Annotated in this window: 46 protein-coding genes and 2 pseudogenes (1 of these 48 running past the window's edge); 23 read left to right on the top strand and 25 right to left on the bottom strand. The window is 55.9% G+C overall.

Annotated elements, in window-relative coordinates; genetic code table 11:
* Positions 1-179, bottom strand: partial view of a LysR family transcriptional regulator gene (locus tag A936_RS19060; protein WP_008460657.1) — the 5' portion only. It extends 697 nt beyond the left edge of the window; the window shows 179 of its 876 coding nt (coding positions 1-179); its start codon is at positions 177-179; its stop codon lies off the left edge, out of view.
* A 130-nt stretch (positions 180-309) separates the two neighbouring features.
* On the opposite strand from A936_RS19060, the gene A936_RS19055 reads away from it, so the two are divergent.
* The gene (locus tag A936_RS19055) at positions 310-1431 is read left to right on the top strand and encodes an agmatine deiminase family protein (protein WP_008460656.1); all 1122 of its coding nucleotides are present in this window, start codon (positions 310-312) and stop codon (positions 1429-1431) included.
* Positions 1432-1484: 53 nt separating this feature from the next.
* Here the strand turns inward: A936_RS19055 and yidA are convergent, their stop codons facing one another.
* The 6 genes from yidA to dnaA all read right to left on the bottom strand — a co-directional run bounded on the left by yidA (position 1485) and on the right by dnaA (position 9113).
* A complete protein-coding gene (gene yidA, locus A936_RS19050) occupies positions 1485-2297 on the bottom strand; it encodes a sugar-phosphatase (RefSeq protein ID WP_008460655.1) in 813 nt (270 codons plus the stop codon).
* Between the two features lie 148 nt (positions 2298-2445).
* Positions 2446-2844 carry a YidB family protein gene (locus tag A936_RS19045; protein ID WP_008460654.1) on the bottom strand — a complete coding sequence of 133 codons (399 nt, stop codon included), beginning with the start codon at positions 2842-2844 and terminating at the stop codon, positions 2446-2448.
* 264 nt (positions 2845-3108) lie between these two features.
* Positions 3109-5523 carry a DNA topoisomerase (ATP-hydrolyzing) subunit B gene (gene gyrB, locus A936_RS19040; protein ID WP_008460653.1) on the bottom strand — a complete coding sequence of 805 codons (2415 nt, stop codon included), beginning with the start codon at positions 5521-5523 and terminating at the stop codon, positions 3109-3111.
* 28 nt (positions 5524-5551) lie between these two features.
* Positions 5552-6625 carry a DNA replication/repair protein RecF gene (recF, locus tag A936_RS19035; protein ID WP_008460652.1) on the bottom strand — a complete coding sequence of 358 codons (1074 nt, stop codon included), beginning with the start codon at positions 6623-6625 and terminating at the stop codon, positions 5552-5554.
* Positions 6626-7726: a DNA polymerase III subunit beta gene (gene dnaN / locus A936_RS19030; RefSeq protein WP_008460651.1), complete on the bottom strand. Its 1101-nt coding sequence runs from the start codon at positions 7724-7726 to the stop codon at positions 6626-6628.
* A gap of 4 nt (positions 7727-7730) precedes the next feature.
* Positions 7731-9113 carry a chromosomal replication initiator protein DnaA gene (gene dnaA, locus A936_RS19025; RefSeq protein WP_008460649.1) on the bottom strand — a complete coding sequence of 461 codons (1383 nt, stop codon included), beginning with the start codon at positions 9111-9113 and terminating at the stop codon, positions 7731-7733.
* A gap of 593 nt (positions 9114-9706) precedes the next feature.
* Between dnaA and rpmH the strand changes: the two genes are divergently transcribed.
* From rpmH to A936_RS19000, 7 genes are all read left to right on the top strand, one after another.
* On the top strand, positions 9707-9847 hold the full coding sequence (gene rpmH, locus A936_RS23035) for a 50S ribosomal protein L34 (RefSeq protein WP_003849659.1): 141 nt from the start codon (positions 9707-9709) through the stop codon (positions 9845-9847).
* A gap of 17 nt (positions 9848-9864) precedes the next feature.
* On the top strand, positions 9865-10224 hold the full coding sequence (gene rnpA, locus A936_RS23030; protein WP_008460645.1) for a ribonuclease P protein component: 360 nt from the start codon (positions 9865-9867) through the stop codon (positions 10222-10224).
* Positions 10188-10445, top strand: coding sequence for a membrane protein insertion efficiency factor YidD (gene yidD / locus A936_RS23025; protein WP_071530513.1), 258 nt, complete (start codon positions 10188-10190; stop codon positions 10443-10445). The genes rnpA and yidD overlap by 37 nt, the downstream gene beginning before the upstream one ends.
* Positions 10446-10447: 2 nt before the next feature.
* Positions 10448-12091 (top strand): membrane protein insertase YidC, encoded by a 1644-nt coding sequence (gene yidC / locus A936_RS19015; protein ID WP_008460642.1) that lies wholly within the window; start codon positions 10448-10450, stop codon positions 12089-12091.
* Positions 12092-12168: 77 nt separating this feature from the next.
* Positions 12169-13533, top strand: coding sequence for a tRNA uridine-5-carboxymethylaminomethyl(34) synthesis GTPase MnmE (gene mnmE / locus A936_RS19010; RefSeq protein ID WP_008460641.1), 1365 nt, complete (start codon positions 12169-12171; stop codon positions 13531-13533).
* Between the two features lie 320 nt (positions 13534-13853).
* Positions 13854-14612 carry a 4'-phosphopantetheinyl transferase family protein gene (locus A936_RS19005; protein WP_008460638.1) on the top strand — a complete coding sequence of 253 codons (759 nt, stop codon included), beginning with the start codon at positions 13854-13856 and terminating at the stop codon, positions 14610-14612.
* Positions 14613-14629: 17 nt separating this feature from the next.
* On the top strand, positions 14630-15196 hold the full coding sequence (locus tag A936_RS19000; protein WP_008460636.1) for an NADPH-dependent FMN reductase: 567 nt from the start codon (positions 14630-14632) through the stop codon (positions 15194-15196).
* Positions 15197-15255: 59 nt separating this feature from the next.
* Here the strand turns inward: A936_RS19000 and A936_RS18995 are convergent, their stop codons facing one another.
* Positions 15256-16587 (bottom strand): NCS2 family permease, encoded by a 1332-nt coding sequence (locus A936_RS18995; RefSeq protein WP_008460633.1) that lies wholly within the window; start codon positions 16585-16587, stop codon positions 15256-15258.
* 168 nt (positions 16588-16755) lie between these two features.
* Between A936_RS18995 and yieH the strand changes: the two genes are divergently transcribed.
* The gene (yieH, locus tag A936_RS18990) at positions 16756-17421 is read left to right on the top strand and encodes a 6-phosphogluconate phosphatase (RefSeq protein ID WP_008460631.1); all 666 of its coding nucleotides are present in this window, start codon (positions 16756-16758) and stop codon (positions 17419-17421) included.
* A gap of 160 nt (positions 17422-17581) precedes the next feature.
* On the opposite strand, the gene A936_RS18985 is transcribed toward yieH, so the two are convergent.
* On the bottom strand, positions 17582-18340 hold the full coding sequence (locus A936_RS18985; protein WP_008460629.1) for an SDR family NAD(P)-dependent oxidoreductase: 759 nt from the start codon (positions 18338-18340) through the stop codon (positions 17582-17584).
* A 119-nt stretch (positions 18341-18459) separates the two neighbouring features.
* Between A936_RS18985 and A936_RS18980 the strand changes: the two genes are divergently transcribed.
* From A936_RS18980 to A936_RS18965, 4 genes are all read left to right on the top strand, one after another.
* The gene (locus A936_RS18980) at positions 18460-19359 is read left to right on the top strand and encodes a LysR family transcriptional regulator (RefSeq protein WP_008460628.1); all 900 of its coding nucleotides are present in this window, start codon (positions 18460-18462) and stop codon (positions 19357-19359) included.
* A 55-nt stretch (positions 19360-19414) separates the two neighbouring features.
* The gene (gene yhjD, locus A936_RS18975; protein ID WP_008460626.1) at positions 19415-20473 is read left to right on the top strand and encodes an inner membrane protein YhjD; all 1059 of its coding nucleotides are present in this window, start codon (positions 19415-19417) and stop codon (positions 20471-20473) included.
* Between the two features lie 90 nt (positions 20474-20563).
* Complete coding sequence (locus A936_RS18970) at positions 20564-21220, top strand: DapH/DapD/GlmU-related protein (RefSeq protein ID WP_008460624.1); 657 nt, start codon at positions 20564-20566, stop codon at positions 21218-21220.
* A gap of 196 nt (positions 21221-21416) precedes the next feature.
* Positions 21417-22742, top strand: a complete 1326-nt coding sequence (locus A936_RS18965; protein WP_008460622.1) for an MFS transporter — start codon at positions 21417-21419, stop codon at positions 22740-22742.
* An 88-nt stretch (positions 22743-22830) separates the two neighbouring features.
* Here the strand turns inward: A936_RS18965 and A936_RS18960 are convergent, their stop codons facing one another.
* Complete coding sequence (locus tag A936_RS18960; RefSeq protein WP_008460621.1) at positions 22831-24897, bottom strand: AsmA family protein; 2067 nt, start codon at positions 24895-24897, stop codon at positions 22831-22833.
* A 65-nt stretch (positions 24898-24962) separates the two neighbouring features.
* Positions 24963-25736 carry a cyclic-guanylate-specific phosphodiesterase gene (gene pdeH / locus A936_RS18955; protein ID WP_008460619.1) on the bottom strand — a complete coding sequence of 258 codons (774 nt, stop codon included), beginning with the start codon at positions 25734-25736 and terminating at the stop codon, positions 24963-24965.
* 242 nt (positions 25737-25978) lie between these two features.
* Here pdeH and kdgK point away from each other — a divergent pair, with 242 nt between their 5' ends.
* On the top strand, positions 25979-26911 hold the full coding sequence (kdgK, locus tag A936_RS18950; RefSeq protein WP_008460617.1) for a 2-dehydro-3-deoxygluconokinase: 933 nt from the start codon (positions 25979-25981) through the stop codon (positions 26909-26911).
* Positions 26912-26975: 64 nt separating this feature from the next.
* On the opposite strand, the gene A936_RS18945 is transcribed toward kdgK, so the two are convergent.
* The 9 genes and pseudogenes from A936_RS18945 to bcsR form a co-directional block, all read right to left on the bottom strand.
* A complete protein-coding gene (locus A936_RS18945) occupies positions 26976-28460 on the bottom strand; it encodes a M16 family metallopeptidase (RefSeq protein WP_008460615.1) in 1485 nt (494 codons plus the stop codon).
* Positions 28461-28736: 276 nt separating this feature from the next.
* Positions 28737-30023, bottom strand: a complete 1287-nt coding sequence (locus A936_RS18940; RefSeq protein ID WP_008460613.1) for a dicarboxylate/amino acid:cation symporter — start codon at positions 30021-30023, stop codon at positions 28737-28739.
* A gap of 181 nt (positions 30024-30204) precedes the next feature.
* Positions 30205-32190, bottom strand: a complete 1986-nt coding sequence (gene hmsP, locus A936_RS18935) for a biofilm formation regulator HmsP (protein WP_034809980.1) — start codon at positions 32188-32190, stop codon at positions 30205-30207.
* Positions 32191-32392: 202 nt separating this feature from the next.
* A complete protein-coding gene (gene bcsC / locus A936_RS18930; protein ID WP_008460610.1) occupies positions 32393-35890 on the bottom strand; it encodes a cellulose synthase complex outer membrane protein BcsC in 3498 nt (1165 codons plus the stop codon).
* On the bottom strand, positions 35872-36978 hold the full coding sequence (bcsZ, locus tag A936_RS18925) for a cellulose synthase complex periplasmic endoglucanase BcsZ (RefSeq protein ID WP_008460608.1): 1107 nt from the start codon (positions 36976-36978) through the stop codon (positions 35872-35874). The genes bcsC and bcsZ overlap by 19 nt, the downstream gene beginning before the upstream one ends.
* A 5-nt stretch (positions 36979-36983) precedes the next feature.
* Complete coding sequence (gene bcsB / locus A936_RS18920; protein WP_008460606.1) at positions 36984-39377, bottom strand: cellulose biosynthesis cyclic di-GMP-binding regulatory protein BcsB; 2394 nt, start codon at positions 39375-39377, stop codon at positions 36984-36986.
* A 139-nt stretch (positions 39378-39516) separates the two neighbouring features.
* Positions 39517-42118, bottom strand: a pseudogene (gene bcsA / locus A936_RS18915) (UDP-forming cellulose synthase catalytic subunit).
* A complete protein-coding gene (gene bcsQ, locus A936_RS18910) occupies positions 42115-42849 on the bottom strand; it encodes a cellulose biosynthesis protein BcsQ (RefSeq protein WP_008460600.1) in 735 nt (244 codons plus the stop codon). The pseudogene bcsA and the gene bcsQ overlap by 4 nt, the downstream one beginning before the upstream one ends.
* Before the next feature lie 12 nt (positions 42850-42861).
* Entirely contained in the window at positions 42862-43047 is a 186-nt protein-coding gene (gene bcsR / locus A936_RS18905) for a cellulose biosynthesis protein BcsR (protein WP_008460599.1), read from the bottom strand.
* A 173-nt stretch (positions 43048-43220) separates the two neighbouring features.
* Between bcsR and bcsE the strand changes: the two genes are divergently transcribed.
* From bcsE to bcsG, 3 genes are read left to right on the top strand one after another with little or no spacing between them, the layout of a single operon-like run.
* Positions 43221-44783: a cellulose biosynthesis protein BcsE gene (gene bcsE, locus A936_RS18900; protein ID WP_034809960.1), complete on the top strand. Its 1563-nt coding sequence runs from the start codon at positions 43221-43223 to the stop codon at positions 44781-44783.
* Entirely contained in the window at positions 44780-44974 is a 195-nt protein-coding gene (bcsF, locus tag A936_RS18895; protein WP_008460596.1) for a cellulose biosynthesis protein BcsF, read from the top strand. Before bcsE ends, bcsF begins: the two co-directional genes overlap by 4 nt.
* Positions 44967-46649 (top strand): cellulose biosynthesis protein BcsG, encoded by a 1683-nt coding sequence (gene bcsG / locus A936_RS18890; protein ID WP_008460594.1) that lies wholly within the window; start codon positions 44967-44969, stop codon positions 46647-46649. The genes bcsF and bcsG overlap by 8 nt, the downstream gene beginning before the upstream one ends.
* A 171-nt stretch (positions 46650-46820) precedes the next feature.
* Here bcsG and A936_RS18885 read toward each other — a convergent pair whose 3' ends face one another.
* Complete coding sequence (locus A936_RS18885) at positions 46821-47483, bottom strand: OmpA family lipoprotein (RefSeq protein WP_008460592.1); 663 nt, start codon at positions 47481-47483, stop codon at positions 46821-46823.
* A 154-nt stretch (positions 47484-47637) separates the two neighbouring features.
* On the opposite strand from A936_RS18885, the gene A936_RS18880 reads away from it, so the two are divergent.
* On the top strand, positions 47638-49968 hold the full coding sequence (locus tag A936_RS18880) for a molybdopterin guanine dinucleotide-containing S/N-oxide reductase (protein WP_034809957.1): 2331 nt from the start codon (positions 47638-47640) through the stop codon (positions 49966-49968).
* Here the strand turns inward: A936_RS18880 and A936_RS18875 are convergent.
* On the bottom strand, positions 49916-50377 hold the full coding sequence (locus A936_RS18875; protein WP_008460587.1) for an N-acetyltransferase: 462 nt from the start codon (positions 50375-50377) through the stop codon (positions 49916-49918). The two genes, A936_RS18880 and A936_RS18875, sit on opposite strands and share 53 nt — an antisense overlap.
* Positions 50374-50937 carry a DNA-3-methyladenine glycosylase I gene (tag, locus tag A936_RS18870; protein ID WP_008460585.1) on the bottom strand — a complete coding sequence of 188 codons (564 nt, stop codon included), beginning with the start codon at positions 50935-50937 and terminating at the stop codon, positions 50374-50376. Before tag ends, A936_RS18875 begins: the two co-directional genes overlap by 4 nt.
* A 359-nt stretch (positions 50938-51296) precedes the next feature.
* Between tag and A936_RS18865 the strand changes: the two genes are divergently transcribed.
* The 3 genes from A936_RS18865 to eptB all read left to right on the top strand — a co-directional run bounded on the left by A936_RS18865 (position 51297) and on the right by eptB (position 56328).
* Positions 51297-52505 carry an L-lactate MFS transporter gene (locus A936_RS18865; RefSeq protein ID WP_008460583.1) on the top strand — a complete coding sequence of 403 codons (1209 nt, stop codon included), beginning with the start codon at positions 51297-51299 and terminating at the stop codon, positions 52503-52505.
* Positions 52506-52777: 272 nt separating this feature from the next.
* On the top strand, positions 52778-54454 hold the full coding sequence (locus A936_RS18860) for an LTA synthase family protein (protein ID WP_008460581.1): 1677 nt from the start codon (positions 52778-52780) through the stop codon (positions 54452-54454).
* Positions 54455-54645: 191 nt separating this feature from the next.
* Positions 54646-56328: a kdo(2)-lipid A phosphoethanolamine 7''-transferase gene (gene eptB / locus A936_RS18855; RefSeq protein WP_008460580.1), complete on the top strand. Its 1683-nt coding sequence runs from the start codon at positions 54646-54648 to the stop codon at positions 56326-56328.
* A 78-nt stretch (positions 56329-56406) separates the two neighbouring features.
* Here eptB and A936_RS18850 read toward each other — a convergent pair whose 3' ends face one another.
* Positions 56407-56637 carry a hypothetical protein gene (locus A936_RS18850; RefSeq protein WP_008460578.1) on the bottom strand — a complete coding sequence of 77 codons (231 nt, stop codon included), beginning with the start codon at positions 56635-56637 and terminating at the stop codon, positions 56407-56409.
* Between the two features lie 86 nt (positions 56638-56723).
* Here A936_RS18850 and A936_RS24115 point away from each other — a divergent pair, with 86 nt between their 5' ends.
* Both A936_RS24115 and A936_RS24110 read left to right on the top strand, forming a co-directional pair.
* The gene (locus tag A936_RS24115) at positions 56724-56960 is read left to right on the top strand and encodes a hypothetical protein (protein ID WP_237717596.1); all 237 of its coding nucleotides are present in this window, start codon (positions 56724-56726) and stop codon (positions 56958-56960) included.
* 119 nt (positions 56961-57079) lie between these two features.
* Positions 57080-57172, top strand: a complete 93-nt coding sequence (locus A936_RS24110) for a SymE family type I addiction module toxin (protein ID WP_008460576.1) — start codon at positions 57080-57082, stop codon at positions 57170-57172.
* A gap of 277 nt (positions 57173-57449) precedes the next feature.
* Here the strand turns inward: A936_RS24110 and A936_RS23535 are convergent.
* Positions 57450-57671: pseudogene (locus A936_RS23535) on the bottom strand (hypothetical protein); the annotation flags it as partial.

Raw genomic sequence — 57671 nt, 5'->3', positions numbered from 1 at the left:
ACGCTGCGCCCGCTGCGAAAGAACAGCGGCTGCTCCAGGTAATCCTCCAGGCTGCGGATTTGCTGGCTGATGGCCGACTGGGTCAGGTGCAGTTCAGACGCAGCCTGGTGAAAGCTTCCCAGACGCGCGGCGGCTTCAAACCCACGCAGGGCATTTAACGGTGGCCAGTGTTTTAACATGTCGATAAGCCAGGCTAATCAGATGTCCGCTAAATATATCGTTGGAAGCCGAATTCAGCCAGTGATGAAATATCCACCTGTAATACTGAGCATAATTTCTTACGTTAAAACAGCTATACGGGAGTCCGGTATGTCAACGCGTCGTGAATTTATTAAATGTGCCTCGGTGCTGGCCGGGATGGGTATGGCAGGTTCTCTCGGGCTGCCTGTTTCTGCCTTCGCGGCCGTTAGCCCGGGCTGGCGTATGCCTGACGAAGGAGAACCGCAGCAACGTGCATTTATCGCGTTTGGCGCTCAGCGCGCTATCTGGAAAGATTTTACCCCTGACGTGCAGGATGCCCTGGGGCGCATCGCGCACGCCATCGCCGGTTACCAGCCGCTGACGGTATTTTGCCGGGAGCACGAACGCACGCTGGCGGAGGAAAAATGCGGCAGCCACAACGTCACTTACGTGGTGACCGAGCTGGACGACATCTGGATGCGGGACACCGGCGCGTGCTTTGTCACTTCATCGGCAGGCAAACTCGCCGCCGTGGGCTTTAACTTCAACGGCTGGGGCAATAAGCAGCGGCACAGCAAAGACACGAAGCTGGCGGCATTTATGGCCGAAAAATACGGTGCAGCGCCGTTTATCCGCAGCGCGCTGACGGGCGAAGGTGGCGGGATTGAAGTGGACGGGCACGGCACCGGCATCATGACCGAAAGCAGTTGGGTAAACGCCAACCGCAATCCCGGCTGGAGCCGCGACCGGGTAGAGCAGGAGCTGAAAACACAGCTTGGCCTGAAAAAAATCATCTGGCTGCCGGGCATCAAAGGCAAAGATATTACCGATGCCCATGTCGATTTTTACGCCCGTTTTGTTGAGCCCGGCGTAGTGATCGCCAACCTCGATCCCGACCCGGATTCCTGGGACCACAAAGTGACGCAGACGCACCTGGACATCCTCAGGCAGGCCACTGACGCCGAGGGCCGCAGGCTACAGGTTCACACCGTCACGCCGCCGCAGGTCTCACGCGCAAGCCGCTTCAGCGAAGGAAACCCGGACTTTGCCGCCGGGTACATCAATTACTTCGTGATTAACGGCGCGATTATCGCCCCGGAGTTTGGCGATGAAGAGACGGACGAAGCGGCGCTTAGTTTGCTGTCGACGCTTTACCCTGAGCGTGAGGTTGTGCAGCTAAACATCGACGCAATTGCCGCCGGAGGCGGAGGGATTCACTGTGTAACAAATCAGTTACCCGCAGTGAAATAACAAAAGGGAGCGCACCTGGCGCTCCCCTCTCCAGCAGACGAGATAAGAGCCGGTTAATTCAGCACAAACTTCTCGATAGCGTAGGCCACGCCGTCTTCCAGGTTGGATTTGGTGACGAAGTTGCTGACGGCTTTCACTTTGTCGGTCGCGTTGTCCATCGCCACGCCCATACCGGCGTATTCCAGCATTGCGATGTCGTTTTCCTGGTCGCCAATGGTCATCACTTCTTCCGGCTTAATGCCCAGTTTCTCCGCCAGTGACTTCACGCCGGTGCCTTTGTTGACACGCTTGTCGAGGATTTCCAGGAAGTAAGGCGAGCTTTTCAGCAGCGTATACCGCTCAAAGACGTCGGCCGGGATTCGGGTGATGGCCTCATCGAGAATAGCCGGCTCGTCAATCATCATGACTTTCAGGAACTCGCCGTTTTTATCCATGTTTTCCGCTTCGCAGAACACCAAAGGAATACTGGCGATAAAGGACTCATGCACCGTGTAGTAGCTGATATCGCGGTTCGCGGTGTAAAGGGTATGACGATCCAGCGCATGGAAGTGTGAGCCCACTTCGCGGGACAGGTTTTCCAGGAAACGATAGTCGTCATAGTTCAGCGCCGTCTGGGCGACGGTGCTGCCGTCGCTTGCCTTCTGCACCAGCGCGCCGTTGTAAGTGATGCAGTAGTCGCCGGGCTTATCCATCTGCAGCTCACGCAGGTAGCTTTCAACGCCAGCAAACGGACGACCGGTACAGATCACGACGTTCACGCCGCGCTCGCGCGCCGCCGCAACGGCCTGTTTTACCGCCGGAGAGATAGTGTGGTCTGGCAGCAGCAGCGTGCCATCCATATCAATTGCAATCAGTTTTATGGTCATGAGATCTTCAGAGGTAATGGATTTACCTCATGCTAACGCGATTCCGCTCAAAAAACAGCAGCAAACTCCGGGGAAAAGGGGGATGAGAGGCGGCAGGCAAACTCCTCTTTTAAAAGCCCCGGACATACAGCCGGGGCCAACAAAAAGGTCAGCTGAACAACTTACCTTTCAACAGGTTAACGCCAGCACTTAGCAAGTCGTTATGGGCTTCCGGCGTCACTTCACCGTTTGGCGACAGCGCGTCGATCACCTTCGGCAGGTATTCCGCCAGTAAAGCGGAAGCCGAGCCGGTATCCACGCCCAGTTTTTCCCCCAGCGCGGCAACGGACGGCGAACCCAGGGCCTGAGTTATCTGGTCGCCGCTCAGCGGCTGATTTGTGCTGTTGCTGCTGAGCCACGAGGAGACGATTTCGCTTAAGCCGCCCTGGCGCAGCTTGTCCAGCAGCGCCTGAATACCGCCCTGCTGTTCTACCCAGCTTAGAATGGCCTGATATTTACCGGCGTCACCGTTCAGCAGCGAGCCCGCAACCTGATCAAAAAGTCCCATGGGGTTTCCCTCTGTGATGTAGAAAATCGACACCGGAAAGTATAGCGCCCATAAAAAAAGCCGTGCTAAAAGCACGGCTCCATCACGATGGTGAGGCAAAGGTATAGATGAAATACCAGAGGACACCAAAAAATAAACCAGGAAAATCAATTCATTGATTTTCGGCTGCTAGCCACAAAGAAGGAAAAACCACGCTTTTTCCTTCTTTGTCAGAAAGATAAAGCCGTGCTAAAAGCACGGCTCTTTAGTCTGGCTGGATTTACCTTAGATATCGATGTTCGCCGCTTTCAGGGCGTTCTCTTCGATAAACGCACGACGTGGTTCAACCGCATCGCCCATCAGGGTGGTGAACAGCTGGTCCGCAGCAATCGCGTCTTTAACGGTCACGCGCAGCATGCGACGGCTGTCAGGATCCATGGTGGTTTCCCACAGCTGATCCGGGTTCATCTCGCCCAGGCCTTTATAGCGCTGGATTGCCAGACCACGGCGGGACTCTTTCTGCAGCCACTCCAGCGCCTGCTCGAAGCTGGTTACCGGCTGACGGCGTTCGCCGCGTTCGATAAACGCATCTTCCTCAATCAAGCCACGCAGCTTCTCCCCGAGTGCGCAAAGACGGCCATATTCACCCCCTTCCACAAACTCTTTTTCCAGCACGTAGTCAGTGTCCACGCCGTGAGTACGCACGCGTACAATCGGCTCAAACACGTTCAGCTCGCTGTTATGGTGAATATCGTATTTCCAGGTGCTGCCGTGCTGCTCTTTTTCGTTCAGCGTCACGGTCAGCGCAGAAATCCACTGCGTCACTTTCGCTTCGTCGGCCAGGTCGGCCACCTGCAGCGTTGGGTGATAAACCAGGTTGTTCAGCAGGTTGCGTGGATAACGGCGCTCCATGCGGCCAATCATTTTCTGCGCGGTGTTGTATTCCGCCACCAGCTTCTCGAGTGGTTCACCGGCCAGCGCAGGTGCACTTGCGTTGGTGTGCAGAGTCGCACCGTCAAGGGCGATAGCGATTTGGTACTGGTCCATCGCTTCATCGTCTTTGATGTACTGTTCTTGCTTGCCTTTCTTCACTTTGTACAGCGGCGGCTGTGCAATATAGACGTGGCCGCGCTCAACAATTTCAGGCATCTGACGGTAGAAGAAGGTCAGCAGCAGCGTACGAATGTGGGAACCATCGACGTCCGCATCGGTCATGATGATGATGCTGTGGTAGCGCAGCTTGTCCGGGTTGTATTCGTCACGGCCAATGCCGCAGCCCAGCGCGGTGATAAGCGTCGCCACTTCCTGAGAAGAGAGCATCTTGTCGAAGCGTGCCTTCTCAACGTTAAGGATTTTACCTTTCAGCGGCAGGATCGCCTGGTTCTTACGGTTACGCCCCTGTTTTGCAGAGCCGCCCGCAGAGTCCCCTTCCACAAGGTACAGTTCAGACAGCGCCGGGTCGCGTTCCTGGCAGTCCGCCAGCTTACCAGGCAGGCCAGCCAGGTCGAGCGCGCCTTTACGGCGGGTCATTTCACGTGCGCGACGTGCAGCTTCACGAGCGCGCGCCGCATCAATAATTTTGCCGACAACGATTTTCGCGTCAGACGGGTTTTCCAGCAGGTATTCGGCCAGCAGTTCGTTCATCTGCTGCTCAACTGCGGATTTCACTTCCGAAGAAACCAGCTTGTCTTTGGTCTGGGAAGAGAATTTAGGATCCGGCACTTTCACGGAAACGACGGCAATCAGGCCTTCACGCGCATCGTCACCGGTGGCGCTGACTTTGGCTTTTTTGCTATAGCCTTCTTTGTCCATGTAGGCGTTCAGGGTACGGGTCATCGCCGCGCGGAAGCCCGCAAGGTGAGTCCCGCCGTCGCGCTGAGGAATGTTGTTGGTAAAGCAGTAGATGTTTTCCTGGAAACCGTCGTTCCACTGCAGCGCCACTTCCACGCCGATACCGTCTTTTTCAGTACTGAAATAGAACACGTTCGGGTGAATCGGGGTTTTGTTCTTGTTGAGGTACTCAACAAACGCCTTGATGCCGCCTTCGTAGTGGAAGTGATCCTGCTTACCGTCGCGCTTGTCGATCAGGCGGATAGACACGCCAGAGTTCAGGAACGACAGCTCGCGCAGGCGCTTAGCCAGGATTTCGTATTCGAATTCGGTTACGTTGGTGAAGGTTTCATGGCTCGGCCAGAAACGCACCTGAGTCCCGGTCACATCGGCGTCACCGGTCACTGCCAGCGGAGCCTGAGGCTCACCGTGGATGTAGGTTTGCTGATGCACTTTACCTTCGCGGCGAATGACCAGCTCAAGCTTCTGGGACAGGGCGTTAACCACCGAGACGCCTACGCCGTGCAGGCCGCCGGACACCTTATAGGAGTTGTCATCAAACTTACCGCCAGCGTGCAGTACGGTCATGATAACCTGCGCGGCAGAAACACCCTCTTCCGGGTGAATACCGGTAGGAATACCACGGCCATCATCGGTTACCGAGACGGAGTTATCCGCGTGGATAGTGACCACGATGTCTTTACAGTGGCCCGCGAGCGCTTCGTCGATAGCGTTATCCACGACCTCAAATACCATGTGGTGCAGACCGGTGCCGTCATCCGTATCGCCGATATACATGCCCGGGCGCTTACGTACCGCATCCAGCCCCTTAAGGACTTTGATACTGGAGGAGTCATAAGAATTCGACATCAACGTTTCTCGCTCATTTAATCTTGGGTTAATCCGCTATTTTACCCTGATCCACGGCGAACATCTTTGAATTTTTGTCCGCCATATCCATCACATGTTCGGCGCTGATCGCGCTAACAAAAACTTGTGACTCCGTGGCCTTTAACCGGCTGGCCAACAGGCCGCGCCTGGCGTCATCCAGTTCAGAGGCAAAATCATCTATCAGATACAGGCAACGCCGCCCGTTCTGCCGGGTGAGAAACTCACCCTGCGCCAGTCGTAAGGCGCACATCAGTAATTTAAGCTGCCCGCGCGAGAGCGTGTCTTCCACCGGCGCCCCGTCGGCACGAATACGAAAATCCGCTTTATGTGGGCCGTGCGCGGTATAGGTCAGCATCCGGTCGCGTTCGAAATTGCGCTCCAGCACTTCGCTATAGCCGCTCTCTTTCTCCCAGCCGCGCTGGAAAGAGAAGCTCAGGGCAAATTCCGGTAAAAACTGTGCGCAGGTATCGGCCATATCTTCCGCAATGGCGGCGCTGTAGTCGGCGCGCCAGCGGCTGATTTGCTCGGCCAGCGGAATCAGCTCCTGATCCCACGGGCGCAGCTGCGCGTAGCGTGTCACCTGGCGCAACGCGGCGTTACGTTGCTTCAGCAGGCGTTTGAGGTTACTCCAGGCCACAAAAAAGCCAGGTTCATTGTGAAAGCAGCCCCAATCAAGGAAAGCTCTACGGTATTTGGGGCCGCCGCCCAGCAAAGTAAACCCCTCGGGGGTAATCAGCTGCATCGGCATCATCATCGCCAGTTCGGCGATTTTGTGGCCGTCGCTGCCGTCAATACGTACTTTGCTGTCGCCGGTGCGGTCTTTGGTCAGGCCGATTGAGGTTTCCCTTTCACCGTCCTGAAGCCGCCCGTGCAAAACAAAAGCGTCCTGCTCATGGCGGATCACGCGTTCAATTTTCAGGCTGCGAAAAGCACGACCGTGCCCGAGGGTATAAATCGCCTCAAGCACGCTGGTTTTGCCGCTGCCGTTAGCACCGACCAGAAAATTAAAGCCAGGAGAAAGAGCGAGATCCGCGTTTTCGATGTTGCGAAAGTCTTTAATCAGCAAACGCGTAAGTGACATCTACAGTCTCATTGGCATAACAACATAGGCCGCCGCCTGGCTGGCCGCGTCTTCAATCTGCACGCTGGAAACGGAGTCGGTCAGCAAAATGCGGACGTTCTCACACTTCAGGGCGTTCAGCACGTCCAGCACATAGCTGACGTTGAAGCCGATTTCCATCTCGGTACCGTCGTAGGAAACGTCCAGAATCTCTTCTGCTTCTTCCTGCTCGGGGTTGTTTGCCGTGATTTTCAGCTGGTTCTCGCTGACGAACAGGCGCACGCCGCGGAATTTCTCGTTCGACAAAATCGCCGCACGGGCAAACGCCTGCTTCAACAGGTCGCAGCCTGCATCAAGGTGTTTATCCGGGTTCTTCGGCAGCACGCGACGGTAGTCCGGGAAGCGGCCATCCACCAGCTTGGAGGTAAAGATGAAGTCGCCGACGTGAGCGCGAATGTTATTGCTGCCGATTTGTACGTGCAGCGGGGTTTCACCGCCGTCGAGCATACGCATCAGCTCAATCACACCTTTACGGGGCACGATAACCGAATGATTAGGCAAAGGTTGACCAACCGGCATCGAACAAACCGCCAGGCGGTGGCCGTCCGTTGCGACGGTACGCAGGTCTTCGCCTTCGGTTTCGAACAGCATGCCGTTCAGGTAATAACGAACGTCCTGATGCGCCATAGAGAACTGCGTGGCTTCGATCAGGCGCTTCATGGTCGCCTGCGGCAGGGTAAATTCTACCTCGCTCTGCCAGTCGTCCAGGTTCGGGAAGTCTGCCGCCGGCAGCGTGGAAAGCGAAAAGCGGCTACGCCCGGAGCGAACCAGCATGCGGTCGCCCTCCAGCTGTACCGCAATTTCAGCCCCTTCCGGCAGGCCACGGCAGATATCGAAGAATTTACGTGCCGGTACGGTCGTAGCTCCAGGTTCATGAGGCTGTACCAGCGCCACGCGCGCCACCATCTCCATTTCCAGATCGGTACCGGTTAAAGAGAGTGCACCTTCAGCCACCTGCAGCAGCAGGTTGCCCAGGATAGGCAGAGTCGGGCGGCCTCCGAGGGGGCCACTTACCTGCTGCAGCGGTTTTAATAAATGTTCACGTTCAACGGTAAATTTCATAGCGTCACGAAGATAATGTTCTGATTAAATTGGAGAAATCTTCTTTAATATCGTGGCTTTCTTCACGCAGCTGCTCAATCTTGCGGCAGGCATGTAAAACCGTGGTGTGGTCGCGTCCACCAAAAGCATCGCCAATTTCCGGCAGGCTATGGTTGGTCAGCTCTTTTGCCAGCGCCATCGCCATCTGGCGCGGACGGGCAACGGAACGGGAGCGACGCTTGGACAGCAAGTCAGCGACCTTAATTTTATAATACTCGGCCACCGTTTTCTGAATATTATCGATGGTGACCAGCTTCTCCTGAAGCGCAAGCAGATCGCGCAGCGCTTCACGCACGAAGTCGATGGTAATCGCCCGGCCGGTAAAGTTGGCGTTGGCAATCACGCGGTTCAGCGCCCCTTCCAGCTCGCGGACGTTGGAGCGCAGTCGCTTGGCAATAAAGAAGGCCACTTCGCCCGGCAGACGGATATCGTTCTCGTCGGCCTTTTTCATCAGGATCGCCACACGGGTTTCAAGCTCCGGCGGCTCGATCGCCACCGTCAGCCCCCAGCCGAAACGGGATTTCAAACGATCCTCCACGCCGTTGATCTCTTTTGGATAACGATCCGACGTCAGAATGATCTGTTGATTCCCTTCCAGCAGGGCATTAAAGGTGTGGAAAAACTCTTCCTGTGAACGTTCTTTATTGGCAAAAAACTGGATGTCATCGATAAGCAGCGCATCCACCGAACGGTAGTAGCGTTTGAACTCTTCGATGGCGTTATTCTGCAGTGCTTTAACCATGTCCTGAACAAAACGCTCAGAGTGCATGTACACCACTTTGGCATTCGGCTTGCGGGCCATGATGCCGTTACCCACCGCATGTAAAAGGTGCGTTTTACCTAAACCGGTGCCGCCATAAAGGAAGAGCGGGTTATACGCGCCGCCTGGGTTATCGGCCACCTGGCGTGCTGCCGCGCGAGCCAGCTGGTTCGATTTACCTTCAACGAAGTTATCAAAGGTGTGTTTCAGGTTAACGTTAGAACGGTAGGACGGCTCAGCAGGCGCAGGCATGTTATCCCAGCTTGGGCGCATCGGCGCTGCAGCGCGTGCAACCTGGGCAGGGGCCGCCGCGGTTGCCATAGCGGCAACGGGCTGGGTCACGGGTTTGCTGCCAACTTCGAAGCGTAATAAAGGTGCATCGCTGCCGCAAAAATCGTTGAGCAACCCATTGATATTATTTAAATATTTATCCCGCACCCAGTCGAGCACGAAACGATTAGGCGCGTACAAAGCCAGCGTGTTATCGCTCAGTTCCGCCTGTAGGGGGCGTATCCACATACTAAATTCTGTGGCTGGTAACTCATCCTGCAATCGGGCAAGACACTGCTGCCAAAGCGAAAGTGACACGGCGGACTCCACTCGAACAAAGTCGATAAAAAGACGAAGACTGAAAGTTATACATTCATGATTGTTGACACGCGCTCTCAGGCTGTGGGAGGCGCGCGAACCGCTATTTGCGGTTTCCCCGGTGAAGGCTGGATCACGATCGGGACCGCGGATCATAGCCTAAAGCGCGGCAGAGATCTTCTGTTTCTCACAGATTCTTCACGAATTATCCACAGGGAAGTTTTGAGCGGGTTAAGTGTAATCGATCCTGCCACACGTGCAGCGTATAACCGTCTCATATTGGAAAATTTAATGACTAGCGCACAAATATCGCTAAAGAGATCTGATGAAGATCCTCGTGGATCCTTGCGCTTTCACGGTAAGCCCGTATAATTCTCAACCCGTCGCGTAATGCCGCTGTCATTCAGCGGAGATCCGGGCCTCTTTTCGGGGTCAAAAAGGGCGCAGCAGTAAGGGAATTGAATTGACTCCGGAGTGTACAATTATTACAATCCGGCCTCTTTAATCAGCCACACTGAAGCGTAAGTCGTTCGCAGACCCTGTTGGGCATTACGCAAATCCAGTGAAATTTAATAGTTTAGGTAGAAATCGCCATGAAACGCACTTTTCAACCGTCTGTACTGAAGCGCAACCGTTCTCACGGCTTCCGTGCTCGTATGGCTACTAAAAATGGTCGTCAGGTTCTGGCACGTCGTCGTGCTAAAGGCCGTTCTCGTCTGACCGTTTCTAAGTAATAAAAGCTAACCCCTGCGTGGTTAAGCTAGCTTTTCCCAGGGAGTTACGCTTGTTAACTCCCCATCATTTCACATTCGTCTTCCAGCAGCCACAACGGGCTGGCACGCCGCAAATCACCATTCTCGGCCGCCTTAATTCGCTGGGGCATCCCCGCATCGGTCTCACCGTCGCTAAAAAAAACGTAAAACGCGCCCACGAACGCAATCGGATTAAACGTCTGACGCGTGAAAGCTTCCGTCTGCGTCAGCACGAACTGCCAGCAATGGATTTCGTGGTAGTAGCGAAGAAAGGGGTTGCCGATCTGGATAACCAGGCTTTATCGGAAGCATTGGAAAAGTTATGGCGCCGCCATTGTCGCCAGGCTCGCGGGTCCTGATAGCCCTTATCAGGGTCTATCAACGCCTGATTAGTCCGCTTCTCGGGCCGCATTGCCGTTTCACCCCAACCTGTTCTCACTACGGAATTGAGGCCTTGCGCAGGTTTGGAGTGTTAAAAGGCAGTTGGTTAACGATGAAACGCGTACTAAAATGCCACCCTTTGAACCCTGGTGGAGACGATCCCGTTCCGCCCGGACCTTTTGATACCAGAGAACACTAACGATGGATTCGCAACGCAATCTTTTTCTCATCGCTTTGTTGTTCGTGTCTTTCATGATCTGGCAAGCCTGGGAGCAGGACCACGCTCCTCAACCTCAGGTGCAGCAGACCACGCAGACCACGAACAGCCAGGGTAACGCCGCTAACCAGGGTGTGCCGGCCAGTGGCCAGGGAAAACTCATTACGGTTAAAACTGACGTTCTTGAACTGACCATCAACACCCGCGGTGGTGATGTAGAACAAGCGCTGTTGCCAACCTACCCGAAAGAGCTGAAATCCTCAGAGCCGTTCCAACTGCTGGAAACCACGCCTGAATTTATCTACCAGGCGCAGAGTGGCCTGACCGGTCGTGATGGCCCGGATAACCCGGCGAACGGCGATCGTCCGCTGTATAACGTCACTGCCGATACCTTCGCACTGGCGGATGGCCAGAACGAACTGGTTGTCCCGATGACGTTTACCGACGCCGCTGGCAACACCTTCACCAAGACCTTCACCCTGAAACGCGGTGAGTTCTCTGTCGGTGTGGACTACAACGTGAAGAACGTGGGCGAAAAACCGCTGGAGCTGGCAACCTTTGGTCAGCTGAAGCAGTCCATCAACCTGCCTTCTCACCGCGATACCGGCAGCAGCAACTTTGCGCTGCATACCTTCCGTGGTGCAGCGTACTCCACCCCGGACGCGAAATACGAAAAAGTTAAGTTCGACAACATCGCTGATGGTGAAAACCTGAACCTCAACGCTAACAGCGGTTGGGTGGCTATGCTGCAGCAGTACTTTGCTACCGCATGGGTGCCGCATACTCAGGGCGCGAACAACTTCTACACGACCAAGCTGAGCAACGACGTTGCGGCGATTGGCTATAAGTCTGCCTCGCAGATCGTCCAGCCAGGCCAGACCGCTCAGATGGGCAGCACCCTGTGGGTCGGTCCGGAAATTCAGGACAAAATGGCGGCCGTTGCGCCACACCTTGACCTGACCGTAGATTACGGCTGGCTGTGGTTCATCTCTCAGCCGCTGTTTAAGCTGTTGAAATTTATCCACAGCTTCATCGGTAACTGGGGCTTCTCCATTATCGTTATCACCTTTATCGTTCGTGGCATCATGTACCCGCTGACCAAAGCGCAGTACACCTCGATGGCCAAAATGCGTATGCTGCAGCCAAAACTGGCGGCCATGCGTGAGCGTATCGGTGACGACAAGCAGCGTATGAGCCAGGAAATGATGGCGCTGTACAAAGCTGAGAAGGTTAACCCGCTGGGCGGCTGCTTCCCGCTGATCATCCAGATGCCAATCTTCCTGGCGCTGTACTACATGCTGATGGGCTCCGTTGAACTGCGCCACGCGCCGTTTGCACTGTGGATCCACGACCTGTCTGCACAGGACCCGTACTACATCCTGCCGATTCTGATGGGCGCCACGATGTTCTTCATCCAGAAGATGTCGCCGACCACCGTAACCGACCCGATGCAGCAGAAGATCATGACCTTTATGCCGGTCATCTTCACCGTGTTCTTCCTGTGGTTCCCGTCAGGTCTGGTGCTGTACTATATCGTCAGCAACCTGGTGACCATCCTTCAGCAGCAGCTGATTTATCGCGGTCTGGAAAAGCGTGGCCTGCATAGCCGCGACAAGAAAAAGACCTGATAATATTTGGCGTTAAGCTTACGAAAGGCGGTCGATTGACCGCCTTTTTCTTTTTGATTCAAGGTCTGAGATAAACGATGAGCAATCATGACACTATCATTGCCCAGGCTACTCCGCCGGGGCGTGGCGGCGTAGGCATCCTGCGTATTTCCGGCCGCCAGGCGCGCGAGGTCGCAGAGGCGGTGCTCGGTAAGCTGCCGAAGCCGCGCTACGCGGATTACCTTCCCTTTCGCGATGCCGACGGTAGCGCGCTGGATCAGGGCATTGCACTGTGGTTTCCTGGCCCGAATTCCTTTACCGGTGAAGATGTTCTCGAACTGCAGGGGCACGGCGGCCCGGTCATCCTCGACCTGCTGCTAAAACGCATTCTGGCGCTGCCGGGTTTACGCATCGCCAACCCCGGTGAGTTTTCAGAACGCGCTTTCCTGAACGATAAGCTCGACCTGGCGCAGGCAGAGGCGATTGCCGACCTGATCGATGCCAGTTCCGAGCAGGCTGCTCGTTCAGCGCTTAATTCGCTGCAGGGGGCTTTCTCCGCGCGTATTAACCACCTGGTGGAAGCGCTGACTCACCTGCGTATTTACGTGGAAGCGGCTATCGATTTCCCGGATGAAGAGATCGACTTCCTCTCCGACGGTAAAATCGAAGCCCAGCTGCATCGGGTCATTGGCGATCTTGACGCGGTACGCGCCGAAGCCCGCCAGGGCAGCCTGCTGCGTGAAGGCATGAAAGTCGTTATTGCCGGGCGTCCAAACGCCGGTAAATCCAGCCTGTTGAATGCGCTGGCCGGGCGTGAAGCGGCTATCGTCACCGATATCGCCGGCACCACGCGTGACGTCCTGCGCGAACATATCCACATCGACGGAATGCCGCTGCATATCATCGATACTGCGGGCCTGCGCGAAGCCAGCGATGAAGTTGAACGCATCGGGATTGAACGTGCCTGGAAAGAGATTGAGCAGGCGGATCGCGTGTTGTTCATGGTGGACGGCACCACCACCGACGCCGTTGACCCGGCGGCGATTTGGCCTGATTTCATCGCCCGTCTGCCGGAGCGTTTGCCGATTACCGTGGTGCGCAATAAAGCGGACGTCACCGGCGAAACGCTTGGCCTGAGCGAAGTAAATGGTCACTCACTTGTTCGTCTTTCCGCCCGTACCGGGGAAGGTGTTGACGTGCTGCGCGCGCATCTGAAAGAGAGCATGGGCTTCGAAACCAACATGGAAGGCGGCTTCCTCGCCCGCCGCCGTCACCTGCAGGCGCTTGAGCAAGCCGCTGAACACCTGCAACAGGGCAAAGCCCAGCTGCTGGGTGCCTGGGCCGGAGAATTGCTGGCAGAAGAGCTGCGCCTGGCGCAGCAGAACTTAAGTGAAATCACCGGCGAATTTAGCTCTGACGACCTGTTAGGGCGCATCTTCTCTAGCTTCTGTATCGGGAAATAACCCCTTACCGCCGCCCCGCGTCACACTTCAGAATGCGGGGCATTTTCCTCATATTTAAAATACTTCATCATTTCAAGACGATGTCTTCAGAACGACATTTTTAAGTGCTCCACTTACGCAAACCACTAAGAATTTTCCCAGGATTGAATATATAATATATTGCTCAAAAAATAGTTCATGCTATTGAAGAGCATCAATGACAGCGCATTGAGCCAGAGACTACTCTTCGATCCCTGACAAGATTCAGGATCGGACGCGGAGCGCTGTTTCAGCCACCCGAAACAGCATGACATCGACTGACCATTATCAAGGAGCGACAAATGGCGACGCATTTTGCAAGATGGGCTCTGAACCCTCCCAACCTCACTTCACCCCGACTGAACGACGAAATTCTTAACGCCGCCAGCCTGATGCCAGAACATCGCCGCACGCGCTATCTCGCGTCGCGTACGCTGGTCGCAGAGATGATGTTTATGCTGTACGGTACCCAGCGCCTGCCGCAAATCATTACGTCTACCGCAGGTCGCCCGCGCTTTGCCGACGCCGAACTGCCGGATTTCAGCATCGCCTACGCCGGTAACATGGTGGGCGTGCTGCTGGCAACCGAAGGGCGCTGCGGGCTGGACATGGAGCTTCGCCGCAGTTTCCAGGCCCCGTCCCCGGTTGTGCCACCGTCTCAGTCCAGCAGCAGCGAAATGACCTGGATCAATAACCAAAACGATCCCAACGAAGCCAGAACCCAGCTGCATACGCTGCGGCGTAGCGTCCTGAAACTAACGGACAATCCCCAGACCAGCCTCAGCACACTACAATTATTGCCAGGCTCTGGTCGTCTGCGCGTCATAAACGAGCCGCATATTGAAGCTATCAGCGATGCGGAAGACATCCTCATCTGGGGCTGTGCCGTGGCGCCAGGCGTGGAGCGCCTGAAGCTGTGGGAATTCGACGGCCAACAGGGCTGGAACGCCCTGCCGGATGCCGAAGCTCGCAGCCGAAGCGCTCAGGCGCGCATCATTCGCCTGACGGGTATATCATCAGAGGCAGCAACGCCGCATAACACATTTTCCCGAACGTCCTGACACATAAAGGAGTAACAATGTCTGATTCGTTGAAGATAGTGACTTTACTGGGGAGCCTGCGTAAGGGTTCATTTAACGCGATGGTCGCCCGTACGCTGCCGAACATCGCCCCGGCAGGCATGCAGATAGATGCCCTGCCTTCCATCGGCGATATCCCGCTGTACGATGCCGATATCCAGCAAGAAGACGGTTTCCCGCAGAGCGTGGAAGCCATTGCCGCACAAATCCGCCAGGCTGATGGCGTGGTGATTGTGACGCCGGAATACAACTATTCCGTGCCGGGTGGCCTGAAAAACGCCATCGACTGGCTTTCTCGTCTGCCTGAACAGCCGCTCGCCGGCAAGCCAGTGCTGATTCAAACCAGCTCCATGGGTGCTATCGGCGGCGCGCGCTGCCAGTATCACCTGCGCCAGATCCTCGTTTTCCTGGACGCGATGGTGATGAACAAGCCTGAGTTTATGGGCGGCGTGATTCAGAACAAAGTCGACCCGCAGAGCGGCGAAGTGGTGGATCAAAGCACGCTCGACCATCTGACCGGGCAGCTCACCGCCTTTGGCGATTATATCAAGCGCGTTAAAGCCTGATTCCAGGCCAAAAAAAACGCCAGTCACATGACTGGCGTTGTTGTTTTTAGCGTCTGGCTTTAATCAACGAACACAATTTTCAGCACAAACAGCAGCGCCACGATGATCACGCACGGGCTCAGCTCGCGCCAGCGGCCGGTGCCCAACTTCATGACACAGTAGGAAATAAAGCCCAGCGCAATACCTTCAGTAATCGAGAAGCTGAACGGCATCATCACCGCGGTAACAAACGCCGGTACCGCTTCGGTCAGGTCATCCCACTTCACGCGGGCCAGGCTGGAGGTCATCAGCACGCCAACGTAAATCAGCGCCCCGGCGGCCGCATACGCAGGCACCATGCCCGCCAGCGGCGACAGGAAGATAACCAGCAGGAACAGCAGGCCAACCACAATCGCGGTCAGACCGGTGCGGCCCCCGACGGAAACGCCGGATGAGCTTTCGATATAGGCAGTAACGGAAGAAGTCCCGAAGAACGAGCCGGTCACGGAAGAGATACTGTCCACGAACAGCGCCTGCTTCATGCGCGGGAACTTGCCCTTCTCGTCGGTTAACCCGGCTTTGTCCGTGACGCCAATCAGGGTGCCGGAGGAGTCAAACAGGTTCACCAGCATGAAGGAGAAGATCACGCCTGCTAGGCCCAGATTCAGCGACCCGGCTAAATCCACCTGCCCGACAACGCTGCTCACGCTCGGCGGCGCAGACACGATGCCGTGGTACTGCACGTCGCCCAGCAGCCAGCCCAGCAGCGTGGTTACCACGATAGAAACCAGCACCGCCGCGTGAATATTACGGGAAGCGAGAATCGCAATGATAAAGAAGCCCAACGCCCCCAGCAGCACGCTGTGGGAAGTCAGGTTCCCGATGCTGACCAGCGTCTCTTTGTTGGCCACGATGATCCCGACATTTTTCAGCCCCATCATGCCGATAAACAGGCCAATACCGCTGGTAATGCCAACGCGCAGGCCAAGCGGGATATTCGCAATCATCCAGTAGCGAACGCGGAAGATGGTCAGCAGCAGCAGGCCTACGGCGCCCCAGAAAATCGCGCCCATGCCGACTTGCCAGGACAGACCCATCGCGCCGACGACCACGAAGGCGAAAAAGGCATTCAGGCCCATCGCCGGTGCCAGTGCCACCGGCAGGTTGGCAAAAAGCCCCATCAGGATGCTGCCAAAGGCGGCTATCAGGCAGGTGGTGACGAATACCGCCTGGGTATCCATCCCGGCCGCGCCAAGGATCTGCGGGTTAACAAAAACAATGTACACCATCGTCAGGAAGGTGGTGAACCCGGCGATCACCTCGGTGCGGGCGTTAGTACCGTGTTCGCGTAATTTGAACGCGCGTTCGAGCAGCCCCGGGGTTGTTTCCGGAGTGGACTGTGGTTGGCTCATTATCGGTTTCCGAACTAAAAGAGGAAAAAATACGCCGCTATCCTATACCAAAATTGGCGGGGGATAACGCAAATCATCCACTTTTTTCGCTGAAATTACCGCAACGGGATCGATTGCGTTGCGCAAAAAGCATAGAGTAAACGTTAAACCAAAGAGAAAGGAAATGGCATGTCCCGGATAGAAGCGGTGTTTTTTGACTGCGATGGAACGCTGGTCGACAGCGAGGTCATCTGCTCCAAAGCCTACGTACATATGTTTGCGCAATATGGCATTCAACTTGCGCTCGAAGATGTCTTCAAGACCTTCAAAGGCGTCAAACTCTACGAAATTATCGACACCATCAACGCTGAGTACGGCACCAGCCTGCCTAAGCTCGAGCTGGAAGTGATCTACCGCGCCGAAGTTGCCCGCCTGTTTGACAGCGAACTTCAGGCAATCGCCCGGGCGAACACGCTGCTGGCGCAAATCAATAAGCCGATGTGCGTGGTATCCAACGGCCCGGTCAGCAAAATGCAGCACTCTCTCGGCAAGACCGGAATGCTCGGCTACTTCCCGGATGCCCTGTACAGCGGCTACGACATTCAGCGCTGGAAGCCGGACCCGGCCCTGATGTTCCACGCGGCGGAACAGATGAACATGGACGTAGAGCGCTGCATTCTGGTGGATGATTCTATGGCAGGTGCGCAGTCGGGCATTGCGGCAGGCATGGAGGTGTTTTACTTCTGTGCCGATCCGCATAACAAGCCGATCGACCATCCGAAGGTGACGACGTTTACCGATTTGGCTGAGTTACCGGGCTTGTGGAAAGCGCGCGGCTGGGAAATTACGGCGTAGAAGTTGCCCCTCATTCCGGCTCTCTCCCCAAAGGAGCGAGGGGGAAATACCCCCCTTCCTTCTGGCTGCTCGATTGCATGGAAGCAGACGGCGGTCGTTCCCCTCTCCCTTTTAGAGAGAGGGTTAGAGTGAGGGTCACCTGCCGGGAGCGGTCAAAAAACTAGAGGAACATCCCGCCGGAAACCTCAATCCGCTGCGCGTTCATCCAGCCCGTCTCATCACTAAGAATCGCCGCAATCGCATCGCCGATATCGTCCGGCTGACCTACACGCCCTAATGCGGTTTGCGCTGCAATCGCCTTCGAAACGTGTTCGTTGTCGCGCACAATACCGCCGCTGAAATCGGTGGCAATAGCGCCTGGCGCAATAATATTCACCGCAATCCCACGCGATCCCAGCTCTTTGGCCTGGTACTTGGTCAGCACTTCCATCGCCCCTTTCATCGTGGCGTAGGCGGCTTTACCCGGCAGCGAGAAGCGGGTCAGGCCGGTGGAAACATTCAGAATGCGGCCGCCGTCTTTAATCAGTGGCAGCAGGCCCTGAGTCAGGAAAAAAGGCCCTTTAAGATGGATGTTCATTATTTCATCGAACTGCGCTTCGGTGGTCTCGGCAAACGATGCTTCAAGACCTATCCCGGCGTTGTTCAATAAATAATCAAACGTGTCTCGCTGCCAGACCTCGCGCAACGTTTCTTTCACCTGCTCAACAAACCCAGCGAAAGTAGAAGAATCACCGACGTTGAGCTGGATTGCGGCCGCTTTCACGCCTTTTTGCTCAATTTCGCGCACAACATCTTCGGCTTCCTGGCGCTGGCTATTATAGGTCAGCAGAATACCGATTCCGCGTGCAGCCAGCTTCAGCGCTGCGTTTTTGCCTAAACCACGGCTGCCGCCGGTCACTAAAGCGATACGTTGACTCATGATAAACCTCTTATTTGGCTGTCAGGACATTGAGATACAGCTTATTAGCTGATACAAAATCAATAAATATGGCCAAATGCGCATCACTGTTTCATCTTCAGCAACAATGTGGTGATACGATGGATAAAATACACGCAATGCAGCTTTTCGTGCGGGTTGCGGAGCTGGAGAGCTTTACCCGCGCCGCGGACACGCTTGGGCTGCCGAAGGGCAGCGTTTCTCGTCAGGTCCAGGCGCTGGAAACCTCACTCGGCACGCGCCTGCTGCACCGCACCACTCGCCGGGTTCAGCTCACCCAGGACGGAATGGTCTATTACGAACGCTGCCGCGACCTGTTAACTAACCTCGATGAACTCGACGGCCTGTTCCAGACCGATCCCGCCAGCGTCAGCGGGCGCATCAGGATCGATATGCCCGTTACGCTGGCGCGCGGCTTGATCATCCCGAAACTGCCGGGATTTCTGCAGCAATATCCAGGCATAGAGCTAGAGCTTAGCAGCAGCGACAGAATGGTGGATGTCGTCCGGGAAGGGTTTGACTGCGTGGTGCGCGTGGGCCACCTCAAAGACTCAGGTCTGGTAGCCAGGCCGCTGGGGAAATTCACCATGATCAACTGCGCCAGCCCCGACTACCTCAGCCGCTTTGGCTATCCCGAAAGCCTGGACGACCTGGCTTCGCATGCCTTGGTGCATTACGCTCAAAATCTCGGCACCCGCCCACAAGGCTTTGAAGTCTGGCTGGATAAAACAACGCAGTGGGTGAAAACCGGTGGCCTGATCACCGTTAACAGCACGGAAACCTACCAGGCCGCCTGTGTCGCCGGGCTGGGGATCATTCAGGTACCTCGCGTGGGCGTGAAAACCCAGCTCAAAGAGGGCACTCTGGTGGAAATTTTGCCTCAGTACCGCGCCGAGCCGATGCCGATTTCGCTGCTTTATCCGCATCGCCGCAACCTCTCCCGGCGAGTGCATTTGTTTATGGAATGGCTCACTGACGTACTCAAAGCCTATGTTGATTAGCGTTATGACTATAATTTCCTTAAGATCCTGCCACAGCAAAAGGAAAATTGACCCGATGACGACGCCGGATAACCGCGAAAAACGCCCAACCCACGAGCTCGAGTATGAGCCTGTTATACCTATCGAAACCCAGCAGGATGAAGCCCCAGGCGAGCCCGCAGAGAATGAACCGCTGGTGAAGCTTAAAACCAGTAACGCCGCGGTGAACAGCACCATATCCGCGGTCAACAAAACGGTCAGGCAGCCGATGGTTGCCCACCTGCTCCGCGCCGCAGAACGCTTTAACGACCGGCTGGGGAATCAGTTTGGCGCCGCCATTACCTACTTCTCGTTTCTGTCGCTGATCCCCATCATGATGGTGGCCTTCGCGGCAGGCGGGTATGTGCTTGCCTCTCACCCGACGCTGCTCGAAGACATTTTTGCCAAAATCCTTGAGAACGTCAGTGACCCGACGCTTGCCGCCACCCTGAAAAACACCATCAATACCGCGGTTCAGCAGCGCACCACCGTTGGCCTGGTCGGGCTGCTGATTGCGCTTTACTCCGGCATTAACTGGATGGGCAACCTGCGTGAAGCGGTGCGCGCTCAGTCGCGGGATAAGTGGGAACGTAGCCCGCAGGATCAGGAAAAATTCTGGGTAAAATACCTGCGTGATTTTATCTCATTGATTGGACTGCTGATTGCGCTGATCGTTACCCTGTCTATTACCTCGATTTCCGGCTCGGCCCAGACGCTGCTGATCGGCCTGCTGCACCTGGGTGATATCGAATGGCTGAAACCGGTCTGGCATCTGGTCGGCCTGGCGATTTCTATTTTTGCCAACTATCTGCTGTTCTTCTGGATCTTCTGGCGTCTGCCGCGCCATCGCCCACGCCGCAAGGCGCTGATTCGCGGCACGCTGATTGCGGCCATCGGCTTTGAGGTGATCAAGATCATCATGACCTACAGCCTGCCGAAGCTCGTCAGTTCCCCTTCCGGGGCCGCTTTTGGCTCGGTGCTGGGGCTGATGGCCTTCTTCTACTTCTTCGCCCGCCTGACGCTGTTCTGCGCGGCCTGGATTGCCACCGCAGAATACAAAGACGACCCGAGGATGCCGGGAAAAACGCATAAATAATCCTGTCATGATTTCCGGTCAGGATAGGTGACCTGCCGACCTTCAGGTTAGCAGGTCCACTTGTCTAAACCTCCGACCAGAGAACATGCCATGACAACTGCCTCCGTACCCAAACTCCAAAAAACCGTTATTGACCCCAGCGTTCGCCTGCGCGAAACACACATCGGCGAACAGTGTGAAGTACTCGCCAACAGCGTGCTGGAATACAGCACCCTCGGCGACTTCTCCTACCTCGGGGAACACTGCTGCGTAGCCGACAGCGAGATCGGTAAATTCACCGCCATTGCCAACCACGTTCGACTTGGCGCCCCCAATCACCCGATGGATCGCCCGTCACAGCACCGCTTTACCTACTGCCCCGAGTACTACGCCACTGATGTTGGTCGGGATACCTCATTCTTTGCGCATCGCCGCGAGGACCGGGTGATAATTGGTAACGACGTGTGGATTGGCCACGGTGTTATCGTCCTGCCCGGCGTGACAGTAGGTGACGGCGCTGTACTGGCCGCGGGCGCGGTGGTCAGCAAAGATGTGCCGCCGTACACCATCGTTGGCGGCGTGCCAGCGAAACCTATTCGCAGCCGTTTCCCGCAGGAGGTGGCTGAAAGCCTGGGGCGCATCGCCTGGTGGGACTGGCCGCTGGAGAAATTAATGGCGCACCTGCCGGAATTTCAATCCGGTGAGATAGCCAGTTTTTGCGCTCGCTGGGACAAGCCGACCAACTCAGCAGATAAATCTAACTGGTAACTTTTATTTAACCTAAAACCAGTTTTATTCTCTATTTTGAAAATTTTGTGAAGCATTTCATAGAAGGTTACGGGCAGGCTTAAAAATTATCCACTTAATGCGCGTTTTTTGAGCCATTTCGCCCGGTGCGGCGCGTTGAAATGCTTCTTTTGCTATGCGTAAATGGACTTTCGTTCGCCATAAATAAGAAAAATCTATGCAAGCATCCGTTGCCACAACTCTCGATACCGGGGCTGACGCTACGCCCGTAAACTCACGCGGAAAAGTCGTTGTTGCTTCGCTGGTCGGCACGGCCATCGAATTCTTCGACTTCTATATCTATGCCACCGCGGCGGTGATTGTCTTCCCGCACATCTTCTTCCCGCAGGGTGACCCGACGGCTGCCACGCTACAGTCTCTCGCCACTTTTGCCATCGCCTTTGTGGCTCGTCCGATTGGTTCAGCGCTATTCGGTCATTTCGGTGACCGCGTCGGTCGCAAAGTCACGCTGGTCGCTTCCCTGCTCACGATGGGGATCTCGACCGTCGTCATCGGCCTGCTGCCGGGCTATGCCAGCATCGGTATCTTCGCCCCGCTTCTGCTGGCGCTGGCCCGTTTTGGCCAGGGTCTTGGCCTGGGCGGTGAATGGGGTGGCGCGGCATTGCTGGCCACGGAAAACGCCCCGCCGCGCAAACGCGCGCTGTACGGTTCTTTCCCGCAGTTGGGTGCGCCGATAGGCTTCTTCTTCGCCAACGGCACCTTCCTGCTGCTTTCATGGCTGCTGACCGACGAACAGTTCATGTCCTGGGGCTGGCGCGTGCCGTTCATTCTCTCTGCGGTGCTGGTCATTATCGGGCTTTATGTCCGCGTTTCGCTGCATGAAACGCCCGTTTTCGCGAAGATTGCCAAAGCCGGGAAGCAGGTTAAAGTCCCGCTGGGCACGCTGCTGACCAAACATTTGAAGGCGACGATCCTCGGTACCTTCATCATGCTGGCGACCTATACGCTGTTCTATATCATGACGGTCTATTCCATGACCTTCAGCACCGCGGCCGTTCCGGCGGGACTGGGCTTCTCGCGCAATGAGGTGCTGTGGATGCTGATGATGGCGGTGATTGGCTTTGGCGTGATGGTGCCGATTGCGGGCTATCTGGCGGATGCTTTTGGCCGCCGCAAGAGCATGATTGTGATCACCAGCCTGATGATTCTGTTTGCGCTGTTCGTCTTCCCGCCGCTGCTGGGTTCCGGGAACCAGGCGCTGGTGATGGCCTACCTGCTGATTGGCCTGAGCCTGATGGGGCTGACCTTTGGCCCGATGGGTGCGCTGCTGCCGGAGATGTTCCCGACGGAAGTCCGCTACACCGGCGCGTCATTCTCTTACAACGTCGCGTCCATTCTTGGCGCCTCTGTCGCACCGTATATCGCCACCTGGCTACAGGCTAATTATGGCCTGTTCTATGTCGGCGTGTATCTGGCGGCGATGTCCGCACTGACGCTGATTGCGCTGCTGCTGAGTAAAGAGACCCGCCATCAGTCGCTGTAATTTTTACCCTCACCCTCTCTCTAAAAGGGAGAGGGGATTACGATGCCCCCTCGCCCCTCTGGGAAGAGGGCCGAGGTGAGGGGCAGCCTTACTTCTTCATCTGCCCCAAAATCGTCCGGCACTGATTATCACTTCCTTCAGAAGGCGAGATCAGCGCGGCCAGCGCCGCCGCCGGAGTGACCAGCGTGGCAAGCGCCGCAGCCACTGCGCCACGAATAATCAATGGCCCCGGCTTCACGCCCGCATCCGGGCTCTTGAACGTGCCGCGCACATAGAGCGGAGAACGCAGAGTGATAATACGAATCCCTTTGCTCTCCGGATCGATGGTCAGATCCAGACGTTCGCTGGCAAAGTTTGTGCTGCCGGTGACGTTAATCAGCGCGTTTTCAGTATCAAAGGCAAAAATTCTCGGCGTCGCAATTCCGTTGCGTAAATCCAGGTTCGCAGCGGCGCAGTTGATCCGCACCTCATCATCGCCAAAAATTTTGCCGACAATGTAGTTGCCCACGTTAAGGCCAACGATTTCCATCAGGTTACGGCTGATAAGCCCGTCGTTCATCAACAGCTTCAGGCTGCCGTTACTGGTGCCCATCAGCGCCGCGACTGAGTTACCGCGTCCGCTCAGATTGGCGTCGCCGTTCAGCTCGCCCAGCGTTTTCTGCATCGACTCAACCTTCGGCATAAGCTGCTTCAGCTGCAGACGACGCGCCTGAATATCTGCTTTTCCCTGCATCGGCTTTTTATCGCCCTCAAGGTGGATGTTGGCATTGATGGAGCCGCCCGCCATGCCGAATTTCAGCGGCTGCAGGCGCAGGTCAGCGTTATTCAGGATCACGTGGGTGGTGAGGTCGCTCAGCGGCAGCGTGCCGCTGTGTTCAATGCGCTGCCCTTTAAAGCGCACATCGGCATCCATCACGCTCCATTTGTCCGTTTCAAAGCGATCGTAAGGCAGCACTTTATCGGCGGGCTGCACCGTCCTGTCGCCCCGCTGCTGTCTGGCTTTTTTCGTCTTTTCGGCATCCTTCCCGGAATCAACGCCAATCAGCGGCCCTAAATCGGCCAGCCGCAGCTGTTTAGAGACTAAATCGCCCTCAAGTTTAGGCCGCGGTTTACCCTGGCTGTAGGTCAGTGAACCGTGGATATCGCTGTCGCCAATGCGCCCGTTAAAATCCTGATAGCGGAAGACCGAGCCTTTATCCGTGTCGATTTTTGCCAGCAGATGGCCGTCCGTTTCAAACGGAGGCGTATCCGGCAGCAGCACGCCGGTCAGCGCGTAAAGATTCCCGAGGGAATCGCCGGAGAACTTGAGCCTGAGATCGACGCCTCCCATTTTCATCGGGTCGTTAACTGTGCCAACGAAGGCCACTCGCGATGTCCCCGAACGCACGTCTGCCTGCACCGGGAATGCGCTATCGCCCTCGCTACGCAGCGCCAGCATACCGCCAATTTTACCGCTGCCCTCCACCGGCTGGCCGTTGTAGCGGCCATTCACTTTCAGGCCGAAAACGTAATCTGCCGCTTTCGCCGCATCTTTGCCCTGTGGCTTTTGGCCGGACACTTCGCTAAACGGCAGCGGTTTACCCAAAGGATCAACCAGGATCGTTAGCGCCGCCTTGGTCACTTTATCGTCCACGGCGATCCGGCCTTTATCAAACAGGATATTGTCGAGCCGGAAGGACCAGCCGGAGGGTTTTTGATTGGGATCGCTGCCGCCAGCACTGGCAAGGTTAAAGGTCCAGTTATTGTTTTTGTCCGACAGCCGGATAATACGGACATCCGGCTCAACCAGGCGAAGCCAGGGGATATAAACCGTTTTGGTTAACAGCGAAAGCGGGGCAAGCGTTGCCTCGACGCTGGGCAGATGAACCATGGTGACTTCGGGGATGTCAGGTGGGTTACCAAGCAGGATATCTTCGGCATGAACGTGTGGCCAAGGCACCCAGCTGCGCCAGCCGGGCTCGTCTTTATTTCGTGCCCAAACCACCCCTAAATCGCCGCGAATGGCAAAGGGGCGGTTCAGCTCTGTCGAGACTTTTTGGTTGATGGTTGGTTTCAGCCGGTTCCAGTCAAACGTGGCGATCGCCACGATCGCTACGACAACCAACAACAAGAAAATCCCGGCGACTATGCTGCTAATTTTACCCGTTTTTGTCATCCTTCTTACCTCTCCTGATGTTGGTCTACCTGACTAAAAGATAGTTCAGCGTGACCGAAACGACATCAGGGGAGGCGAATCAGAACGTTTTCCAGGTTTTCGAAGGGGACAGGGCGCGACAGGAAATAACCTTGTGCCGCATAAGCAGGCGAAGATTGAACATCTCGCCATTCTTCAACCGTTTCAATGCCTTCTACAATCACACCCTTGCAGTAGCGGTTCATTAATTGCAGCAGCATGGTAAATAAATTCCGTCCTTCATCGCTTTTTCGTAGCATGATGAAAAGCTCGCGCGCCACTTTGATATAGTCGTAGCGGACTTCGCTCAGCGCGGAGAAGTTAGCCAGGCCAGTACCAAAATCATCAAGCCAGAGCGGGCCAAACTCGTGCATGCCGGCCAGCGTTGCCGCCTGCGGCAGGTTAATGTGCTCCACAAGTTCAAAACGTACCCACGGCAGTTTGGCGATCAGATCAAGAATCGGCTGATGCTGCTTCATGGCAATTAAAGTGGGGCCATCGACGTTCACCGAGGCCAGTATGCCGTGACCGATGAAGGTCTGCGCCCAGTCTTCCAGCAGACGCAGTTGCTCTTCCACCACCGTAAGACGCTGGCGGCTGGGGATCGCAGAGAAATAGCGGTCAGGCGGGATACGTACGTCAGCCTCAGCCGGATGCGTGACCACCGTCAGCAGTTCAACTGCCATCAATTTTCCGTCTGTTTTGTAAATCGGCTGAAAGGTGAAGCGGCGCTGGCATTGCAGCCAGAATCGTCGCTCCTGCAAACTTTCAACGCTCGCCTCAAGCGTATGCAGCCGGTGAGTGATCTGCTTCAACTTCATCTGTACATCCTGTTTGCCCTGATAACGCTACATGGCTCGTCGAAAGGTTATCGGCGTCGGAATAGAGAACTTTATGCTCGCTTTCGCAGCAAAATGCGCCGGAGCGATTTTTGTCACAATCACAATAACCTGGCGTACATCAAATATTTTCAAAACGCTGTTTTAAAATGTTTGACTCACTTTTCGCCACGGCGGAGAATGCGAAAAACAGCGTTTTTGTTCATTTAACCGCCAGGTCTCTTATGCTCACTCAGAAAATTGCCGTGATCGGCGAATGCATGATCGAACTGTCTCAAAGTGGGGCCCAGCTGCATCGCGGCTTCGGAGGCGATACCTTAAATACCTCGGTTTACCTCGCCCGCCAGGTCAGCGAAGGCGCGCTGGAAGTGCATTATGTCACCGCGCTCGGCGAGGACAGTTTTAGCCAGCAAATGCTGGACACCTGGCAACGGGAACACCTGCACACGGCATTGATTCAGCGCCTGGAGCACCGCCTTCCGGGCCTGTATTACATCGAGACCGATAGCCACGGTGAGCGGACGTTCTACTACTGGCGTAACGAAGCAGCGGCGCGGTTCTGGCTGGAAAGCGAGCGTTCAGGCGAAATATGTGCGGAACTGGCCCGGTTTGATTATCTCTACCTGAGCGGCATTAGCCTGGCCATCCTCAATAACGCCAGCCGGGAGAAGCTTTTCACGATGCTGAAGCAGGCCAGATCGAACGGCTGCAAAGTCATTTTCGACAATAACTATCGGCCACGCTTATGGACCAGCCCGGAAGAGACACAGCGTGTTTACCGGCAAATGCTGGCCTGCACGGATATTGCGTTTCTGACGCTGGACGACGAAGACGCGCTATGGGGCGTAGTCCCGGCAGAGGAAGTGATTCGCCGGACGCATGCTGCTGGCGTAGAAGAAGTGGTTATCAAACGAGGCGCTGAGTCTTGCCTGGTCTCGGTCAGCGGCGAGGATCTACTCGACGTCCCGGCGCTTCGTCTGGCAAAAGAAAAAATCGTGGACACCACCGCGGCAGGAGATTCCTTTAGCGCGGGTTATCTGGCGGTGCGTCTAACTGGGGGTACAGCAGAAGAAGCCGCGAAGCGTGGTCATTTGACGGCGGGCACGGTGATTCAATATCGCGGGGCGATTATCCCGCTGGATGCAATGCCCCAATAAGATGACCCTCACCCTAACCCTCTCCCCTGTGGGGAGAGGGGCGGGGTGAGGGGCAATCCCACTGCTAAGAAGCCGGTGGAATATCCGAAACTTCCGGCTTAGGATCGTCCGTCACCGGCGGCGGCGCAGCCGGCACCATCACCTTATCCCACGTCTCTTTCAGCTCCTTCATGTTGTACTCAGGTTCGCCTTTAGGCTGCAGCAGCACCATCGACATCTCCTGAGACAGCTGCTGACGCAGATCCTGATTGAGCATCGACACGGTCAGGCTGTCGAGGAAGTCCTGCCGGAGCTTCTGGTACTGCTCCGGTGCAATATCAACCACCTGATTCTGCAGCGAACGCAAACGCTGGCTGATCAGCACGTCGGTGTCGGTGCGCGCGTAGGTAGCAAACAGCTTCGTCAGCTCATTCTTTTTCTGCGCTATCAGCGCGTCGAATTCTTCCTGAGACAACCCCTTATCGCGCACTCTCAACAGTTCACGCCCGACGCTGGTAAGGCTGGCGTTCAGCTTATCGTTCGGGGATTCAATGTTGATCCCGCACTGGGCGCGCAGATAAAGCACGCGGCAATCAAAGCTCAGATTGAGGTCTTTAACGCCATTTTTGCTCAGGCTTTGCTGCACATTCCAGAACAGCGCTTCACGGGCCAGGTCGGCACGCCAGTAGCGCAGCAGCGCCGCAGACTCACGAATCGGCTGCCAGCTGTTGTCCCACATCAGGGACAACCTGTCCTGACGCACGCTGTCGGTCATCAGGCTCACCGGCTCAGGGTTAAGCGGGGAAAGCGTTGGCACAGGCGCAGGCGTGTCGCGCTTGCCTTTTAGCTCACCAAAGGTTTTGTTGATTTGCTCCGCCACGCTGCGGCTATCCACATTACCCACCACGATGAGGGTCATGGCATCCGGGGTGTACCACTTGTCGTAAAACGCTTTCAGCTGCGCGGCATCAACCGGGCGCTTGAGATTATCAGCCGGATCGTGGCCAAGCAGCGTGGAGCCTTTCAGGCGGTAGCGCCACCAGCTGTCTTTGGTGTTCATCGGCCAGGTCGCGACCATATCCGGCACATGCAGTGCCGCGGTGACGGTTGCCGGCGTCACGGCCAGTGACCCGATATTGGTCGACATAAACGTCAGCGCTTCTTTCAGCAAATCATTGCGGTTATTAGGCAAGCTTAAGTTAAACAGCGTGAAGTCATAGGAGACGATAGCCGGAGGAAGTGGACGCTCCGGGTCGCTGCTTTGGTGCCATAACGAACGCGCCTGGCTCGTCGGCAGACCGCCGGTCTGCGTCAACAGCATGCGCGGTAAAAAGTGGCTGTAACCGCTTTGTTGGGCGGTCTCTGTGAGTGAACCGCTATTCACCATCAGGCGAATTTCAACGCGGTCACTTGGGCGCTGGGGGGTGGCCAAAACCTGCCACTGGAAGCCGTTAGAAAGCGTTCCCTGTTGCCAGGCCGGGTCCGGCTGGAGCGCTTCTGCCTGCACGTTGCTGGCCGTTGCGGCTAATAGCAACCCGCCAGCTAAAAGTCGAATCTTGGTGCCCTGCATGTGAACCCCTAAAAACAATCCTGGTTAAAAGTAGCACATCGGCGCGGCATTCGACGTCCGCAGACCGACATAGGTGACGTTTCACCAATCCGTTTGACCGCATTTCTGCGAAAACGTCACGTAAGAAAGTGAAAAATAGAGAATAAAGACCCTAAATAATTCGAGCTGCAGGTAGGCGGTAATTAACACACCTGCAGGATGAAGTATGACGGGTATTAGGGGGATTATGCAGAGTCGCCCGCAGCGAGGGCAAGTCGCTGCGGGCAATTGGTCGGATTAGTGGGAGACTTCGGTCACTTTTTTGTCAGATTTTGGATTATCCAGCTGCTGATGAAGTTGCTTTTCATCCAGCTGTTTTACCCATTTCGCGACAACGACGGTCGCCACGCCGTTACCGACCAGGTTGGTCAGCGCGCGCGCTTCGGACATGAAGCGGTCGATACCCAGAATCAGCGCCAGACCCGCAACCGGCAGATGGCCTACCGCAGAAATGGTTGCCGCCAGCACGATAAAGCCGCTTCCCGTCACGCCTGCAGCCCCTTTAGAAGAGAGCAGCAGCACAACCAACAGCGTGATCTGATGGAAGATATCCATGTGGCTGTTGGTCGCCTGAGCGATAAACACCGCCGCCATTGTCAGGTAAATCGAGGTGCCGTCCAGGTTGAAGGAGTAGCCGGTTGGAATGACCAGGCCCACAACGGATTTACGGCAGCCCAGCTTCTCCATCTTATCGAGCATACGCGGCAGAACGGACTCGGAAGACGATGTCCCCAGTACAATCAGCAGCTCTTCTTTGATATAGCGAATGAACTTGAAGATGCTAAAGCCCGTCGCGCGGGCGATGGAGCCCAGGACCAGAATCACAAACAGCAGGCAGGTGATGTAGAAGCAGACGATCAACTGGCCCAGCTGCACCAGAGAACCTACGCCGTACTTACCGATGGTGAACGCCATGGCCCCAAACGCCCCGATAGGCGCCAGGCGCATGATCATGTTGATGATGCCGAAGATAACCTGAGAGAAGCTTTCGATGACGTTAAAGATCATCTGCCCCTTGTGGCCCAGGCGATGCAGGGCAAAGCCAAACAGAACGGCAAACAGCAGCACCTGCAGGATATTCCCGCTGGCAAACGCACCAATCACGCTACCTGGGATCACGTCCAGCAAGAAGGCAATAACGCCCTGCTGCTGAGCTTGTTCAGCGTAAACCGCAACCGCTTTGGCATCCAGCGTCGCCGGGTCCACGTTCATGCCGGCGCCTGGCTGCAGCACGTTAACCACAACCAGCCCGATAATCAGCGCAATCGTGCTGACAATTTCAAAATAAAGTAACGCTACCGCGCCGGTACGGCCTACGGCTTTCATGCTTTCCATGCCAGCGATCCCGGTCACCACGGTGCAGAAGATGACGGGCGCAATAATCATTTTAATCAGTTTAACGAACGCGTCGCCAAACGGTTTCATTTGGGCACCCAATTCCGGGTAAAAGTGACCCAGCAAAATGCCGATGGCAATTGCGGTCAGCACCTGAAAATACAGACTTTTGAAGAGTGAGGTTTTCATTAGAGTATCCTTGAACGGAGAGTAACCGCAGCCCCGGCTCAGGAACCGGTATGACTGCGGCACTCAACATATCACCCTAAAAAAAACGCAGAAGTGGCCTGGATCGATTTTGTTAACGGAACTGTTAAAAACTTGAACTGAACCGATCCAGCTCTTAACATTTGTAACTATTGTTTTTCATTTACGCAGTAAGAAATTCACGTTCAAACTGCTCGAGGGTACGCGCTTTGGCATACAGGAACCCCTGGGCGTAGATAACCCCCTGCTGCACCAGCCACTCGCGCTGCGCTTCTTGTTCCACGCCTTCAGCCACCACTTTCAGATCCAGGGCTTTGGCCATCGCGATAATCACGCCTACCATCGCGTTATCTTCCGGCAGCCCTTCGATGAAGCTTTTGTCTATCTTCAGCACGTCAATCGGCAGCGCTTTCATGTGGTGCAGATGGTGCAGGCTGGCGTAACCCATACCAAAATCATCCAGCGCAATACGCACCCCGGCCTGGCGGAGCGGCCGCAGGATATTGACCGCCGCCTGTGGATCATCAATGCGGCGGCTCTCGGTAACTTCAAGAATCAGCGTGCCGGGCTGGATTCGGTAACGTCTGAGCAGCTCCAGGAGCGAAGGCACCATGGCTTCATGCAGCAGCTGGAGCGCGGAGAGGTTGACGCACAGCGGCAGCGTAACGCCCCGGCTTTGCCAGGCAGACAGCGTGCGACAGGACTCCTCGAGGATCCAGCTACCGACGGTAATCATCAGCCCGCAGGCTTCAATACGCTCAATCAGCCCTTCCGGCAGGCTCCAGCTACCGTCAGCCTGACGCTGGCGCAGCAGGACTTCGGCACTGACCACGCTTCCGTCACGCATATCCACCTGCGGCTGTAGCCAGATAGCAAACTGATGCTTCTCAAGCGCATTCAAAATATCGTGCTCTTCGGTCAGGCGCTGCTGGGCTATCTCCATCTGATCGGGGTCGAAGAACTGAATTTGGTTTTTCCCGAAGCGGCGAGCCGCAAGCGTTGCCGAAGCCGCCCGGCGATAAAGCTGTTCTGCATCGAGGCCCCCTCTGAACATCGCAATGCCAATGCTGGCGGTCGGTTTCAGTTGCAATGCCTGAACGGGCAAACGGGCGTTGAGCGTTTCCATGATTTTCTGTGCCAGCGTCATGGCATTCCACGGGTCGCTGACGCCATAGAGCAGCAGCCCAAAATCATTCTGACTGAGCTGGGCCAGGACCGCGTTGGTCGGCAACACGGGTTTAATTTTCTCGACCAGCGTCAACAGCAGCATCTCGCGCTGCTCTTCGTTCAGCACGCCGGCCGCATCCTGGAGCGTTTCGCTCCCGATTAACATCAACGCGCCGCGTTTCTCGTTCGCCACCATCTGCTCAATCAGCGCCATCAGCAGCGCCTTATTTGGCAGCTCCGTGACCGGATGATGGGTACTCAACGCGTTCATTTGCTGCTGAAGACGCTGGGCAACCTGCTGATTGCGGTTATAGCTGCGTACCAGCATGCCAATCTCATCGTCATGGTGCAGCGGCGGCAGCGTGAGCTGGTGCTCACCCGCTTGCTGAGGATTCAGGTTACTCAGCTCGCGGCTAATCTTGCGGATCGGATGCACCACCAGCCGGTTAATGCACCAGCTGATCGCCACGGTCAAAATCAGCGCCAGCAGCAAATAGGTGGTCAGCAGAGTGGAAATCGTGCTGATGATAATGCGGTACATGCGCCAGGAATCAGCCTGTAGCACCAGGTAAGCCAGCGGCTGCGGGTTTGCCGGGCGTTCGAGGGAATAAAGCGGCAGGGAAATCTGCACCGGCAGCTCAAACACGCGGGTGATGAGCATCGGGATTTGGTGCTCCGGCATAAAGCTAATGCGAAGCGCCTGGAACTGATTGGGCAGCACGACGTCGGCTCGGCTGATGATGCCCGAAGGTTGGATCTGCTGAAGAATAGCCTCGGCCTGCGGAATATCCGCCCGCAAAATGGCCTCAGACAGCGGAAGACGCACGGAGTGGGCGATTTTCTCCATTTGCGTGGCGGTGTCGTAGCGGTTTTGCTGCACAAAATGGAACAGCTGAATGACGATAAAAATGAAAATAAACGCCAGGGCCACGGCTGACACCATCGCCATCTGTTTTATCGTTAGGGAACGACTGACTCGCAAGCTGACTCTCCGCTTTTGCTTAACCTGCGCCACGCCCGGCATCAGGATATTCTTATGCCCGCAGAGTATACTGCATTGCCGCTCTTTTTAATCCTGACCTCAGGAGAATCGGGTAATTCTGCATTTATGGGCAACTTTGCGCCGAATTCTGAGTAAAAAAACACAAACGGCGGGCTAACCCGCCGCTCTGCGTCACCGCTAATCAGAAGTCCGCGTAAGGCACCAGCGGCTGCGGCGGCATATCCATATCGCCCTGCCAGCCCGCCATGGAGTAGCGCACGAAAATCAACGCGTGGCTTGGGGTGTAGTCCTTGGCCTGCTGAATATCAATCCCGGCACCGATTGACCAGTGCGAGTTGATCCGCCGTTCAACCAACGCTCTGGCCGTATAACCGAAACCATTGCTGCTGCTGCCCGAGAAGGTGTCATTGCGGTCCGGGTAGCCCTCTGGATCGTCCGGGTAGGGGTTCGTGTTATTTGGCACGAGGTTACGCAGCGGATAGCGCTGGCCCGCATTGCTGTGGGAGTAAGACCAGGAGCCGGAAGCGCCCAGTTCCCAGGACCAGTTTTCGGTACGTTTACGCCAGATGACCGGCACGGCAAACGACACGTATTTTTGCGGGCTGTAATAGCCGCCCTGGCCGAGGAAGTAGTCGCTGAGGTCTTTTTCGTAGTGCCAGACCATATTGGTCAGGCCCACGGTTAGCCGCTGATTATTCTCGTTAATCAGCTTGTAGTAGTAGCCCGTCATCCAGCGCACGCGCCAGTTATCGGCCACGTTTTTACCGGTCAGCGTGTCCGCGCTCAGGCTGGACCAGACGCCGTTAGCTTCGCCCTTGTCGTAGCTCAGGCTGATACCGCCGCCGTTAGCGCGAACGCCACCCCACACTTTATTGGTATTCGGATCCCGCTGCCCGCCGAAGGAGAGCAGCGAGCTGGAGATAGGCCGACGATGCGCATTGACGGTATAGCCAATAGGCCCGAGGTCGTTGCTGTAGCTCACGCCACCCACGACATCCACGACGTCAAAGCCCATCGGCGTGGTGCCAATGTCCGTTTGCCAGGTATTGTTTTTCCAGCCAACGGCCACGCTTGCGCCGTTGCCACTCTGATTTGTGTTGCCGAAACAGTTGTGCTCCGCACAGGTGCCCCAGCGCTCGTTGTAACCCCCGCCGTTATCTTTGAACGAGCCAGCATTCATATTCACCATATCGGTACGGAACCACATCCGCCCGTCGCTAAGCGGAGCGTCCACCTGCAGCATCGTGGTATGTGCTTTCAGATCGGAATAACCTGGCGTGCCGCTTGAGCCCCAGTATTCGTGGTCAAGCGTCACGTTTACATCCTGCTGGCGGTAAAGATCGGCGGCATCGCTGCGCACGCCCCGCTTCAGCCAGTCGTCTTTCTCATCGTTGCGGGTCAGGCGAGTGAAGGTGTCGTTATCCTGCGGGCGCTGTTGGGCAACCCCCGAGGAGACCATAGCGTCTTTGTAAGTCTCCAGCGCCTGCTGCGGCTGGCCGCTGGCGGCCTGGAAACGCGCGGCATCACGCATCACCAGCGCGCTTTCCATCGACGGCGGCTGGCTTTTCGCCGCAACCAGAATTGGCGCGTAGGTTTGCGCGGCTTTTGCGTTGTCGCCCAGGGCAGCCCAGGCGTTCGCCACGCGGCGTTGCGTATTGATGGACGGTGTTTCACCCGCCGGCGCTTTCTGCAGCTTCGCTAGCAGATCGCGGGCCTGAGGTTTATCCCCCTCGGCAATCAGCACCTCGGTTAACCCTAACAGCGCATCTTCGTTGCCGGGTGAACGCTGCAGGACTTTCTGATACTGCGCTTTCGCCGTGGGGCGATCGCCACGTTCGGCGGCCCAGTCGGCCAGCGTTAAGTCGACGCGATCGGACGGCGTCTGCTGCTGAAGCAGCGCAATGGCGTCTTTTTCTTTGCCGCTGTCCCGCAGCCGGGTAGCCGTTTGCATCACTTCGTTAAACTGCAGCCGGTCAGCAAGCTCATGAATATTGTCGGTCCACTGCGCTTTGGGCAGCGTATTGAGGTGGCTTAGCGCCGCCGCATCGTGGTTATTGCCTGAGAGATAAAGGCCGTAAGCGAAGACCTGCTCCGGGTCGCCGGGTTTACGCTGGGCCAGGCCGCGCATCAGGCTGTCTGCCTCGCTGTGTTTTCCGGCGGCATAGAGGTCGTTCGACAGGCGGTAGGTGATCCACACGCTGTCCGGGTCGAGTTTGAGCCGCTGGCGCTGGATCTCTGCCGCTTTTGCCCACTGCCCCTGGCTTTCCAGCGCGGTGGCCTGCTGCTCCAGCCGCTCGCCGGCCAGGCTACGTTCAATATCATCAATACTTTTGCGTTGGCTGGCCGAAAGGCTCTGAATATACGCCGTTGCTCGCGCCGGCGACTGGCGGCGGTACACGTTCGCCAGGCCACGAATCGCGTTGCTGTTCCCGCGATCCATGCGCAGCGCCTGCTGATAATAACGCTCCGCGCTGGCATCATCTTTTTTGGCAACGGCCACATCGCCAAAGCCCAGCACCGCGTAGCTGTCGGTGTTATCCACCTTCTGCGCCTGCTGGTACTTCTGCAGCGCGGCATCCGGGTTATTGGCTTTGAGCTGAGCATCACCTTGTTCAATCAACAGCCAGTAGCGGTTGGTTTTTAACAAGCTGTCCCACTTGCCCCGGTTGTCGCTTTGCGGGTCCATCTGAATGGCTTTCTCAAACTGCTGTACCGCGAGGGCGCGTTTTCCCTGCTGAGAATAAGCCTGCCCCAGGGCGCCAACCACTTCGCTATCGTTTTGCTTCGAGCTTAACGCCTCTTTCAGCTGCGGAATGGCCTGGTTCCCGCGACCACCGCCCACGTCTTCCAGCCCTTTTGCCCGGGCGAGGAAAGCCGGGTCAGACAACTGTTTTTGCTGCTGCGCCAGCCTGTCACGCGCGGTGGCCACCGTATCGCCTTCGGTAAAGACATTAAGAAAACGTTGCAGGGCCGCGACGCTTTGTGGCCCTGTCGGTAAGTTGCTGATTTGGCCATACCATAAAGCCGCCGCGTCTTCCCGGCTGCCGTTGGATTTCGCCATTTGCTCAAGCACCTGATAAGCCTCGGCGCTGCGGCCGTTGGCAAACATCAGCCGCGCCAGATTGCCACGCAGTTCGCCGTTCCCCGGCGCAGCGGCATCCAGCGCTTTCAGTTTATCGATCGCCTGGTTGGTGGTTGCCGGGCGCTTCGCCATCAGCATCCAGTATTCAATCGCTAAATCCCCTTCGGGCGGATTGCCGTCAAACAGCTTTTCATAGGCGGCAATAGCCTGTTCGGTATGCCCGCTGGTCGCTAATAAACGGGCCTGCTGCAGCTGCTGGCGGCCATCCGCGCCGGTCAGCATCATCGTAACCTGCGACTGTTTATATTCGGCGGAACCGGGGGCCAGTTTTGCCAGACGCTCAAGCTGTGCTTTCGCCCCGGCGTTATCCCCCTGGCGCAGCAGGTAGCGCATGCGGGCCGCAATCACGTCCGGATCGTCCGGCGCCATCAGCTCCAGCCTGGACAGCGACTGACGCACAATATCTTCGCGTTTGCTGGCCTCACCCATCCTCACCTGCTCCAGCAACTGCTGCTGGGGCGTCAACGCGGCCTGAGCCATCGGCATCAGCGCCATGCCCAATGAGAGAGTGACGAAACTTAATGAGAACTTGCGCATACCTGACCCCAGCGAGGGATTAATTCACCCCGAGAATTGAAGCGAAAACGATTTTGATCCCATCCCTGACCAAAGAGCGTTAAAACATAGCTGTAATAGGCATCAGCCTGGGGGAAATTATCTTTCACCCGCTGACGCTGCACGTCCCGCGCTTCGCTATCCTGTAAAAAAGGCAGCATGGCGGCGGAGAATCCCACTGGGCCATTGCCCTGAACGCTGCCGGTTTGCACATCGACTTTTTCCGGCGGCAAACCTTGTTTGATGGTGATATCTGCCATGGGCTGGAAGGCCTTCAGCAGCGCGGCTTTGTGCGGTGCGTCGTCGGCCATCATGCCAATCCACATGTAGACGCGGATTGAGTCATAGCTGCCGCTGCGGGCGTCGTCGGTCTGGAACTGCCAGCCTTTGCCTTCACGCCAGTCGGCCCAGTTGGGTGAAAATCCTTTGGGTGCGGTTTCAAGCAGTAATCTTTGGTTTGCCACCTGCATGGCCGACCACGGGCCGCGGTAACGCACCATTCGCTGCAGTACCTGCGGCGGGAGGTAGCTTGGATTCAGCCGCCAGTCAGGAGAATGATTAAACCCCACTCTCCCCGGCAACAGTGAGAATCCCAGCCCCGGGATTTTAATCACTTCCTCTTTCGCCACGCGCTTCAGCAGCTTTTCACCGAGGCGACTATAGGCAGGCTCATGCCACAGACGCCCCGCTTCAAGCAGGCTCCAGACAATCCACATATCGGCATCGGAGGCGGAGTTGCTGTCTAAAACCGTCCACGCATCTTTGTCGTTTTTGCCCCACAGCCAAGCCGGAAGATGGTCTTTCAGCGCCCCCTGAGCGAGGTTGTTTTCCGTCCAGAGCAGCAGCTTGTCGAACATCGCCCGATCGTTGGCCACCAGCGCAAAGAAAAGCGCGTAGCTCTGCCCTTCAGAAGTGGTGATTTTGCGCTCATCGCTGGGATCGATCACCCGGCCCTGGTCGCTGACATAGCTGGCTTTAAACTGCTCCCAGGCAGGCCAGCTACAGGCGGCCTGCCCGGAAACGGTTGTCAGCATCAGCCCGACCATCAGCAGTGCGGCGCTGATTTTCATCGTAATTATTCGTCTTCTGGATCGATACGGCGGCGGCTAAGGATGCGCAGGATACGCCACAGCACCCAGGCCAACAGCACGACGCTTATCGCGGCGAAGATAGCCAGCAGCACCGGATGGTTCGACAGCGCGTACCAGATGCGCTCGAACCACGGCAGGTGGCCCACATAGTAAATATCGCCGACGCGCAGGCTATCCACACCGGATTCACGAATCACCGCTACCGAGCCGGAAATCGCCGCCCGTTTGCCGCTGTCGTTGAGCGCATTGTTCAGCAGCTCGTAACCTCGCGGGCTGTCGGCCAGTAAAGCAAGGACGCTGCGCTGGTCGTTATACGGCGACTGGAAGCCGACGATCGCGGCCATGGCGCCTTTGGAGGTGACCTCCGTTTGCGTATCCGCCGCGCGATCTTTGGGATCGGAAACGCCGTTCAGCAGCGGAGTCTGGCGAACCGGGGTTTTCACCCAGCTTTGCGTGGCTTCAACCAGCAGATCGATACGTTTGTCATCTTTCATCGTTGGCGGAATAGTGCCGATGATCATGATATCCGCATCTTTGCCCTGAATGGTGCTGCCATCATCCGTCAGGCCCACGTTTACGGCAGGGAAGCCGGTTTGTGAACCAATGGTGCCAAGCGCGTCCAGCAGCGCAGTCACCTGAGCCGGGTTAGGTTCTTTGCTGACCACCACGATAGTTTGCGAGAGATCGGCCATGCGGCTGAACGGGAAGCCCGCATTCGCAAAGGTGCGCAGATCCGGCATGGCAATAAAGTGGTGATAGTTAGAGAAGTCGATGGTTGACTCATCTTCCACCACGACGTGGTTTTGGATCGGCTGGAACGTAATACAGTTCTCTATCGAGCCGCCAGGCATCGGGTTCATATACGAGAAGTCAAAGCGCAGCTGGTTGGCGGCGCCCAGACGCAGCGCGGGAATCGACACATCCGTTTTGCCGTCCAGCAGGCCCTGCAGCACCGGCAGGCGCAGCAGCAGCTTATTGTTCTCTTCGCTCGGCGTCAGGTTGAACGACTGCAGGAACTGGTTGTTCAGGCTAATGTCCATGCGCGAGCTGTCTTTCATCGCCGGTGCGGTGTAGCGATACTTCAGGTTGAGATCGATGCCGTTACTGCGCAGCAGATAGAGATCGGGCGGCAGATTCATCGTCACGCTAATGGCGCTCGGCTCCTGGCCACTGGACTGCAGCTGCTCCTGGTAAGTTTTCATCTCGCCCAGCGTTACCGGCCGGTCAGTTCTCACCCAGTTTGGTGCATCGTAAGGTTCGCGTGGCTGCAAGGGCTTCACGTCATCCACGGTGACGCTGCTGCCGCGGAACAGGATATTCCCCTGGGCAATGCCTTTTGCCGCCTGCACGAGGTCTTTATCATCACGGCCCATCACCACCAGCAGTTTGACGTACGGGTTATCCGGGTGGGTCATCATCTCAACGGTTGGCGCCTGCACGGCAGGATGGTCGCGCAGGAAGTCCGGGCGCTTATCGTTGGTCGCAAAAACGATCCCGTTGCTGGCCGGCAACTGATTGAAGAGCACCGGGAAGCTCTGCCCACGCCATGCGGTACGGGAACCAAACCACGAGGCGACAATCCCGGCGGCACGCTGCTGTTCAATATCCGGGCTGGCAGCAAAAACGACAGGCAGCGTCAGCGGGCGATCGTCTCGCGAGTCGAAGAAAGGCACCGGGAAATGCGACAGATCGTTTTGAACCGGCAGGCGCTGGTAGGTCAGCGCCAGCGAGCTGCTGCGACCGACGTCCATCCACAGCGTGGTGCTGGCCGGATTCTCGCAGATGTCGCGGTAGTGGCCGACAAACTCCAGCCTCACGCGGTTAAAGTCGGTGATATACAGCGGGTCAACCGGCACCTGTGCAAAGGTCTTTTTGCCCAGTTGCTCTTTGGTCACCGGCAGGACGCCCATCAGCTCGTCGTTAAGATAGACTTTAAGCTGCGACTGCACCGGCAGCAGCGAAGGTGAAGGGGTATATTCCAGGTTCAGCAGCGCTTTCGAGACGATTTCATCCCGACGCATCCCAAACTCTACCCCGCCATTCGGGTTCACGCCGGTCAACACCATGCTGCCCGGCGGCGGCGCAATTTGCGCAAAATTCAGTTTCACATCGCGGGAGGGCACATTTTCGGCGACGATGGGCGCATTTGCGCCAGGTACGCCCGGTAAGACTTGCCCAACCGTCGGGGCGCTGCCAGCGGGCGTCGCGGGAACGATCGCCTCGGTTGAACCCGGCGCAGGCGTAACCACTGCCTGATTTGCCGTCGCCACGGCAGGAACCGTCGGAGCCGGCGTCAAATCAGCCGAATTTGCCACTGTAACAGGCAGGGCGCTGATGCCTACCGCCGCTGCATAAAACCAGGATATTTTTCTTTTCATCGCGTTATCATCAAATTAATCAAGCTGTTGACAAACCTCAGGCGAAAGAAGAAACACCAGAGAACATCAATTCGTGATTTCAGTTGCCGGCTACAAAGAGGGAAAAACCACGCTTTTTCCCTTTTGGTGAGCAATTTCGTTAAGCCAGGGCAGACAAAGCCCGCCGTTTTGCTGGTTTGGCCGTCGGGCTGTGCGGAATAAACGACACAATCCAGTCCACCAGCGTGGTGATCGCGTGGAAAACAAACTTCAATGACGGTGGAGCGAACTCCGCAAGGTGCCGGTAACCCCGGAAGCCAAGCTTGAGAATATCCACCAGACTTTCCAGCGGCTTATCCTCAGGGAAACTGTCCTGCCACAGCGCCCATGTATCGGCGCGGGCAAAAGTACACTGAATAAAATCGATATGCTGTTTGGTGGTCATCTGCGCCAGCTGCAGGCCGACTTCATCGCCAAAGACACGCATCACCTGAGCCGGGAAGAAGAACTCCTGTGCCCCACGCTTCAACAGCAGGTTCACTTTCTGCCCTTCCAGCACCTGAGTCGGGCCATGAATCTTGATCCCTACCCCGCCGTCTGAGTAGTCATGCACGGTGCACGGGAAGAGGTGACCATCTTCACGCGCCAGCGCGGCCGGCATGGCGATTTCAACACGGTGCGCTCGCCGGACCTGCTTACTTTCCACGGAAACGGCCACCGCGCCGCCCAGTATTATCAAGTTGTAGAACACCCACAGCAGACTCACCACCACCGTTAGCGCTTCGTTTTCCGGGCCGTAGAAGAAGCGCCATGCCCCAAAGGCAACGCCCAGCAGGTTAATCAGGACTAAAATCAGGTACGGACGCGTGATGACCCAATCCACATATTCGTTTTCAACCAGCCCGCCCTTTGCGGTCACGTTGAACTTCCCTTTGTGCGGATTAAACAAGGCCACCAGCGTAGGCTGAGCGATGTACCAGGCCAGCACAGTTTCGTAAATTTCACTCCAGAAAGAGTGGCGATATTTACCCTGGATTTTGGAGTTGGTCAGGCTGGCGTGGATCATGTGCGGCAAAACAAACAGCGCAATCATGATGGCCGGGGCGTAAATGATATAGGCGTGTAACAACAGGAACGCCAGCGGTGCCGTCAGGAAGATAAGCCGCGGGATCCCCGACAGGAAATGGAACATGGCGTTGGCATAACAGAGCCGCTGGGCAAACTTCAGCCCCTTGCCGAAGAACGGGTTATCGAGACGGAATATCTGCGTCATCCCTCGCGCCCAGCGAATACGCTGCCCAATGTGCGCGGAAAGACTTTCCGTTGCCAGCCCCGCAGCCTGCGGAATACGCAGGTAAGCCGAGGTATAGCCCCTGCGGTGCAAACGCAGCGATGTGTGGGCATCTTCGGTCACGGGCAATACCGCCAATTTCATCCAACGGGCCACGGCGAATCACCGCGCAAGAGCCGCAGAAGAACGTGGCATCCCACATATCGTTCCCGTCCTGCACCAGGCCGTAGAACAGCGTCCCTTCGTTAGGCGTTTTACGGAAACGCCCCAGGTTGCGCTCGAACGGATCGGGCGAGAAGAAATGGTGCGGAGTCTGCATCATCGCCAGCGATTGTTCTTTGAAGAACCAGCCCATGGTTAGCTGCAGGAAGGAGCGTGTGGGCACGTGGTCGCAGTCGAAGATAGCGACAAAATCACCCTTCGCGTGCTTCAGCGCGTTGTTGATGTTCCCCGCCTTTGCGTGCTCGTGCGTCGGACGGGCGATATAGTTAACCCCGACCATATCGGCAAACTGCTTAAACTCGTCGCGCCCGCCGTCATCCAGAATCCAGATATTCAGCTTGTCCTTCGGCCAGTCAATGCCCAGTGAGGCATAAATTGTCCCCTTCACGACGTGTAACTCTTCGTTGTAGGTCGGCACAAAAATATCCACCACCGGCCAGGTGCTTATGTCTTTTGGCATCGGCACCGGCTGGCGGTTAAGCGGCCACACCACCTGGAAATACCCCATTACCAGCACCAGCCAGGCGTAGGTCTCGGCAAACAGCAGCCCCAGACCGAAGACGAGGCTGAGCGGATCGTTCCAGTTCAGGGTCGAAGTGTAGCGCCACCAGATGTAGCGGCAGGAAACGGTGAGCGACAGCACAATCAGCATCAAGGCAGAGAAACGCCCCGGTAAACGCCGAACGATCAGGGCCACGCCCCACAACAGCATCAGGAAAATAAACTGTGACAGCGGGTTAAACGGCTGGGTAATACAAAGCAGGGCAAGAATGGCCGAAAACACAACAATCACGCCCAGAATGATCCGCCGGGTTGTGTGGTTGATATGGCTTAATTCTTTCTTTTCATCTAGATGCTGCGTCCGGTTGCTAATGTTTTCCGGCAGTTTATCAAGCCAGCCGTGCCAGCTTTCACGCCAGGCCTGCATCCGGCCAAAAGAGCGTACCCGCGGGCGCCCGGCTTGCTTACTGACGCGGAGCAACAGCCACAGGCTTTGGATACCGTAACGCACCACGTCCAGCGGGCGCGGCCTGTCTGGATTGATATGCGGGTAGAACTGGTCATGCCCGGCGCGTATGCGCTGCCAGCGGGGGCCTTCAAGCGGCAGAAAAACCCAGGCAAGAATCAAGACGATGCAGCCCAGCGTCGCACTGAACATCGGGGCACCGTTGCGGCGAAAAGTACGATAACGCTCACCCAGCCGCTGGCTGGCAGCGGGGAGTAACAGCCAGGAGGCCAGATGACTCATACCTTCTTCCCTGCAAGGTTCAACAGGCACCAGTTGGCGAGCGTCATGATTTCCTCGGCAATCAATGAATCCGGACGGTATTCGCCCAGAGGCTGTTTTACCGCCGCACTTTCGGCCATCGCCTCATCCCGGTGAAGAATAATGGGGATCATCGTGCGCTGGCTTTGCAGCCAAATTTGGTAGATATCATCCTGCAGCTGACTGGCCACCTGCAGATAGTTCACCAGAATATGCGCCCCTTGAGGCAAAGCCTGCTGGTGCAAACGAATATGGCAGTTGGTGTCCGGTTTAACCACCGTCACCACGCTGTCGGTTTGCGCTAAAATCTGGCGGGTCAGGGCGTTAAAGCCGTGGGGCAAGTCCAGTAATATCCACTGGTATCGCTGACTCGCTTTCAGGTCGGCAAGAAAATGGCTGAAGTTGCCAAGGGCTTTTTCCACCGTGTCGAACGTTTCATGCTCAGCGGGGCTGAGCTGGCCAAACGGCAGCACGTCGAGATGGCTGGTATAGCGCCATGCACATTTGCGCCAGTCTTCGTTATCCAGCATGGCCCGCGCCCAGCCCTTTGGCTCTGCGAAATCAATATTATAAAACAGACGCAGCAGGTTATCTGGCGAGATATCCACCACCAGCACCGATTCCCCAAGTTGCTGCAACGACCAACCAAGCGCCGCGGTAATAGACGTCGTCCCTACGCCACCACGCAGCCCTTGCAACCCAATGACAGCCATCAGGCCTACTCCCTATTGTTGCGTTAATTCAGCCAGCAGCGGCCAACGTTTAATTGCCGCCGCCAGTTGTTCCTGCTGCGATATATCGGTGTAATCTATTTCGGGCAGTGAAAATGTTTTACTCAGCGCCAGAAAATCATTTTGGAAGGCATAAACAAGCTTGTTTTCCTGAGCATTGCCAGTCTCTTCATCTTGCATTTTAGTTGTCATCTCTTGGTCAGGTTTCGTCAGCAGTGATAACGGCAAATGCCAGGAAAACGAAAAATGTTTTACAATGCTAAAACTGATGCTGTTTATTTTCAATGGTAGGTTTCTTTCTCAGCTTACGCTAGTAAACTGACATACATACTAATTTATCTCCAGGGGACGCCATGGAACCCATATTTTCGCTTGGCTTCCGTTCGTTGTGGAACGAATTGAACCACATGCCCGCAGGCGGCGTCTGGTGGCTGAACGTAGAAAGTCAGGATGATGCAATAAGTATTGTTAATCAAACAGTTGTTTCCCAACAATCGACGGCAAAGGTTGCCGTCATTTCGATGTCAGCAAAGTCTGGGCAAGCCATAAAGCTCGATCCGACTAAAGGGCCAGAAAAAGTACGCCTTTTTACCATGCCCTCATCCATCAATGGGCTCAACGCGCTGCGCCGCGATCTCATGTGCAGTATTAATCCTGAGCACTACTTTTTTATACTTTTAAGCTCAGATAACGTCTGGGAAAATATTTCCCCAGAGGATTTACGTCATTGGCTCGCCGTAATGGGAAAATGGACTAAACGCAATAAGTGCAGTCTGCTTTTTGTTAATGTTGGAAATAACAATGATAAACAATTCTCATTATTAGTCAGCGAGCATCGCAGTCTTTCCGGGCTTGCCAGCCTGCGGGCGCAAAGCGATATCCATCGCTATGACATCGCCTTTTGGTGTAATGAAAAAGGCGTTACTGCCGATCAGCAGCTCAACGTCCACTGGCAAAACGGGGCATGGCAGGTTGTAGAGGATGCCGAAAGCGCGCCTCAGCCGCGCAGCGATGAAAAAAGCGTCCTCAGCCACATTGCTGTTCTGGAAGGTGCTCCTGCCCTGTCGGAAAACTGGCAGCTCTTCGAAAACAATGAGCAACTGTTTGACGCCGCGCGAACTGCACAGGCCGCCACAATTATTTTCTCGCTCACCCAGAATAGCCAAATCAACAGTATCGCCCGCCAGATTCACGCCCTCCGCCGCCAGCGCGGCAGCGCGCTGAAACTGATCGTGCGGGAAAACCAGGCCAGCCTGCGAGCCACCGATGAACGACTTCTGCTGGGCTGCGGGGCAACGCTAATTATTCCGTGGAACGCCCCGCTTTCACGCTGCCTGACGATGATCGAAAGCGTGCAGGGTGTGAAATTCACTCGCCATGTCCCGGAAGACATTACCGTGCTCATCGACCAGATGCAGCCGCTAAAACTGCGCGGTTATCAGAAATGGGACGTTTTCTGCAACGGTATCGGGACGCTGATGAACAACGCCCTGCTGCCGGAGGATGGCAAAGGCGTGATGGTCGCACTGCGCCCGGTGCCGGGCCTGCGCGTTGAGCAGGCGCTGACGTTATGCCGTCCAAACCGCATGGGCGATATCGTGACCATCGGAGAAAACCGGCTGATGCTGTTCCTCTCCTTCTGCCGTATTAACGATCTCGATACCGCGTTGAACCATATTTTCCCGCTGCCGGTGAACGACCTTTTCACCAACCGCATGGTGTGGTTTGAAGACAGCCAAATCGCCGCCGAAATACTCCAAATGCAGGCCATGCGCCCGGAGAAATGGGTAAAACCGCTGGCCGCCACGCTCGACCTGAACAGCGTTCGCCATGCCAGCCACGAAGGGCATAGCTGGCGCAGGCAGCCCACGCCTGTGACGCTGCTGGATGACACCCCGAGGGAACAGACACAATGATGAACATCACAGACATCATTCAGCTCGTCGTGCTTTGCGCGATAGTTTTTTTTCCGCTGGGCTATACCGCTCATCGCTGGCTTCCCCGCTTTACCGCCGCGGTGCGGCTGATGTTTTTAAAACCACGCTACGTTAAACCGGCCGGGACGCTACGCCGACCTTCCGCCAGGGCAGACCATCAACATGACTAATCACTCTCAAACGGCAAAATCGCCGGCTCATTTTCTGCAGTACTGGCGTGGTCTGGGTGGCTGGAACTACTACTTCCTGTTGAAGTTCGGTTTGCTATGGACCGGTTACCTGAATTTTCACCCGCTGGCGAACCTGGTCTTTCTTGCCTTTTTGTTATTCCCGCTGCCGCCGCTGAAGCTGCACAAACTGCGTAACTGGATAGCCCTTCCCGTGGGGATCGGCCTTTTCTGGCACGATACCTGGCTGCCCGGCCTCGACAGCATGATGAGCCAGGGGAGCCAGGTCGTTGGCTTCAGTGCAGACTATCTTCTCGACCTGGTAACCCGCTTTATTAACTGGCAAATGATCGGCGCGGCGTTTGTGCTGCTGGTTGCCTGGCTTTTTGTCTCCCAGTGGCTGCGCGTCACGGTGTTTGTCGTGGCTATCCTGGTCTGGCTCAACGTGTTGACAGTGGCCGGCCCGGCTATCTCTTTACTGCCCTCCGCCTCACAAACAACGGCCTCCGTTAGCACCAGCGGTACCGCCGGGTCAACGGCCGCCGCCAATACTGCAGCACCTTCTTCCGGTGATATTCCGGCACAAACGGCCCCACCGACAAGCGACAATATTACCGCCTGGCTGAACAACTTCTACGCCAGCGAAGCCAAACGGCAGACCAAATTCCCGGACGCACTGCCCGCTGGCGCACAGCCTTTTGAGCTGCTGATCATCAATATTTGTTCCCTCTCATGGTCCGACATCGAGGCGGTAGGCCTCAGCTCGCACCCGCTGTGGAAACACTTCGATATTCTGTTCAAGAACTTCAACTCGGCGACCTCCTACAGCGGCCCGGCGGCTATCCGCCTGCTCCGCGCGAGCTGCGGGCAGTCGTCTCACAAAGGGCTTTATGAACCCGCCGGCAATCAATGCTATCTGTTTGATGACCTGGCCCGTCTCGGCTTCAAGCAGCAACTGATGATGGACCACAACGGGGTATTCGGTAACTTCCTGAAAGAAGTGCGGGAAAACGGCGGGATTCAGGTCCCACTGATGGATCAAAGCGGGCTGCCGAGCAATCTGCTGGCATTTGATAATTCGCCAATCTACGACGACACCGCCGTTCTGCAGCGCTGGCTGCAGGGTGAGCAAAATGACGGCGCGAACCCGCGCACGGCCACCTTCTACAACCTGGTGCCGCTGCACGACGGTAACCATTACCCTGGCAACAGCAAAACAGCCGACTATAAGGCGCGGGCGCAGAAGCTGTTCGATGAGCTGGATTCTTTCCTGACCGAGCTTGAGAAGTCGAACCGCAAAGTCATGGTGGTGATTGTGCCGGAGCACGGCGCGGCGTTGAAAGGCGATAAAATGCAGGTTTCCGGGCTGCGTGACATCCCGAGTCCTGACATCACCCACGTGCCGGCAGGCGTGAAATTCATCGGCATGAAAGCACCGCACAGCGGCGATGCCATTGAAATCAACCAGCCAAGCAGCTATCTGGCGATTTCAGAACTGGTTTCCCGCTCGGTGGACGGCAAAAACTTTGTTGCCGACCAGGTGGACTGGAGCGCGCTCACCAGCAATCTGCCACAAACTGCCCCGGTTTCGGAAAACTCAACGGCAGTGGTACTGAAGTATCAGGATAAGCCTTATGTCCGCCTGAGCGGGGGTGACTGGGTACCGTATCCGCAATAACGTTTGTGTTTAGACGACCAAAAACCGGTGCCTGGTGCGCCGGTTTTTTTATGGCGAAAATCGAAAATACTGTGCAACAACTGCAATAAGTCTAAATCTTCAGCGAGATGGATTCCTGAAAGAAAAAGACGTCATATCGAGATGCTGCTGAGCCCACTGCCGGACATTACGTTAGCCCAAAGGACTCAGGGTAATTTCTACGCGGCGATTCTGAGCTTTACCATCCGCGGTGCTGTTGCTGGCGATCGGGTTCACAGGGCCTGCGCCAGTGGTGCGAATACGGCTGGCCTCAACGCCCTGGGTAATCAACGCGCTTCCTACGCCGTCTGCACGCTGCTGTGACAGGCGCATATTCAGCTCGTTACTGCCGCTGCTGTCGGTATAACCGACCACGTTAACCGCCGTTTTTGGGTACTCTTTCAGCACCATCGCCACGCCGGTCAGGGTATTGGCACCCGCCGGTTTCAGGGTGGCGCTGCTGCTGTCGAAGGTGACATTGTTCGGCATATTCAGCACGATGTTATCGCCGCTGCGGGTCACGCTCACGCCGGTTCCGCGCATTTTGTCGCGCAGCTTAGCTTCCTGCACATCCATGTAGTAACCGGCGCCGCCTCCGAGGGCGGCACCAGCCGCGGCGCCAATCAGCGCGCCCTTGCCGCGATCTTTCTTCGATGACGAAAGTGCCCCCACGCCCGCCCCAACCAGCGAGCCAATCCCGGCGCCTATGCCAGATTTTCCGGCCTCGCTTTCGCCGGTGTACGGATTGGTGGTGCAGCCGGAAACCGCTAAGGTGCCACACACGACGGCGGCAATAATCATGACGCGTTTTTTCATCTTATTTCCTTCTATCCTTATTCATCCTTTGCCGGATATGCGCCCGGCGATTGATTATGACGGCAAATCGTGTAGAAAATTCCGGTAAGAATTCTGAATAGTTAACATAAATACGCGGGCGTACAGCCCAGCACCTGCCATCGCGGAGCCCAAATTGGCCTATACATCGCCTGCACGTAAACAGATCCTCACCGCCGCACATTGGGGCCCCATGCTGGTCGAAACCGACGGGCAACGGGTTTACCACTCTCGCGGCGCGCTTGAAACCGGTCATCAAAACTCGCTACAAAGTGCCGTGCCCGACCAGGTTCACAGCAAAGCTCGCGTGGCGTTTCCTATGGCCCGGAAAGGGTTTCTGGCCTCCCCGGATAAGCCTCAGGGAGTTCGCGGTAAAGATGACTATGTCCGCATCAGTTGGGATGATGCCCTGACGTTGATTCACCAGCAGCACAAGCGCATTCGCGAGAGCCACGGCCCGGCGGCCATTTTCTCAGGTTCCTACGGCTGGCGATCCAACGGCGTGCTGCACAAAGCCTCCACGCTGCTTCAGCGCTACATGAGCCTCGCGGGCGGCTATACCGGGCATTCCGGCGACTACTCCACCGGTGCTGCGCAGGTGATCATGCCCTACGTGGTGGGCTCTAACGAGGTTTACCAGCAACAGACCAGCTGGCCGCTGCTGCTTGAGAACAGCGAAGTCGTGGTGCTGTGGAGCGCGAACCCGCTCAACACGCTGAAGATTGCCTGGAATGCCAGCGACGAACAGGGCGTGAAGTTCTTCGAACAGCTAAAAAACAGCGGCAAAACGATCGTCGCCATCGACCCGATGCGCTCTGAAACGGTGGATTTCTTCGGGGAACGAGCCGAATGGATCGCCCCGCATATGGGCACCGACGTAGCGCTGATGCTCGGCATTGCCCACACGCTGGTCATTCGCGGCAGGCACGATACCGCTTTCCTCGCCCGCTGCACCTATGGCTACGACAAATTTGAAGCTTATCTGCTCGGCAACGCTGACGGGACGCCCAAAAGTGCGGCCTGGGCGGCTGAGATCTGCGGTATCCCCGCGGTAACCATCGAAAATCTGGCCGATCTTTTCAGCCGCAAGCGCACCATGCTGATGGCGGGCTGGGGTATGCAGCGCCAGCAATACGGCGAACAGAAACACTGGATGCTGGTCACGCTGGCCGCCATGCTGGGCCAGATTGGCGCCCCGGGCGGCGGCTTTGGCCTTTCCTACCACTTCGCCAACGGCGGCAACCCGACCCGCAGCGCAGCGGTTCTCGGTTCCCTGCAGGGCTCTCTTAAAGGCGGCACCGATGCCGTGGAGAAAATCCCCGTGGCGCGCATCGTCGAGGCGCTGGAAAACCCCGGCAAGGATTACCAGCACAACGGGCAACGGCACACCTTCCCGGACATTCGTATGCTGTGGTGGGCCGGCGGCAGTAACTTCACCCATCATCAGGACACCAACCGCCTGACCGCAGCCTGGCAAAAGCCTGAGCTGATCGTTATCTCCGAATGCTTCTGGACCGCAGCGGCAAAACACGCCGATATCGTTCTGCCGGTGACCACTTCGTTCGAGCGGAACGACATGACGATGACCGGTGATTACAGCAATCAGCATCTGGTCCCCATGAAACAGGTCGTCGCCCCGCAGGGAGAAGCGAGAAATGACTTTGATATTTTTGCAGAGCTAAGCGAACGATGGGAATCCGGCGGTGAAGCACGGTTCAGCGAAGGGAAAAATGAGCTTGAATGGCTGGCGTCTTTCTATGATATCGCCCGTCAGCGTGGCGCCACGCAGCAGATCGAGCTCCCGGACTTCAATGAGTTCTGGGCAGCTAACCAACTGATAGAAATGCCAGAAAATGCGAAAAATGCCGAATTTATTCGCTTTGCCGCTTTTCGGGACGATCCTGAGGCAAACCCACTCAAAACGCCGAGCGGTAAAATTGAGATCTACTCTGAGCGCATCGCCAGCTTTGGCTATGCCGACTGCCCGCCGCACCCAAGCTGGCTGCCACCAGACGAATGGCAGGGCAATGCTGCCTCCGGCCAGCTACAGCTACTTTCATCCCATCCGGCTCACCGCCTGCACAGCCAGCTGAACTATGCCGGACTGCGCGACCAGTACGCCATCGCCGGGCGAGAGCCTATTACGCTGCACCCGATTGACGCTAAAGCGCGCGGCATCGCTCACGGAGATTTAGTGCGGGTATGGAACGCTCGCGGGCAGGTGCTGGTTGGCGCTCAGGTAACCGATGGCATCAGGCCCGGCGTGGTGTGTATCCACCAGGGCGCATGGCCCGACCTGGATGAAGACCGGCTGTGTAAAAACGGCGCGGTTAACGTCCTCACCATGGATATTCCGTCTTCGCGGCTGGCCAACGGCTGCGCGGCAAATAACTCCCTCGTCTGGGCGGAGAAATTTACTGGTCCTGCTCCTGTCGTGACGGCGTTTGATCCGCCTGCCAGTTCATAATCCACGTCGGGTGCTGCGTTTCTTCCTGCCAGGCGCTCTCTTCGATATGAAAGCCGTGGCGGTGGTAGAAATGCACCGCCCGGCGATTTTTTTGATACACCTCGAGACTTAAGGCCGGGTATTCCGCCTTCACCTTCGCCAGCAATTCGCCGCCGATCCCCTGCCCGGCAAAAGAAGGTGCCACGAACAGCGCGCCGATAAACTGCCGATCCATCACGCTGATAAACCCCACCGTCTGCTGCTGGTGCAGATAAACCCACGTTTTTGACTGAGGAATATAGACATTGCGTACCAGGTTGAGGCTTTCGTACCAGTAGCTTTCCGGGATAAACGGATGGCCGTCGATAGTACTTTCCAGCCAGAGCGCCATGAGCGCATCCATTTCCCCAATGTTAAACAGCTGGATCATTGGCGAACATCAGGGTGGCAGAAGCAGGCCGTCACATGGTCATTGACCAGGCCGCAGGCTTGCATAAACGAATAGCAAATTGTCGACCCCACAAACTTAAACCCACGTTTTTTTAGCGCTTTAGACAGCGCATCTGACGTCGGTGTAAAGGCCGGGACCTCGCGGAGTGAAGCGGCATGCGACACCTGAGGTGTATGGTCGACAAATCCCCAGACAAAATCCGGGAAGCTCTCGCCGTTAGCTTCCATCGCGAGGAAAGCTTTGGCGTTGGTGATAATCGCCTCGATTTTCCCTCGGTGGCGAATAATGCCGGCATCCTGCATCAGCACATCCACCTCTTCCGGCTGAATCAACGCCACGGCATAGGGGTCAAAATGCCTGAAACGCTGTCGGTAATTTTCGCGTTTTTTCAACACGGTGATCCACGACAGCCCGGCCTGCTGGCCTTCCAGGCAAATCATCTCAAAGAGCTTCTGCCCGTCGGTAACCGGCACGCCCCACTCTGTGTCGTGATACTCCAGATACAGCGGATCCTGAGTGACCCAGCCACAACGTTCCATTTAGCTCTCCCTGTAACCTGCCGAGCGCGGGTAAATTTTACTTTCTGACAATAGTGAATCCGGGATATTTCGCAACCCTGAATGAGATCAAAGAAAGGGCACCTAACACCGGTAATTTTGCAAAGTGTTAACTATATCTCATTTATGATTTAACATTTGATATACAGCAAACACGGACATCACAACGATAGCGAGCACTAACCAACAAAACATAAAGTGCAACGAGAAGGCCGTTCATACCGTTTCAGAGGCACTTCATTCCGTTCTTCATGCATTTCATGCCGTTTTTTCCTGGAATAAACGGCGCTTCGCTATCGTAGGCGGCAGATAACTTCCCTTAGATTCGCAGGACATCTGCCATGAACGCTGCCACCTACAACCGTACTCGCTGGTTAACCCTCATCGGAACCATCATTACTCAGTTCGCGCTGGGTTCCGTTTATACCTGGAGCCTGTTCAACAGCGCGCTGTCCCAGAAACTGGACGCGCCAATCAGCCAGGTCGCCTTCTCCTTCGGCCTGCTGAGCCTTGGCCTCGCCATCTCTTCTTCCGTGGCGGGCAAACTGCAGGACCGCTTTGGCGTGCGTAAAGTCACCATGGCGGCGGGTGTGCTGCTCGGAGCCGGATTGTTCTTCACCGCACATGCCAACAACCTGATGATGCTCTGGCTCACGGCGGGTGTGCTGGTTGGCCTGGCGGACGGCGCTGGCTACCTGCTGACGCTGTCGAACTGCGTGAAGTGGTTCCCGGAACGTAAAGGCCTGATTTCTGCCTTCTCCATCGGCGCCTATGGCCTCGGTAGCCTCGGTTTTAAATACATTGATACCCACCTGCTGGCGGCCTACGGCCTGGAAAACACCTTTATGATTTGGGGTGGCCTGGCAATGGTGATGGTGCTGTTCGGCGCCACCATGATGAAAGATGCTCCGCTGCAGGAAACTAAATCCGCAAACGGCGCGGCAAAAACCGATTTCACTCTCGCTGAATCTATGCGCCAGCCACAATACTGGATGCTGGCTCTGATGTTCCTCACCGCCTGCATGAGCGGCCTGTACGTTATCGGCGTTGCAAAAGATATCGCTCAGGGCATGGTTCACCTGGATGCAATGTCCGCCGCCAACGCGGTCACCGTTATCTCCATTGCTAACCTTAGCGGCCGCCTGGTGCTCGGTATCCTGTCCGATAAAATTGCCCGTATCCGCGTGATAACTATTGGCCAGGTGATTTCTCTGGTCGGTATGGCTGCCCTGCTGTTTGCCCCACTCAACGAAGCCACCTTCTTTGCGGCCATCGCCTGCGTTGCCTTTAACTTTGGCGGCACCATCACCGTTTACCCTTCGCTGGTCAGCGAATTCTTTGGCCTGAACAATCTGACCAAAAACTACGGCGTGATTTACCTGGGCTTCGGCATCGGCAGTATCTGCGGCTCCATCATCGCCTCGCTGTTCGGCGGCTTCTACGTGACCTTCTGCGTTATCTTCGCGCTGTTGATTCTGTCGCTGGCAATTTCCACCACGATTCGCCAGCCGGTACGCGCCGTACTCAATCACAAGCACGCCCACGCCTGATAGCCTCGTCACACCCATATTAAGGCCGCCGAATAGGGCGGCCTTAACGCAATTCATCCCCGCCTCGCTTGCCCTCTTCAAACAAAAACACAACCACAGCAATGAAATAACCGTCTTTGGGGAGACTTTTTCACCACAAGCTGTATTATCCCGGCCAGGATAAATCCCCTTCTAACCGCCTTATCCTCTTTTCACGCGTCAGGCCAGCAGAGGGATGTCTCTCCTAAGACAACATTTGCTATCCAGAACAGTCCCACAGAGAAACGAGCATCATGGTACAAAAAACCAGCCGAAAATCGCTCTGGACATATCTTTATGTCACATTGCTTCTTATTGCAGCCCTGATCATCATTGCGGGTAACTCACCGCGTGATATCTATCCCCTTGTTATCGCGGCAAGTGCCTTCATTTTTACCTGCGGACTGTTTTATTTACTCTCCGCCAGAGTCATTTTTGCCGTCGGGACCAGCAGCCTGCTGGTGATCCTGCTGCAATTTTGTAACCAGCTTAAGGTCCACTATTACAAAGACCAGCTGCTGTTTAGCGATTTTTACCTGATGGCCGATCCGGCCAATGCGGGCACGCTGCTGCATTATCCTTCCGCCGGTATCGCCGTTGCGACAATGATAGCGCTGCTTATCCTGACGATTATTATCAGCTGGCGCGCCGTACCGCGGCGGAAAGGAATGCTCGCCCCGCTGATTGCCCTCGGCGTGATGCTGGGCTCGGCGTCGACGCTTAGCCACAGCGTACTGAAGAATCAGCACGACTGGGCCACCAAACTGCCTGGCGGAACCGGCGTGCTGTCAAACCTGGCGCTGTCAGGCATCCAGGCCAGCTATGACGCGCCAACGTTCCCTCAGGCAACGTCTCAGGAATTTATTTCCCGCGCGGCGGCGCTGAATAACAAGACAACCGCCTCAGCCAGCGTGAAGCCTGATATCGTTCTGCTGCTGCAGGAATCAACGGTGGATCCGCGCCTGTATAAAGTGCCTGATCCTCAATTACTGCCGCACTTCTCTATGTTTGAGCAGGACAGTAAGGTGAAAGCCCACACGCTGATGCGCGTGCAAACCTTCGGGGGCGGCACCTGGCTGTCTGAGTTCGCAGCCTTAACCGGAATGCGCAGCGATGATTTCGGGGCGTTGAAAAATTCGGTGTTTTATTCCGCGGTTGATCACGTCAACGACAGCCTGTTTAAGCAGATGAAAGACAACGGTTATTACACCGTAGTTCTGACGCCATTCAACAAATCGGCCTATAACGCCGGTCACGCCTACACCATGATGGGCGTGGATAAAATTATCCAGCCGCAGGAGTTGGGCTACCCGGGTGATTTGGCAGATAACCTGTGGCACATTCCCACCGCAGATGTCCTGAGCTATGTTAAAAAGCTCCTTGCCAGCCACACCGATAAACCCGTGTTTGTTTATGCCTTAACGATGTATGAACACGGCCCTTATGACGCAGGGCATGCCGATGATTACCAGCTCACGTCGGCGATGAAGAACAAGGATGCCGCCGGGAAATTCAGCCATTACGTTGAGAAGATTAAAAACTCAGAAACCGCGCTGGCTGACTTCTTCCAGTTTGTTGACCAACGCCCGCGTCCGACCATGTTTATGTACTTTGGCGACCACCAGCCAGCCATAGACTGGGCCAATGGCTACACCACGGAACAGGATGATCCGGTCCATCTTTCACAATTCAGCCTGCGGGATAATTTTAATGCCCCGCCGGTGGCTGACCTGGGCGCCATCACCGACATCGCTTTCCTTGGGGGGATGTTGCTCGAACAGGCCCAGCTAAAAGTGTCGCCGTTCTATCAGGCCAATATAGACATGCGCCATTTGTGCCAGGGCAGGCTGAATGATTGCCCGGACACAACGCTGTTTAATAGCTACAGGCATTATGTCTACGATGAACTGCATGCGGCCTCGAAGCCCTGATTCTCTTCGCTAAGCAGACGGCAAAAAGACCCCGGCCTAAAACTGGGGTCTTTTTTTGTTAAAAACCGGCCATTTCCTTCGAATTTTGCCCTCTTACCAGGAATCCTCTTCGTTTCACAAGCTTTTCAGAACTAGCTGGCGACTCCACGGTCTGAATAGCGCTTATATTTTATATCGCCTGGATGCCCTGCATGAATTACATAAAAACATTATCCCAGCAAAAACTGTGTCTCTTGCTGGGGGTATACATTGGCTGGTTTTTGAATATCTCTGTTTTCTACCAACGTTTTGATAGCCGTGCCCAGCTCTTCATCGCCTGGAAGGGCCTGGCCGCCGCGGCAGAGTTTTTCGCCTGCCTGCTGGTGACGTTTTTCCTGTTACGCCTGCTGTCGCTCTTTGGCCGCAATCTCTGGCGGGTGCTGGCCTCCTTCGTGGTGCTGTGTTCCGTGGCCGCCAGCTACTACATGACCTTCTTCAACGTGGTGATTGGCTACGGCATTATTGCCTCGGTGATGACCACCGATATCGATCTTTCTAAAGAAGTTGTCGGCTACCACTTTGCCATCTGGATGACGCTGGTCAGCGCTATCCCGCTGTTCCTTATCTGGTTCAACAGCGCCCAGGACACGCTGCTTCAGCAGTTGAAAACCCCCGGCCAGCGCATCAAAAACATCGCTATCCTGCTTTGTGCGGGCATGCTGGTCTGGGCCCCGTTGCGTATGCTGGGTGAAATGCAGTCCGACGATGAGCATGGGTCAACGACGGATATGGCAAGCTACGGCGGCGTGGTGGCCAGCTCCTATGTGCCGGTCAACTGGGTCTCTTCCCTGGGGCTTTTTGCCTGGGCGAATGCCGACGAATCCACCGGCAACGGTTCGCTGATGAACCCGACGAAAAAGTTCACCTACGTCACGCCGCCCGGGCTGCACGACGCTTATGTGGTGTTTATTATTGGCGAAACCACGCGCTGGGATCATATGGGAATATTGGGCTATGGCCGTGACACCACGCCAAACCTCGCCAAAGAGAAAAACCTGGTCGCTTTCCGCGGGGAGTCCTGCGACACCGCCACCAAGCTCTCGCTGCGCTGCATGTTCGTCCGCGAAGGTGGGGCAGAAGATAACCCTCAGCGTACGCTGAAAGAGCAAAACATCTTCGCGGTCTTAAAACAGCTGGGGTTTAGCGCCGACCTTTATGCCATGCAGAGCGAAATTTGGTTCTACAAAAACGCCATGCCGGACACCCTTGCCTTCCGCGAACAAATCGCCGCCGAGCCCCGCAATCGCGGTAAAACCGTGGACGACATGCTGCTGGTTGATGAGATGAAGCAATCTCTCGAGCAGAATCCTGACGGCAAACATCTGATCATTCTGCATACCAAAGGTTCCCACTTCTCCTATGCCCAGCGCTACCCGCGCAGCTTTGCGAAATGGACGCCAGAATGCATTGATATTGGCAAAGGCTGTTCAAAGGAGATGCTGATTAACGCCTTTGATAATTCGGTCCTGTATGTCGATACGATGATAGACAGCGTGCTCGACCAGCTTCGCGATAAGAAGGCGATAGTCTTCTACGCCGCCGACCACGGCGAATCCATCAGCGACTCCATGCACCTGCACGGCACGCCGCGTAAAATGGCACCACCGGAACAATTCCGCGTCCCGCTGCTGGTTTGGGCCTCGGATAAATACCTGGCCAATCCAACGGCTGCCGACGCCTTTAAACATCTGCAAGAGCAGGCAGCCATGAAGGTGCCGCATCGCCACGTTGAGTTGTTCGACACCATCCTCGGTTGCCTGGGCTACACCTCGCCTAACGGCGGCATAAACGAGAATAACAACTGGTGCCACGTGCCGGATAAAGCGGCGAACTGAATAAAAAAAGCTCAAAACCTCTGAAGGTTATGAGCTTTATTTTCTGCCTGAAAGCACCTGCGGGTGCATTCATGGTTATTATTCTACAGGCACAAACTCCTCAATCGGCTCGCCCATGCTGTTCAGGTAGGTTCTGTATTTTACTTTACCAGAATCGCCGTCAGAGAAATCGTAGGTCCCGGTGCACTCGAGCTTATCCTTACAGGCTTTGACCGTAACCTGGTCGTAAGCATCAATCACTTTTACCCCAGCGTTATTGGAGTCCAACACGTCGTTATAAGCTTCAATTAGCGCCTTTATGACTTCCACCTGATTGCAATCGACGCGGCTATAATCTTCCGCTGCGGCCTGAAAAGAGCATGCACTTAACGCGGCGAAGAAAACGGCTGAGATACGTGCTTTGCCTTTTATCCCGCGACATGTTCAGCGACAGCGAGCTACCGCCCAGACTTGAGCTCCCGCCCGCTGACGCTGCTGAGGGTATTCCCGGCGTTCAGCGTCGTCTCGGTATGCGAGGTACCGGTGCCTTTCTCGTTGCCTTTGCCCTTGTTGGCGCTGGCGTTAACCGAAATGCCGTGGCTTTCGTTTTTGCCGTCCAGTTTCTGGCTGTTCAGGGATTAGGCGAATTTTGAGACAGGGGCGCTGCTCGAGGTGCGGGTGGTGCCCGGTTGCCTGATACTGACTGCCTGGGAGCCATTTCCGGCTCCGCCGCCTGAACCGGAGAGAGCCGCCCCAGCCTGAGCCGGAGAACATGCAGACGCTGAAGAAGGTCTGTAAGTCCTCCGCCCGCAAGCAAAAGCAGGTCACTAAGCTTATCGAGGTGATCGGCAAACCGAAGCGGTAAAGAGCTAACTGACTGGTGTATAAAGTAAAGAACCCAACCGTGGAGGGTTGGGATTTATTGCTAGATAAGATCTTACTTACTTTTTAGCGCAGGCACTTCATAGTAAAAAAACCATAGGATAATACTTGCTGGGATAGATCCAAAAGTAGCGCCTCTCAATCCTTTCCATAAGTTATAAAAATAAGAAGTACCTTCAGATAGATAAGTTAATCCTTCAAAAAAAAGGAAAAAAACCGTGACAATGGAGCAAATAGCAAGCTCAATTAGTAAGAAAACCTTAGCTAACACGACGAGGCTTTTCATCATTTATTTGCCTCAGATTTTTTTCTAAATATTTCGGTAATAGTTTTGATGCAGCAGAATCACCCATATTACCGACTATAGATGGTAACGGATCATCACCACTAATTTCAGCCTGGTAATAACCACTGGTTGCGTTCCATGTCACCGTAGGATTATATCCCTTACCGACTGTAATACCGCCAAACATTACTGAAGC

It is taken from the genome of Enterobacter sp. Ag1 (assembly GCA_000277545.1).
Taxonomy (GTDB): domain Bacteria; phylum Pseudomonadota; class Gammaproteobacteria; order Enterobacterales; family Enterobacteriaceae; genus Cedecea.
This window is presented reverse-complemented; position numbering and strand designations above follow the sequence as displayed.

Bases quoted from the DNA above. Each gene is read 5' to 3' on its own strand.
- A936_RS19055 (WP_008460656.1), top strand. From the start codon at position 310: ATGTCAACGCGTCGTGAATTTATTAAATGTGCCTCGGTGCTGGCCGGG.
- yidA (WP_008460655.1), bottom strand. From the start codon at position 2,297: ATGACCATAAAACTGATTGCAATTGATATGGATGGCACGCTGCTGCTG.
- A936_RS19045 (WP_008460654.1), bottom strand. From the start codon at position 2,844: ATGGGACTTTTTGATCAGGTTGCGGGCTCGCTGCTGAACGGTGACGCC.
- gyrB (WP_008460653.1), bottom strand. From the start codon at position 5,523: ATGTCGAATTCTTATGACTCCTCCAGTATCAAAGTCCTTAAGGGGCTG.
- recF (WP_008460652.1), bottom strand. From the start codon at position 6,625: ATGTCACTTACGCGTTTGCTGATTAAAGACTTTCGCAACATCGAAAAC.
- dnaN (WP_008460651.1), bottom strand. From the start codon at position 7,726: ATGAAATTTACCGTTGAACGTGAACATTTATTAAAACCGCTGCAGCAG.
- rpmH (WP_003849659.1), top strand. From the start codon at position 9,707: ATGAAACGCACTTTTCAACCGTCTGTACTGAAGCGCAACCGTTCTCAC.
- yidD (WP_071530513.1), top strand. From the start codon at position 10,188: ATGGCGCCGCCATTGTCGCCAGGCTCGCGGGTCCTGATAGCCCTTATC.
- yidC (WP_008460642.1), top strand. From the start codon at position 10,448: ATGGATTCGCAACGCAATCTTTTTCTCATCGCTTTGTTGTTCGTGTCT.
- mnmE (WP_008460641.1), top strand. From the start codon at position 12,169: ATGAGCAATCATGACACTATCATTGCCCAGGCTACTCCGCCGGGGCGT.
- A936_RS19005 (WP_008460638.1), top strand. From the start codon at position 13,854: ATGGCGACGCATTTTGCAAGATGGGCTCTGAACCCTCCCAACCTCACT.
- A936_RS19000 (WP_008460636.1), top strand. From the start codon at position 14,630: ATGTCTGATTCGTTGAAGATAGTGACTTTACTGGGGAGCCTGCGTAAG.
- A936_RS18995 (WP_008460633.1), bottom strand. From the start codon at position 16,587: ATGAGCCAACCACAGTCCACTCCGGAAACAACCCCGGGGCTGCTCGAA.
- yieH (WP_008460631.1), top strand. From the start codon at position 16,756: ATGTCCCGGATAGAAGCGGTGTTTTTTGACTGCGATGGAACGCTGGTC.
- A936_RS18985 (WP_008460629.1), bottom strand. From the start codon at position 18,340: ATGAGTCAACGTATCGCTTTAGTGACCGGCGGCAGCCGTGGTTTAGGC.
- A936_RS18980 (WP_008460628.1), top strand. From the start codon at position 18,460: ATGGATAAAATACACGCAATGCAGCTTTTCGTGCGGGTTGCGGAGCTG.
- yhjD (WP_008460626.1), top strand. From the start codon at position 19,415: ATGACGACGCCGGATAACCGCGAAAAACGCCCAACCCACGAGCTCGAG.
- A936_RS18970 (WP_008460624.1), top strand. From the start codon at position 20,564: ATGACAACTGCCTCCGTACCCAAACTCCAAAAAACCGTTATTGACCCC.
- A936_RS18965 (WP_008460622.1), top strand. From the start codon at position 21,417: ATGCAAGCATCCGTTGCCACAACTCTCGATACCGGGGCTGACGCTACG.
- A936_RS18960 (WP_008460621.1), bottom strand. From the start codon at position 24,897: ATGACAAAAACGGGTAAAATTAGCAGCATAGTCGCCGGGATTTTCTTG.
- pdeH (WP_008460619.1), bottom strand. From the start codon at position 25,736: ATGAAGTTGAAGCAGATCACTCACCGGCTGCATACGCTTGAGGCGAGC.
- kdgK (WP_008460617.1), top strand. From the start codon at position 25,979: ATGCTCACTCAGAAAATTGCCGTGATCGGCGAATGCATGATCGAACTG.
- A936_RS18945 (WP_008460615.1), bottom strand. From the start codon at position 28,460: ATGCAGGGCACCAAGATTCGACTTTTAGCTGGCGGGTTGCTATTAGCC.
- A936_RS18940 (WP_008460613.1), bottom strand. From the start codon at position 30,023: ATGAAAACCTCACTCTTCAAAAGTCTGTATTTTCAGGTGCTGACCGCA.
- bcsC (WP_008460610.1), bottom strand. From the start codon at position 35,890: ATGCGCAAGTTCTCATTAAGTTTCGTCACTCTCTCATTGGGCATGGCG.
- bcsZ (WP_008460608.1), bottom strand. From the start codon at position 36,978: ATGAAAATCAGCGCCGCACTGCTGATGGTCGGGCTGATGCTGACAACC.
- bcsB (WP_008460606.1), bottom strand. From the start codon at position 39,377: ATGAAAAGAAAAATATCCTGGTTTTATGCAGCGGCGGTAGGCATCAGC.
- bcsQ (WP_008460600.1), bottom strand. From the start codon at position 42,849: ATGGCTGTCATTGGGTTGCAAGGGCTGCGTGGTGGCGTAGGGACGACG.
- bcsR (WP_008460599.1), bottom strand. From the start codon at position 43,047: ATGCAAGATGAAGAGACTGGCAATGCTCAGGAAAACAAGCTTGTTTAT.
- bcsE (WP_034809960.1), top strand. From the start codon at position 43,221: ATGGAACCCATATTTTCGCTTGGCTTCCGTTCGTTGTGGAACGAATTG.
- bcsF (WP_008460596.1), top strand. From the start codon at position 44,780: ATGATGAACATCACAGACATCATTCAGCTCGTCGTGCTTTGCGCGATA.
- bcsG (WP_008460594.1), top strand. From the start codon at position 44,967: ATGACTAATCACTCTCAAACGGCAAAATCGCCGGCTCATTTTCTGCAG.
- A936_RS18885 (WP_008460592.1), bottom strand. From the start codon at position 47,483: ATGAAAAAACGCGTCATGATTATTGCCGCCGTCGTGTGTGGCACCTTA.
- A936_RS18875 (WP_008460587.1), bottom strand. From the start codon at position 50,377: ATGATCCAGCTGTTTAACATTGGGGAAATGGATGCGCTCATGGCGCTC.
- tag (WP_008460585.1), bottom strand. From the start codon at position 50,937: ATGGAACGTTGTGGCTGGGTCACTCAGGATCCGCTGTATCTGGAGTAT.
- A936_RS18865 (WP_008460583.1), top strand. From the start codon at position 51,297: ATGAACGCTGCCACCTACAACCGTACTCGCTGGTTAACCCTCATCGGA.
- A936_RS18860 (WP_008460581.1), top strand. From the start codon at position 52,778: ATGGTACAAAAAACCAGCCGAAAATCGCTCTGGACATATCTTTATGTC.
- eptB (WP_008460580.1), top strand. From the start codon at position 54,646: ATGAATTACATAAAAACATTATCCCAGCAAAAACTGTGTCTCTTGCTG.
- A936_RS24110 (WP_008460576.1), top strand. From the start codon at position 57,080: ATGCAGACGCTGAAGAAGGTCTGTAAGTCCTCCGCCCGCAAGCAAAAG.